Raw genomic sequence first — 56,716 nt, 5'->3', positions numbered from 1 at the left:
GTGCATCTGCGCGATCACGCGCTTCATGGTCTCGATGGGGCAGGGCGAGCCCGCCATGATGCCAGTGCGCAGCGTGGAGAAATCGTACCTGGCAAAGTCGGGGTGGTCGAGCTGCGCGATGAACATGGTCGGCACGCCGTGCAGCGCGGTGCAGCGTTCCTCGCTCACCGCGGCCATCGTCGCCGCCGGGTCGAACGCCTCGCCCGGGAACACCATGCAGGCGCCCGTGGAGACGCAGGCCAGCACCGCCAGCACCATGCCGAAGCAGTGATAGAACGGCACCGGGATGCACAGCTTGTCCTGCTCGGAGAAGCGCATCGCCATCGCGATGAAGCGCGCGTTGTTGACGATGTTCCGGTGCGTCAGCGTGGCGCCCTTGGGCGCGCCGGTGGTGCCGCTGGTGAACTGGATGTTGATGGGGTCGTAGCGGCCCAGCGAGGCGCTGATGGCGTCCAGCTCGCCCTTGATGGCATGCGTGCCATGCGCGAGCAGCGCATCGTAGTTGAGCATGCCCGGCGTGCGCTCCGCGCCCATGCGGATCACCCAGCGCAGCGCCGGCAGGCGCGCGGCCTGCAGGTGGCCGGGCTCGCTCGTGGCCAGCTCCGGCGCCAGCGTCTGCAGCATCTCCAGGTAGCGCGAGGTCTTGAACGACTCCGCCGCGACGATGGCCTTGCAGCCGACCTTGTTGAGCGCGTATTCCAGCTCCGACAGCCGGTACGCCGGGTTGATGTTGACCAGCACCAGCCCCAGGCGCGCGGTGGCGAACTGCGTCACCAGCCACTCCACCCGGTTCGGCGCCCAGATGCCGATGCGGTCGCCGCGCACCAGTCCCAGCAGGCGCAGGCCGCCGGCCATCGCGTCGACCACCTGCGAGAACTCCAGCCAGGTCCAGCGCACCCCCTGCTCGCGGAACACCACCGCTTCGCGGTCGGGGAAGCGCGCCACCGTCCCGGCCAGCAGCGCCGGCACCGTCAGCTCGGACAAGGGCGTGTCGGTCTCGCCCCGTACGTGGGACAGGCCCGCCACGGGCAATGTCGATGGGCCAGCCGCACCCTGCATGGTCATACTCGTCTCCAAAGCGCTGTCGCTATCTTGTCCGGATCCCGGTTTCCTGAGTCGGGCTCAATTTAGTTGAGTGCGGCTCAAGTTCCGGGCTGCGCATATTTTTGGGCTGCCAAGCCGGTTTTTTTCATGTTGGGCCGACCGCGCTGACAGGAAAAGTACACGCTGCGCCCAAAAAATGCAACCTTGAGTTGAGTAAAGATCAATTACAATGCCGTGACACGCGCCAAGGCCCGCGCGGGCGGCCCGGCGGCGCCGTTTCTTGTTGCGTCGCAACATGCGCGCCGCACTATAATCAGCGCCTTCCGGCATGCGAGGTAACAGGTCGATGGACGACATCACGGTGCGGCGCCGCCTTCCCGCGGGCGCCAAGGCGGAACAGCGCATCCGCGACATCCTGCGCGTGAGCCGCGAAGTCTTCGCCGAGCTCGGCTACGAGCGCGCCACCACCACCGAGATCGCCCAGCGCCTGGGCATCTCCGAAGCCACCGTCTTCACCTATTTCCACGGCAAGCGCGAGCTCTGCGCGCGCGTGATCGAAGACTGGTACGACGAAATCATCGGCGTGGTGGAGGCGGGCCTGCCGCGCGGCCAGAGCACCAAGGCCCAGCTCGAGTTCTACGTGCGCACCCATCTGCGGCTGTTCCTGATCCAGGGCACCGGCCTGTGCGCGCTGGTGCTCTCCGAAGGCCGCGCCAAGGGGCCGGGGCTGGGCGAGGTGTTCGTGCCGCTGCAGCGCCGCTACACCGCGCCGCTGATGGACCTGCTGGCCCGCGCCCGCGAGAGCGGCGAGATCCGCGCCGACCTGCCCCTGAGCCTGCTGCGCTCGGCCATCCTCGGGCCGATGGAGCATATCCTGTGGGACGCCATCGCCCGCCAGCGGGAAGTGGACATCGAGCGCACCGCGCGCGACCTCGTCGCGCTGCTGTGGCCGGCGCTGCTGCCGCCGGACCTGGACGCGGCGGCGCTGCGGGAGTTCTACGGCGAGGTCGGGGCGGCGCTGCGGCGCGCCGGCGGCACCCTGGGCCAGCCCTAGGCGCGGCTGCGGCGGCCCGCCGCCGCCATCGCGCCCGCGCGGCCCGCGGCGGCGGTGCTGTATGCATATCCAGTGGCGCGGCATGTGAAAGCCAGCAACAAAGAGCGGCGCCGGAACGCGCCCGGCCCTTCCCACGCGGACACCTGCATGAGAGCATGCAGGCTTTGCTGTCCATGCGGCCCCGGCGGGGTTTCGCCGGGGCCGGCCCGGCGCCATGCCGGGAAGCACATTTGAAGGACCACCGAGGTTCGCAGGGCCGGGGGATTCGCCCGGGTTCCGCCGCGGTCATAAGAAAGAACGATCGGTGCCAGATTTTTTTTGCGGGGTCAGACAGTGACAAGACACGGACTAGGCGGGCTACTTCTTGCGCTGTGCTGCCTGGGCAATGCCCAGGCAAGCGGTCCGGACTGCGCGCGGCCGTTTACGCTCGCGCTGCACGATCATGGCCTGCTCTATTCGCTCGACACCGATACCGGCATCGACAAGGACTTCGCCGACGAGATGATCCGGCGCAGCGGATGCCAGATCCGGGTCAGCCTGATGTCGCGCGCGCGCATCTGGAAACTGATCGAGTCCGGCGCGCTCGATTTCAGCCTGTCCGGCATCGCCAATGCCGAGCGCAACCAGTACGCCGCCTTCGCCTGGTACTTCAGCAACAAATACTATCTGCTGGTGCGCAAGGACGCCGGCATCCAGAAGCTGTCCGACTTTGCCTACAACGACCGCTTCCAGCTCGGCGTCATCCGCAGCTTCCGCTACAGCAGGTCCGCCAACCAGCTGGTGGACCGGCTCGCCGCCGCCAACCGCGTCAGCCAGGCCGGCGGCCTCGAGCCGCTCTACGAGGCGCTGGCGCGCCGGCGCATCCAGGGCATGATCATCGAACCGTTCGACTATCCGGCGCTCGACGCCAAGCACATCCGCGACGTCACCTCGGTGGTCGAGTTCAACGACCCGCCCGTGCTGCACGGCCTGATCATGTCGAAGAAGGCGCTGCCGCCGGCCGAGCAGGAGAAATGGCGCGCGCTGGTCGACGACATGCGCGCCGACGGCACCGTGCGCCGGATCTTCGCCAAGTATTTCAAATCCGACATGGTCGACGCCATGACCGAATTCAAGTCGCCGCTGTGAGCGCAGTCCGCCTTATCCTGCTGCCCTTGCTGATCCTGGCCGCCGGGCTCGGCGTGACGTGGGCGGTGTGGGACCACGACCAGCAGGCCTCCCGCCATGAAGTGCGCAGCCAGTTCAACTTCGCGCTGGGCGACGCCGTCGGCCGCATCGAGCAGCGCATGGCCACCTACGAGCAGATGCTGCGCGGCGTGCACGGCATGTTCGCCGTGAGCGGCACGCTGGACCGCGACCAGTTCCACGACTACCTCAAGGCCATCAACCTCGACGCCAACCTGTCCGGCGTGCAGGCGGTCGGCGTGGTCAAGTGGGTGCCGGCCGCCGACAGGGACGCCCACGTCGCCGCGCTCGGCGGCACCGGCGTGGCCGGCTACAGCATCCATCCCGGCGGCCGGCGCGAAGCCTACGCCCCCATCGTCCAGCGCGAGCCGCCCGCCGACGGCGATCCCCCCGTGCTCGGCTTCGACACGTGGTTCAACCCGGAGCGCCGGCTCGCCCTGCAGCGCTCGCGCGACTCGGGCTCGGCGATCGTCTCCGGCAAGGTCCAGCTGGCCGTGGACACCCGCGGCGACGAGGAACCCGGCTTCGTCATGTACCTGCCGGTGTACCGCCGCGGCCTGCCGCAGGAAACCGCGGCGCAGCGGCGCGACAGCCTGGTCGGCTGGGTCTACGCCTCGTTCCGCATGCGCGAGGTCATCGCCAGCCTCTACGGCGAGCAGCCGCCCGGGATCTCGCTGGCGCTCTACGACGGCGTGGAGCCGTCGGCGACGGCGCTGCTCTACCGCTCGCCCGAGGCCGGCGGCAGCAGCACGGACGCCGTGCTCTCCGCCAACGAATACCTGGTGGTGGGCGGGCACGACTGGATGCTCTCCATGACCGCCCACAAGGCCTTCGAAGAGCGCTTCGGGCGCAACTCGCAGGCGGTGATCGCCTGGACCGGCACGGGCCTGAGCCTGCTGCTCGCGCTGCTGGCCTGGGCAATGGCCAGCGGCCGCAGCCGCGCCATGCGGCTGGCTTCGCTGATGACCCGCGAACTGCGCGAAAGCGAAGAGAAGTTCCGCGCGCTGGCCGACTGCACCGTCAACCTGGAAGTCTGGTGGGGGCTGGGCGGCCGGCCGCGCTGGATCAATCCCTCCGTCAAGGAATACACCGGCTACACCGTGGAAGAATGCATGGCGATGCGCGACCTCGCCGGCACGCTGATCCACCCCGAGGACATGCCGCGCGTGGCGCCCGAGCTGCTCAAGGGCCAGCACGGCCTGCGCGGCAACAACCTGGAATTCCGCTGCCTGCGCAAGGACGGCTCGGTGCTGTGGCTGTCCGTCTCCTGGGGCCCGATCCACGACGCGCGCGGCGTGTTCACCGGCTTTCGCATCAGCGGGCGCGACATCACCGAGCGCAAGCTGCTCGACGCCGAGCGCAAGATCGCCGAGGACAAGATCCGCGAGCTGGCCTTCTTCGACGCGCTCACGCGCCTGCCCAACCGCACCCTGCTGGCCGACCGCCTCAAGCAGGCCATCGCGGTCAGCGCGCAGAGCGGCGCCTCCGGCGCGCTGCTGTTCATCGACGTCGACAACTTCAAGACCCTCAACGACACGCTCGGCCACGACAAGGGCGACCTGCTGCTGCAGCAGGTCGCGCAGCGCCTGTCCGCCAGCGTGCGCGAAGGCGACACGGTGGCGCGCGTGGGCGGCGACGAATTCGTCGTGGTGCTCGGCAACCTCAGCGGCAACCGGCAACTCGCGGCCAGCGAGACCGAGGCCGTCGGCGAGAAGATACGCACCATCCTCGGCAAGATCTACCATCTCGACGGCGTGGAATACCGCAGCACCGCCAGCATCGGCGTGACGGTGTTCAACGGCCACCATGCCTCCATCGACGAGCTGCTCAAGCAGGCCGACCTCGCCATGTACAAGTCGAAGGAGCGCGGGCGCAACGCCATGCGCTTCTTCGATCCGGCCATGCAGACCGTGGTGGTGGCGCGCGCCGCGCTCGAAGCCGGCCTGCGCAAGGCCGTCGACGAAGACCTGCTGCTGCTGCACTACCAGGCGCAGGTCACGGTCGACAACCGCATCACCGGCGCGGAAGCGCTGGTGCGCTGGCAGCATCCCGAGCGCGGCATCATCTTCCCCGCCGAATTCGTTCCGCTGGCCGAGGAGGCCGGGCTGATCCACGCGCTCGGGGACCGCGTGCTGCGCGCCGCCTGCCTGCAGCTGGCGCGCTGGTCGGTCCAGCCCGACCTCGCTCATCTCACCATCGCCGTCAACGTCAGCGTCCACCAGTTCCGCGAGCCCGACTTCGTCGCGCGCGTGCTGGCCGTGATCGGCGAGACCGGCGCCGACCCGCGCCGGCTCAAGCTCGAACTCACCGAAAGCGTGCTGGTGGACAACGTGGAAGACATCGCCGAGAAAATGCACGCGCTCAAGGACTCCGGCGTGGTGTTCTCGCTCGACGATTTCGGCATCGGCTACTCCTCGCTCTCCTACCTCAAGCGCCTGCCGCTCGACCAGCTCAAGATCGATCGCTCCTTCGTGCGCGACATCCTCGTCGACCCCAACGATGCCGCCATCGCCAAGACCATCGTCGCGCTCGGCAAGAGCCTGGCCCTGGAGGTGATCGCCGAAGGCGTCGAGACCGCCGCCCAGCGCGATTTCCTCGCCGACGCCGGATGCCACGCCTACCAGGGCTACTTCTTCTGCCACCCCGTGCAGGTGGAAGGTTTCGAAGCGTTCGTGCGCCGCTTCAGCCAGCGGCACCGCCAGGCGGCGGCGCCCGCAAGAGAGCAGGTGGACGGCTGATTGCGTGCCAGGGCGCGCTTCGTTCCCGACGCATCAATCCCCATAGACGCGCTGCGGCACGAGCCAGCGGCCGGCGCGGCGCGCTGTCGATGACGGGCTTGTCCGCGCCAACGGCGCCGGAAGGCGCTGCCTTAGCGCGGCGCCGAACAGGCCGTCCCGGACCCCGGGCGGCAGCCGGCATCGCACACCACCGCGCCCGAACTGTCCAGGCTCGCGCCGCCGCCCGCCGTGCTGGAACACATCACGTTCCCCTTCATGTCCACCGCGCAGCGGCCCACGCCGCAGCGCGCGTCACCTTCCCGGTCCAGCGCGATTCCGCCGCCATCCCTGGCGCAGCGGACCTCGCCCGAGCGCGTCATCATGCAGGCGCTGTTGCCGGGGCAATTGACCGCGCCCCGGAAATCCGGCGCGCAGTTGGCGGCCAGCGCCGCCTGCGCGGCGGCGGCAAGTGCCAGGGTAAGTAACAGCTTCTTGGTCAGCGCGACTGCCATTTTGTGATTCCCCTCGATGCTTTTGTTTTTCTGGCTCTGGGCCCGGTTCGGGCCGGGGGCATTGTACTGGGGTTGGGCAAGCGCGGACCTCCCGCTTCCGGGTTTCTCCCCGGTGGTCCCCTCTAAAGGGGTATGCCGGACGCGGGGCCGGAAATGCCGGAAATGCCGGAAATGGCCGGAGCACGCCCGGCGCGAGGCCGCGCAGGTCATGCATCGACGACCCCCGGGCAGGTGAAAGGCGGCCGGAATACCGGGATCGCGGTGGATGCGGACCGCGGGCGCCCGGGCGCGCAATGGCCCTCACATCGACGGCGGCCCGTGGTCTTCCCGGGCGCCGGCTGCGCTTCTGTGGCGGACAGGCCAAAAAGATCGGGAAAAGTTGACGCGATTCCTGTAGCACCGCTGCAGTGCCGGCGCGCCCGGCATGCGTGCACGGTACCGCCCCGCGCACCCAAAACGATCGCTTTTCCCGGCTGTGGCGCGGCCCCGTGCCCCTTCTTTGCGCTTATTTCTCCATGCCGGGGAGACGCGGAAACACGCCTGTCGGTATGCATAGGAGTTTGCTATGCAGTGCATTCGAAAATATTTATTTTCCTTTAATTGGGCGGTGTTAGATTTCACCGGCGCCTGCAAGCCGAGGCGAGTCCATCACCGAATTCGCATCCGGACACCCGTCGATTCAAGGAGTGTTTTTCATGGCAGATACCGCCACCAAGATCAATGACGTCGCAAGGACTTCTGCCATGCCGCGCGACATCAAGATGCGCGCGCTCCGGCTGTCGAAGCGTTACGGCGGCACCACGGCCCTGCACCCCGTCGATCTCGATGTGCGTACCGGCGAGCTGCTGACGCTGCTGGGCCCCTCCGGGTCGGGGAAGACCACCTTGCTGCAGATCATCTGCGGGCTGGTCGAACCCAGCTCGGGCGAGCTGTTCATCGATGGCGTCGACCGCACCCATGCGCCTTCGCACCAGCGCGATGTGGGCGTGGTGTTCCAGAACTATGCCTTGTTCCCGCATCTCTCCGTGTACGAGAACATTGCCTTCCCGCTGCAAATGCGCCGGGTGGACCGCGACGCCATCCGTGCCAAGGTGATGCGCGTGCTCGAGATGGTGGGGCTGGGCAGTTTCTCGGCGCGTTTCCCGCGCGAACTCTCCGGCGGCCAGCAGCAGCGCGTGGCGCTGGCACGCTGTCTGGTGTACCAGCCGTCGCTGGTGCTGATGGACGAATCGCTGTCGGCGCTGGACCGCAAGCTGCGTGAAAGCATGCAGGTGGAGATCAAGCGCATCCACCGCGAGACCGGCACCACCATCATTTTCGTGACGCACGACCAGGAAGAGGCGCTGGCGCTGTCGGACCGGGTCTGCCTGATGAATGCCGGGCGAATCGAGCAGATCGGCACGCCCGCCGAAATCTACGAGCAGCCGCAAAGCACCTTCGCCGCCGACTTCATCGGCATCTCCAACAAGATCAGGGGCCGCGTCGCCGGCGACGGCTGGCTCTCGAGCGTCGACGGCAGGATCCCGGTGCCGGCGGCCGACAGCGCGCGCGCGCTGTCGGCCGAGGCGACCATCAGCATCCGCCCCGAGTACATCGAGCTGGTGGAGCAGGGCGGCTACGTCGATGGGGAAGTCATCGAGCAGATCTACGCCGGCTCCGAGACCCGCCTGCTGGTGAAGCTTGGCAGCGGCACCGTGATGACCGTGCGCCAGGCCGCCGGCAGCCGCGCGCGCCACGTCGGCGCGACCGTCTCGCTGCAATGGCGCGAGAGCCATTCGCGCCTGCTCGAAAAATGAAAGTCGTTTCAAAGGGGAGTGCCTTGATCCATCCTGCTCGTCAACTATCTGGGGCCTGAAATGAACAAGAAATTGAATAGTCGCCGCGAATTCATCAAGACCGCCGCCGTCACGGGCGCCGTCGCCGCCGCCCCCATGCTGTGGCTGCCGCGTGCCTCCGCCGCCGAAGCCCTGACCGTCGCCGACAACGGCGGCGCGCTTGGCCCGGCCATGCGCAAGGCCTTCTACGACCCGTTCGAGAAGGAAACCGGCATCCGTGTCATCAACGTCGCCCACGAATCCGATCCCGTGACGCAGTTCAAGCTGGTGGTCGACTCCGGCTCCGGCATCTGGGACGTGGCGATGGTCACCCCCGACAACGTGCTGCGCCTGACCAGCGCCAAGAACTACGTTGCGCCGCTCGACAACGCGCCCGGCGACGGCAAGAACATCCTGCCCGGCATGCTCACCGCGAACTGGTTCGGCTTCTCGGTCTACGGCGTCGTCATGGGCTACCGCAGTGACAGGTTCCCCAAGGGCGGTCCGCAGAGCTGGCGCGATTTCTGGGACACCGCGCACTTTCCCGGACGCCGCGGCCTCTTCCGCTCGCCCAGCGGCACCCTCGAGCTGGCCCTGCTGGCCGATGGCGTGGCGCCCCAGGACCTCTACCCGCTCGACATCGACCGCGCGATGAAGTCGCTCAGCAAGATCCGCAAGTCGGTTTCGGTGTGGTGGTCCAACGGCGCGCAGAACACCCAGCTGCTGCAAAGTGGCGAGGTCGATCTCTCGGACACCTGGAACTCGCGCGCGCTGGCCGCCATCGCCTCGGGCGCCCCGGTGAAGATCGTCTGGCAGGGCACCTACAACGTCGACGGCTGGTCGATCGTGGCCGGCACCAAGAAGCTCAAGCAGGCGCAACAGTTCGTGCGTTTCTGCATGCGCGCGGACCGCCTCGCCGAATACGGCACCCTGTCCGGCAACGGCCCCACCAATACCGAATCGATCAAGCTGATCGACCAGAAGCGCGCCGAGCTGCTTACCACCTATCCCAAGAACCTCGAGGGACTGCGCCGTCGCGACACCGCCTGGTGGGGCAAGAACTACGACGTCGCCAACGAGCGGTTCCAGGAGTGGCTGATCCAGGGTTGATCCGGGCCCGACCCTGGCGGTCCGGCGAACAAGCAAGGCAGATTTGAAGGAGTGGTAACGTGAACGATCGACAAATACATCTGGGCCTGTTGACGCATCCTACCGGTGCGCATCCGGCCTCCTGGCTCAAATCCAGCGCGCCGCGCGACGCGGCCACCGACATCGATTACTACCGGCGGATCGCCGCCACGGCCGAGCAGGGGCTGTTCGACCTCTTCTTCATCGCGGACACGCCCGCTGCCCGCACCGAGAAGCTGCATATCCATTGCCGCAACCCGGAGTTCATGAACCGCTTCGAGCCGATCACGCTGCTGTCGGCCCTGGCCGGCTCGACGCAGCATATCGGCCTGGGCGCCACCGCCTCGACCAGCTTCTACGAGCCCTACAACATCGCCCGCCTGTTTGCTTCGCTGGACCACATCTCGCACGGCCGCGCGGGCTGGAACGTGGTGACGTCGGCCAACGACTATGCGGCGCGCAACTACGGGCTGGACAAGCTGCCGCCGCACGACGACCGCTACGTGCGGGCGCGCGAGTTCTACAAGGTGGTCGAAAGCCTGTGGGATACCTGGGAAGACGATGCCTTCGTCCAGGACAAGGAACAATGCATCAACTTCGATCCCGACAAGTTCCACATCACCGACCATTCCGGGAAATATTTCAAGGTCTACGGCGGCCTCAACATCCGCCGCACGCCGCAGGGGCGTCCGGTGATCATCCAGGCCGGTTCGTCGGAGGTGGGCAAGCAGTTCGCCGCCGAGACCGCCGAAGTCGTGTTCGCCTCGGACCCGACCCTGCCCCAGGCCAGGAAATTCTATGCCGACCTGAAGGGGCGCCTGCCGCAGTTCGGGCGCAGCGCCGATTCCCTGAAGATCCTGGCCGGACTCTCGGTGGTGGTGGGCGAGAGCCAGGCGGAAGCCGAAGACAAGTACCAGGAACTGCAGCGCATGATCCATCCGGACGTGGGCCGCATGCGCCTGGGCGTGGATCTCGAAGCCGACCTGACCAGCCTGCCGCTGGATGAGCCGGTGCCGGTGGAGATGATTCCGCAGAAGTCCAACTTCCACCAGGCTTATTTCAATCAGATCGCCGGCATGATCCGCGAGCAAAAGCTGACGCTGCGCCAGCTCTACTCCAGCTATGAACGTGGCAAGGTGACTCTGTGCGGCACCGCCGCGCAAGTGACCGACCACATGATGGAGTGGATGGAAAGCGGGGCGGCGGACGGCTTCATGCTGAGCTTCCACGTACTGCCCGACGACCTGCACAACTTCGTGGGCATGGTGGTGCCCGAGATGCAGCGCCGCGGCGTCTATCGCAAGGCCTACAGCGGCGCCACGCTGCGCGAGCACCTGGGGCTGGCGCGTCCCGTCAACCGGCATGTCGATGCCGTTACCGCATAAGGTGCAGCCTTGTCCATTGCCGAGCATCCGGGGCAACGCATGAAAGTGCCGACCGACGTAGTCCTCGACCGCACTGCCGCCCGCGCCAGACCCTGGCGTCCGGGGCCGTTGTGGCTGGCCCTGCCGGGCGGCCTGTTCCTGGCGATCTTCCTGCTGTTGCCGTCGTTCCGGATCTTTCCGCTGAGCCTGTTCGACAGCCAGGGGGCACTGTCGTTTGCCGCCTTTGCCCGTTTCTTCGGCCCCAGTGTCTACCGGCAGGTTTTGCTCAACACCTTTGCCACGGCCGTCGAGACCACCGCCATCTGCCTGCTGATCGGCTACCCGGTGGCGTACTGGCTGTCCAACCTGTCCAGGCGCTCGCAGCAGATCCTGTCGCTGTTCGTGCTGCTGTCGTTCTGGAGCAGCACGCTGGTGAAGAACTTTTCCTGGCTGATCCTGCTGGGGCGGGGCGGCTTCGTCGAGCGCATGGCGCAGGCCGCGGGCCTGGACTGGTCGCAGTTCCTGTTCAACCGCAACGTGGTGGTGTTCGCGATGTCGCACACCTTGCTGCCGCTGGCCGTGGTGACCATGCTGCCGGTGATGAACCAGATCGACCGCCGCCTGACCATGGCCGCGTCGACCCTCGGCGCCGATCGCGCCAATGTGTTCTGGCGCATCTTCTTCACGCAGTCGATCCGCGGCGTGGCCGCGGCCGGGCTGCTGGTGTTCATCAGCGCGCTCGGCTTCTTCGTCACCCCGTCCTTCCTGGGCAGCCCCAAGGAAATGATGCTGGGCCAGTTGATCATCGTGCAGATCAACGAGCTGCAGAACTGGCAGATGGGCAGCGCGCTGGCGGTGGTGCTCGTCATCACCGCGCTGGTGAGTTGCGTGGTCTACGACCTGGTGTTCGGCCTGTCGTCGCTGGCCGGCAGCGACAGCAAGCAATCCAGCTCGCGGCATCGCCACCTGCGCAGGTTCGGGCTGGGCCTGGTCTATGCGCTGGGCCGCGCGTCGGGCTGGATCGTGTCCGCGTACGACCGCCACGTCGCCCGCATGGTCAAGATCCCGCTGCTCCCGGTATTTTCCTGCGTGGTGATTGCCATCCTGCTGCTCCCCATCCTGGCCATCGTGCCGATGTCGTTCACGGATGGGCAGTTCCTGACTTTCCCGCCGCAGGGCCTGAGCCTGAAGTGGTACGAGGTCTATCTTGAGTCGCCGCTCTGGATCAATGCCACGCTGCGATCCTTCGGCATCGGCTTCCTGGTGGCGATCGCGACCTGCATTCTGGGTTCGCTGGCGGCGCTGGGCATGGCGCGCTCGAGCGGCCGGGTGGCCGGCGGCATCTTCTTCCTGTTCCTGCTGCCGATGATCGTGCCGTCGATCGTGATCGCGATGGCGCTGTTCTACCTGTGCGCCCAGATCTCGCTGGTGGCGACCAATACCGGCATCGCCATCGGCCATATCGTCATCGCCATGCCGATGGTGTTCGTGATCCTGCTGACGACCTTCAAGGGGCACGACTGGTCCATCGATCAGGCGGCGGCCACGCTGGGCGCCAACCGCTTCCAGGTATTCATGCGCATCACGCTGCCTTCGGTGAAGAACGGCCTGGCGGCGGCCTTCGTGATCGGCTTCCTGACCTCCTTCGAAGAACTGACGATTGCCCTCTTCATGGGCGGCGGCGTCAAGTCGACCCTGCCCAAGCAGCTGTGGGACGACATCCTCCTGCAAGCCAATCCCACGCTCGCGGCGGCATCGTCGATCGTGCTGTTCGTGGTCGTGATGCTGTTCGCGGTGCTGCAACTGGTGCGGCCGCGGGCGCGGGCTGCTTGATCTGGTGCTCCCCCGACATGAGACGCACTGCAACCGGCAAGCAACAACAATGAACGAACATCAACTCCGCATCGACCTGGCCGCGTGCTTTCGGCTCTTTGCCCGCCTGGGCATGCATGAGGCCGTAGCCAACCATTTCAGCGCGGCCGTCTCGCCGGACGGCAAGCGCTTCCTGATGAACCGCAAGTGGCAGCATTTCTCGACCATCCGCGCCAGCGACCTGCTGCTGCTGGATGCCGACAGCCCGCCGCAGGCTGCCGGCGCCGTCGACCCGACCGCGTGGGCAATCCACGGCCAGCTGCACCGCCGCGCCCCGCATATCCGGGTGGCCCTGCATCTGCACCCGGTCTACGCCACCGCCATCTCGACCCTGGAAGATCCCGCCATCAAGCCCATCGAGCAGAACACGGCGCGCTACTTCAACCGGGTGGCCGTCGACGGCAACTTCGGCGGCATGGCCGATACCGAAGACGAAGGGGCACGGCTGATCGCGCAGCTGCAGGGAAAGTCGCGCCTGATGATGGGCAACCACGGCGTGCTGGTGACGGCGGCCAGCATCGGCGAAGCCTTCGACGACATGTACACGCTGGAGCGCGCCTGCCAGATCCTGGCCATCGCCTACGCCACCCGCCAGCCCCTGAAGGTGCTGTCGGACGAGGTGGCTGAGAAGACCGCGCAAGACTGGGAGGGCATCCGCGATTTCTCGGTGGCCCACTTCGAAGAGATGAAACGCATCCTGGATCGCGAGGACCCATCCTATGCTCACTGAAACCACAAGCCGCGCGCCCGCGCACAGGGCCGCCGCCACGCAGCAGGAGTTCCGCAACGCGATGGCGCGGATCGCCGCCACCGTGCACATCGTCACCACCGACGGGGAACACGGCTACGCGGGCTTCTCCGCCTCCGCGGTATGCAGCATCACCGATACCCCGCCGACGGTGCTGGTGTGCCTCAACCGCGGCTCGTCGGCCTATGCGACCACGGTGGGCAACGGCATCGTCTGCATCAATACCCTGGCCGCCGACCAGCAGGAGATGTCGGCCGCCTTCGCCGGAAAGACGCCCATGCCGGAGCGCTTCTCGCATGGAAGCTGGACCCGCTGCGAAGGGTACGCGCCGGCGCTGGACGGCGCGGCAATGTCCCTGCACTGCAAGATCATCGGCAGCTCCACCGTGGGTACGCACGATGTCCTGCTATGCGAGGTGCTGCACATCGACGACCGCGATATCGAGACCTGCCTGCTGTACTACCAGCGCCGATATCACGCGCTCTCGAGCTGAGGACTGGCCATACCGGCGCGGCGGCCCGAGACCGCCATGCATCCTGCCCATCCACCGCAAGCAACCAACGCATGACCGCACTCGTTTTCACCGACAAGGCCGCGCTGCACTATGCACCGGCCATCAGCCGGATTGCCCCGGAGCTGGACATCTGCACCCTGGACGACCCCGCGTCGGCACGCGCGGAAGTGGCCATCAGCTGGGCGCCGCCGGCCGAGAGCTATGCGCGGCTGCCGGGCCTGCGACTGATCCACAGCATCGGTGCCGGCGCCGATCGCATCATCTCGTCGGCGTCGAACCTGCAGGTCCCGATCTGCCGCATCGTCGATGCAAGCCAGGCGCGGAGCATGGCGCAGTACGTGGTCTGGGGGGTGCTGAACCGCCATCGCGGGTTCGACGGCATCCGCGCCAATCAGCGCGCCATCCAGTGGCAGCGCGTGCCCGGGCGGAGCGCCCCCGGCACGGTGGTGGGGATCATGGGCATGGGCCTGATGGGAAAGACCGTGGCGACACTGCTGCTGCAGCTCGGCTTCACGGTGCGCGGCTGGTCGCGCCGGGGCACCGAGATGGCGGGCGTGCAAGGCTACGCGGAGGGGCAGCTTGACGAATTCCTGGCGGGCACCCAGATCCTGGTCTGTCTGCTGCCACTGACGCCGGCCACGCGGCAGATACTGTCGCGCGATCTGTTCGCCCGGCTGGCCGAGGACGCCTACGTGATCCACGTCGGCCGCGGCGACCAGCTGCATGTGGGCGACCTGCTGGCGGCGGTGGACGCCGGCCGGCTCGGCGGCGCCTTGCTGGATGTGTTCCCGGTCGAGCCGTTGCCGGCCGATGACGGCTTGTGGCGGCATGAAAAGATCATCGTCACGCCGCATGTCGCCGCGATATCGGATGCCGGCGTGGTGGCCACGCAGATAGTGGACAACGTACGGCGCCTGTCCGATGGCCAGCCCTTGCAACACCAGGTGCAGCATGCGCTGGGATATTGATCGCGCGCACGCGGCCGCGGCCATCCCGCGCGGCGGTCAGTCGATGCGCATCTTGCGGATGTGGCTTTCGCAGAATGCCGCCAGCCTGGTGACGATCTTGCGCGGCTTCATCGCCTGCGACTGGGCAATGCCGAGCGTGGTCGCCTTGACCTCTTCCTTGAAGCGCTTGACGACGAATTCGTCACCGCCCACGGTGCGTGTCGACTTGAGCGGGAAGTTGAGAATGCTGAAGCCGAGTCCGCAGGCCACCATGCCGCGCACGACTTCAGGCTGGGACGAGCGAAAGGCAGTGACCGGACGCCGGCCCAGGGTGTCGAAGAGGGAAGAGAAATACTCGCGGCTATGCGGCAAGTCGAGCATCACATAGGGTTCATCGAGCAAGGACGCCAGCGACACCTTGCGCGCGTTGGCGAAGCGATGGGTCCTGGGCAGGATGGCATAGGGCGGCAGCGAGACCAGCGGCGTGAAATGGATGTCGTCGTCGATATCGAGGCTGTAGGTCAGGGCAATGTCGATGGAACCGTCGCGAAGGCCGCTCAACAGCGTGTCCTGATGGGCCTCGGTGGTCTGGATGGAGATCGACGGGTTCTCCGCCACGAAGCGGCTGATGATGCCGGGCATGAGCGGCGGCGCCAGCGACACCATGCAGCCCAGCGCGATCGAGCCGGTCATGCCTTCGTCCAGTTCGGCGGCCGCCAGTTGCAGTTCTTCGGCGTTCTTGAGCAGGTTGCGCGCGTTGCCCAGCAGATCGCGCCCCGACTGCGTCAGCGACAGGCCGCTGGCGTGATGGCGAATGAAGAGCTGGACGCCGATCGCCGCCTCGAGCTCGGCCAGCGCGGTCGAGATGGAGGGTTGGGAGATGTGCAGGCGCCTGGCCGCGCCCGTGAAGGAGAGTTCCTCGGCGGCCACCACGAAGTAGCGTAGCTGGCGCAGCGAATAGCGAAGTGGATTCATCTCGATGACGGATCTGGTTGGAGAACTGGAACGGAACAGACGGTTGACCGGTCTTGAATAGCTTTTTCGGATTCAGATCGAATATTACATAGATTTTTGATCTACCCACGAATTTGCCCCCGAGCGGGGGGCACAGGCGGTTCCACGTCCCGTACCGGGACATCTGATGCTCATGAAATGCGTCATTTATCAAAGGAGGCAGCGATGTCTGCGCAAACAGAGTCAATCGATACGCTGATCATCGGCGCCGGCCAGGCAGGTATCGCCATGAGCGAGCATCTCACGCGGCTCAAGGTCCCGCACGTGATACTCGAGCGGGATCGTATCGCCGAGCGGTGGCGCAGCAGGCGCTGGGATTCGCTGGTCGCCAATGGCCCGGCCTGGCACGACCGCTTCCCCAACCTCGAGTTCGACAACGTGGATCCGGACGGCTTTGCCGCCAAGGAACAGGTGGCCGACTACTTCGAGCGATACGCGCGGCAGTTCGGCGCGCCCGTGCGCACCGGCGTCGAGGTCCTGGGCGTCGAGCGCCGCGACGGACAACCGGGTTTCGTGGTCGATACGAGCGCCGGGCGTTTTCATGCGCTCCGCGTCGTGGTGGCCACGGGCGCGTTCCAGCGCCCGGTGATCCCCGCCATCGCGCCCGTGGATGCGGGCCTGACGCAATTGCATTCGGCGTACTACAAGAATCCCGCGCAGCTGCCCGCCGGTGCGGTATTGGTGGTCGGCGCCGGTTCGTCGGGGGTACAGATCGCCGACGAACTGCATCGTTCGGGACGCGAGGTCTATCTCTCGGTCGGCGCGCATGACCGCCCGCCGCGCACCTATCGCGGCCGCGACTTTTGCTGGTGGCTGGGCGTGCTCGGCGAGTGGGACAAGGAAATCGCGGTGCCCGGCCGCGAACACGTGACCATTGCCGTCAGCGGCGCCTATGGCGGCCAGGCCATCGATTTTCGCCGGCTCGCGCACGGCGGCATGAAACTGGTCGGGCTGACCAAGGCCTTCGACAACGGCGTGGCCAGCTTCGAAGGCGACCTCGCCGCCAACCTTGCGCGTGGCGACCAGAGCCTGATGGCCATGCTGGACGCCGCCGACGCCTATGCGGCGCGCAACGGCCTGGACCTGCCGGAGGATCCGCAGGCACGCTACATCCCGCCCGACCCGGATTGCGTGCGCAACCCCATCGCCAGCCTGGACCTGGCCCAGGCCGGCGTGAAGACCATCATCTGGGCCACCGGCTATGCGGTCGACTACGACTGGCTGAAGGTGGATGCCTTCAACGAGCAAGGCAAGCCGCAACACCAGCGCGGCGTATCCAGCGAGCCCGGCGTCTATTTCCTGGGCCTGCCGTGGCTGTCCCGGCGCGGCTCATCCTTCATCTGGGGCGTGTGGCACGACGCCAAGCACGTCGGCGATCACATCGCCAACCAGCGCAAGTACCTTGCCTACGACGTCGCCCTGCGCGCCAGGGCGGCGCCGCGCCCACGCGAGGTCGCCAGTACCACCATCGCCCCAGAGGCGCCATTGCAAACCACCTTCGCAGGAGCGAAATGATGCCGACGCACCATCGCATACGCATGTTCAACACCAAGGACACCTATCCCAATCAGGCGCTTGACAATGACCTGTGCCAGGCGGTGCGGGCCGGCAACACCGTCTATGTCCGCGGGCAGATCGGCACCGATTTCGACGGCAATCTGGTCGGGCTGGGCGATCCGCGCGCGCAGGCCGAGCAGGCCATGAAGAATGTGAAGCAGCTGCTCGAGGAAGCCGGCAGCGACCTGAGCCACATCGTCAAGACCACCACCTACATCACCGACCCGCGCTACCGCGAGCCGGTCTACCAGGAAGTGGGGAAGTGGCTCAAGGGCGTGTTCCCGATCTCGACGGGCCTGTGCATCAGCGCCCTCGGCCAGCCGCAGTGGCTGATGGAGATCGACGTGATTGCCGTCATTCCCGAGAACTGGACGGCGACGCCGGCGCAAGGAGCCTGACATGACATTTTCCATCGTCGGCCGCTGCCCGCAGACCGGGCAACTCGGTATCGCCATCAGCTCCTCGAGCATCTCCGTCGGCGCGCGCTGCCCCTGGGTACGCGCGGGCGTCGGCGCGGTGGCCACACAGAACGTCACGCTGCCCGCGCTGGGCCCGGAGATCCTGGACCTGCTGGAAACCGGCAAGTTGCCGCCGGCGCAAGCGTTGGACCAGGCGCTGGCCGCCCGTGAGTGGAGCGAGTACCGCCAGGTCGCCGTCATCGACCAGCAGGGAAGGACGGCATTCTTCACCGGCAAGGAAGCACTGGGCCTGAGCCATGCCGTTGCCGGCCAGCAATGCCTCGCCGCCGGCAACATGCTGGCGGACCGGCGGGTGGCCGACGTCATGGTGGCGGCCTTTGAGCAATCCGAGGGCGCCTTGGCCGACCGCCTGCTGCACGCCATGCACGCCGCCGTAAAGGCCGGCGGCGAAGCCGGACCGGTCCATTCGGCCGCGCTCAAGATCGCCGGTACGCAAACCTGGGCGCTGGTGGACCTGCGCGTGGACTGGACCGATGACGATCCAGTCACCGTGCTGGACGCGCTGTGGCGGAGGTATCAGCCGCAGATGCAGGACTACGTGACGCGGGCGCTCAATCCGCTCGCCGCGCCCAGTTACGGCGTGCCGGGCGACGAGTGAGGCGGTGCCGGCGGTGCGCGCCTCGATGTTATCGAGGCGGCTCACGTCGGCCGGCAACAATCGTCGGCATATGGTTGCGGCCGAACGTCAGCTGAAGCCATCGGCCGCTATTGCCGCGTGAGCATCAGGTTCAGGTTCTGCACCGCTGCGCCGGATGCGCCTTTGCCAAGATTGTCGAAAACCGCGGACAGCAGGACGTGCCCGTGTTCCATGTTGGGAAATACGCTCAGGCGCATGTCGTTGGTGCCGTTCAGCGCCTGCGGATCCAGGTGCTTCAGGGCGCGCGATTCGTGCAGCGGCGTGACACTTACGTGGGCCGCCTCGGCATAGTGGCGTGCGAGGCATGCGTGCAACGCGGCGCCATCCACGTCGGGTGCCAGCAGCCGCAGCGCCAGGGGGACCGTCAGCACGATGCCCTGGCGGAACGCCCCAATCGCGGGGACGAAGATGGGACGCTGCGCGAGCCCGGCGTGCTGCTGAATCTCCGGGGTGTGCTTGTGCGCGAGTTCCAGGCCATATACCTGGTATGAAGGCGCGTTGACGGCTCCCGGTCCCTCATATTCCTCCACGCCGGCACGCCCGCCTCCGGAGTAGCCGGACACCGCATGAATGCTGACGGGGTAGTTGCCCGGTATGAGCCCGGCCTGCAACAGGGGGCGCAGCAAGCCGATGGCGCCGGTCGGATAGCAACCGGGATTGGTGACCCGACGCGCGTTCGCAATGCGCTCGGCCTGTCCCGGCGCCATTTCCGGAAATCCGTATGTCCAGTCCGGCCGCGTGCGGTGGGCGGAACTGGCGTCGATGACTCTGACGGCGGGATTGACAATGGCGTCCACCGCCTCGCGCGCGGCGGCATCGGGCAAGCAGAGGATGGCGATGTCGCAGGCGTTGATGGCTTCCGCGCGGCGCCGCGGATCTTTGCGTTCCGCGGCGGCAAGCGTGGACAGCCGGAGGTCGGTCCGGTTGCGCAGCCGTTCGTGGATTTGCAGCCCGGTGGTGCCTTGGTCGCCGTCGATGAAAACAACAGGAGAGCGCATACGGGGAATACTCCGGTGACTGTGGGTTGTGACAAGGAGAACGAGCCCCTATGTTCCCCGGACCGCTAGAATAGAGAAAGTTGAATTTGATAACGTTAATATTCAGTTTTCCTGAATCTGGATGCCGACATGCGAGAGATCAGCCTGGACCGTCTGCGCACGCTGGTCGCCATTGCCGACCGTGGCTCATTTGCCGATGCGGCGCGTGCACTGCACCTGGCGCCGCCCACGGTCAGCCTCCACATCGCCGAACTCGAAGATCGCATTGGGGCGCCGCTCCTGTCACGGAAGCGCGGGCATGTCAGGCCGTCGGCGATTGGCGAGGTGCTGGTGGAGCGCGCGCGCCGGCTGCTGGCCGATGCGGAGCAGGCGTTGGACGATATTCAACGCCAGGTGCAGGGGCTCGAAGGGCGCGTGCGGCTCGGCGCGTCGACCGGCGTGATCGCGCACCTCTTGCCGCAGGCGCTCGAAGCGCTGCGCCAGCACCATCCCGCCATCGACATTCAGATTGCGGTGCTCACTTCGCATGAAACGCTGTCCCGACTGGCGGATGGAACGCTGGATGTCGGGCTGGTCGCACTGCCTCAGCCCCCGGTGGCCGGACTCGTGATAAAGCCCTGGCGCCGCGACCCCGTGATGGCCTTTGTGCCGGCGCACTGGCGGTGCCCGGCCCGCGTCACGCCGGAATGGCTCGCCGCCCAGCCTCTCATTCTCAATGACGCGACCACGCGCCTCTCGCGTCTGACCGCGGAGTGGTTCGCGGCCGGAGGGCAGCATCCCGCGCCGCGCATTCAGCTCAACTACAACGACGCGATCAAGAGCCTGGTGGCGGCAGGCTACGGCGCGGCGCTGTTGCCCCATGAGGCCACCACGCCATTGCTCGACGGGCGCATTGTCATGCGTCCGCTGCGCCCGGCGTTGTGGCGCCGGCTCGGTATCGCGCATCGTGCCGGGTACGTTGAGCGTTCCACGCAGCACGTACTCGATGTGTTGTGGGATCTGCGATTGACGTAGGCGTTGCCGTTTGTCGTTTGCCATTGGCTGTTTACTGTTTGCCGCTTCGGTTCGTTCCATCCATGAAATCGCGTGGGGCGGAGCAGGCGGCAGGCGGCCGCGAGGCTGTTCTACGACGAAGGGATTCGCGCAACCGTCATCGAGCGGCAGTCGCCACCGCGGGCGTCGTCACGCCGGCGTGCCGCGGTCCGGTCCGTTTCAGGGCTGGCCGGACGAGAGAAGTCCCGCCGAAGGTCGCGCACGGCACGCGGATGGTGGGAACGAGGTCTGCGCTACGTCGGAATACCGAGTGCCGCGACCAGCGTCGTCCGCCGCACGCGCGGCAGCAGCATCCGGATAAAGTCGAAGGCGAACGGCTTGAGCAAGTGATCCCGTCGAACCATGACCATAGCCGTCGAGGCAGGGAAAATATGCCCGGCTTCGATGCAGCGCAGCCTCGGATCCGGGTCGTCTTCCATCGCCATCTTGTTCAGCGCGGCGATGCCGACGCCCTGCGCCACGTAGGCCTTCATCACGTCCACGTCCATGGCGCGCATCACGATGCGGGGCTGTAGCCCGTGCATCTGGAACGCCCGCTGCACCACGGCGCCGGACGTGAATTTCTCGTCGTGCACAATCCACGGCCAGTCGGCCAGATCCCTGATCTTGATCTCGCCCAGTGCCAGCAGCGGGTGCCCCTGCGGCACGACGAGGCAGCGCTCCATCTCGTAGGCGCGAAGCGAAAGGATATCGGGTGCGGCGTTCGACGGCATGGTGCTCAGGCCGATGTCGATGCTGCCGTCGCGCACGCCGGCGTGGATTTCGGGCGGCGTGCCGACCGAGTACTCCAGCTGGACGTGAGGGTAGGTGCGCAGGAAGCGCCCGGTGACGGGCAGCAGCCGGTAGCGCGCATGAACATGGGTGGTGCCCAGGCGGATCGTGCCGCGCGCCTGCCCGCCTTGCCCGTTGTCGCGCAGGCCGCGCAATGCCTGCGAGTCCTGCAGGATGCGGCCCGCAAGCGAATAGGCCTCGCGTCCGGCATCGGTCAGCCCCACCAGCCGATTGCCGCGCCTCGCGAAGACCACGATGCCTAGTTCGTCTTCGAGCGCGCGCACCATCTTGCTCACGCCTGGCTGGGTGGTGAAGAGCGCCTCGGCCGTGCGTGAAACGCTGAAGCCGTTGGCCACGATCTGGCGGATGCAGTGAAGTTGCTGGAAGGTCATCGACATGGCGGCACGGGGAGTCTCGGCGCAATGGCCATATTATGCAATGCAGGCAATGATTGATGCCAATTAATTCATTTGACGGCATGAACTGACGGGACGCACATTAGCGGCAACATAACTCCGTTCCATGTGCCTCCATGTCAGCACCGTCCGCACCTTCTGCACCATCCGCACCTTCCGGCCACGCCAGCGCCGCCTACGCCGTCAAGGACGTCAACGAAGCCTTCCGCGGTGGTGCGCGGGTTCCGGCATTCCTCGGCCAGATCAACCAGGCCTCCCTCGTCATGCTCACCGAGCGCGACGTCATCGGCGCGCAGGATGCCCGCGCGATTGCGCAGGCCATCCTGGCCCTCGAGAACGAAGCGCCAGCCGCACGCCCCTCGGGCGACTATCTCGACTACGAGCGCCGGCTGGCCGAGCTGGCCGGCCCGTCGGCGTCGCTGGTGCATGCCGGCCGCAGCCGGCAGGACATTGCCTCCACGCTCTCGCGCATGAACCTGCGGGCCGACCTGCTCGATGCGCACGCGGGCCTGGGCGACATGCGGCGCGGGCTGCTGAAGTTGGCGGGGGACCACGTGCGCACGGTCATTCCTGCCTACACGCACGGCGTGCAGGCCCAGCCCACGACGCTGGCGCACTACCTGCTGGCCGTCGCCGCCGCGCTGGGCCGGCAGCAACAGCGGCTGGAGCAGGCCTATGCGCGCATCAACCTCAGTCCGCTGGGCGCGGCCGCCCTGGCGGCGTCGAGCTTCCCTGTCGACCGCGAACGCCTGGCCAGCCTGCTGGGCTTTGGCGGCATCGTGCGCAACACCTACGACGCGAACCATCTTGCCTCGGTGGACAGCAGCCTGGAACTGGCATCCGTGCTTGCCAGCTGCGCCGTGCAGATCAGCCAGTTTGCGCAGGACCTGCATTCGCAGTACCTCACGCCTCATCCCTGGCTCACGATGCGCGGGGGCGAACTCATGGGCATCAGCAGCCTGATGCCGCAGAAGCGCAATCCGGCCGCCCTGGAGCAGTTGCGGGCGCAGAGCAGCCTGCTGCTCTGCGAGATGCAGGGGCCGTTCCTCGTCGCCCACAACGTGCGGACCGGCATGTTCGACTACCGCGCCTACGACCCGCTGTCCTCCAAGCGCTTCGTGGATCTGTTCGCGCTTTTCACGCGGATCGTCGACAGCCTCGTGGTCGACGCGCAGCAGGCCCGCCGCGAGGTGGATGCGGACTATTCCACGGTCACGGAGATTGCCGACGTGCTCATGCAGCAGGCCCGCGTGCCTTTCCGCCTCGGCCACCATTTCGCCTCGCTCCTGACCGATTTCGGCCGCGAACGGCGGCTGCGCCTGGCGGAGATCTCCTACGAACAGGCCTGCGCGCTTTACCGCGAACAGGCCGGCGCGGAACTCCCGATCGACGCCGTGCAGTACAACCAGTGCGTGGATGCCGAGCAGATGATCCTGCGGCGCCGTGGCGCGGGCGGACCCCAGCCAGACGAGGCGATGCGCATGTTGGACGAGGAGCGCGCGGCAGCCGAAGCCGCCGGCGTCTGGAACGCGCAGGCCCGGCAGGCTCTCGCCCGGGCCGGCGACGCGCTTCTTGCGCTCACGCGCGCGCGGGCCGGCTGAGCGGCGCCGCTTATCCGGAATCGGAACAATCCAACCAAATAAAACGAAAGGAGACCATGCCAGTCCTCAACCTTCGTCCCCTGCGCCGCGCCGCGGTCGCCGTGGCGGCGCTTGTGCTCAGCGCCGCCGCGCACGCGGAGTACCCCGACCACCCCATTCGCCTCGTCCTCCCGTACGCCTCGGGCGGCGGCGCGGACACCGTCGGCCGGCCGATGGCCGTTGCCCTGTCCAAGCAGCTTGGCGCCACGGTCATCGTCGACAACCGGGGCGGAGCGAGCGGCGGCATCGCCATGTCCCTGGTGGCCCACGCCAAGCCGGACGGCTACACGCTGGCGTTGGCCCTGACAGCCCAGGCAGCCATCAACCCGGGACTCGTCAAGCGGCTCTCCTATGACCCGGTCAAGGACTTCGAGCCGATCTCGCTGCTGGCGCAGGCGCCGTACTTTCTGGCCGTCTCGCCGAGCCTCGGCGTCAAGACGCTGCCCGAGTTCATTGCGCTGGTGCGCAAGAACCCCGGCAAGTTCTCCTACGGTTCCTCCGGCACCGGCAGCGGCCTGCACCTGTCGATGGAACTGCTCAAGTCGATGGCCGGGCTGGACATGGAGCACATCCCCTACCAGGGCGCCTCGCCGGCCTATACCGACCTGATGGGTGGGCGCCTGCAAGCCGTGTTCGCCGGCTTTGGCAGCGGCGGCAGTTTCCTGCAGGCAGGCAAGATGGTGGCGCTGGGCGTCACCACCGCCCAGCGCTCTCCCGCGCATCCCGAAGTTCCGACGATCGCCGAGGCCGGCGTGCCGGGGTACCAGTCCTATGTCTGGTACGCCTTGCTGGCGCCCAAGGGCACGCCCCAGCCCATTCTCGACAAGTTGCAGCGTGCCGCCGTCGCGGCGCTGAAGGATCCCGAGGTGCAGAAGCTGTTCATGGTCGACGGCGTGCAGCCGATCGGCTCCTCGCCGCAGGAGCTGTCGGCCTTCATGCGCAAGGAGACGGTCAAGTGGCGGGAAGTCATCCAGCGCGCCGGCATCGAACCGGAATGAGCGCTCGACCTGAATGCCGGGCGAGGCGAAGCGCCGCGTTCCATTCGCGCGCCTCGCATTCCGTCCCGGGCTTCAGGCATTGAAGGCATTGAAGGCGTTGCGGGCAACCCGGGCAACCCGGGGCCATAAGCATTCAAGGCATCGACGCGCGTGGCGCGTCATCCATCCACCTGCCGGCGAGCAGGCTTTTTTCGAACGAAACCAGGAGTACGAATTCATGCACCTTTCAGCCAGCGAGAAGATCGCCGCCTTCGCGGTCGGCTTCGACGCCTCGGCGATTTCCGCCGAGGCCCGCGCCGCCGCAGCACGCGCGCTCTACGACACCATCGCCGTCGCAGTGGGCGGCGCGCATGAGCCCGCGTCCGCGCGGGTGCTGGACTATGCGCGCGGCCAGGGCACCAACGCCGCGCGCATGGCCACGGTCTGGGCCACCGGCGAGCGCCTGCCCGTCGAGATGGCCGCGCTGGTCAATGGCACGATGGGCCACGTGCTCGATTTCGACGACGTCAGCTCCCCGCTGCGCGGCCATCCGAGCGTTGCGATGTTCCCCGCGGTGGTGGCCCTGGGCGAGGGGCTCGGCAGTGCCGGCCGCGCGGTGCTCGACGCTTGCGTGGTGGGCCTGGAGGTGACCGTCCGCATCGCGCGCGCCATCGTGGACGACCAGTACGCCAAGGGTTGGCACTCCACCGTCTCGATCGCCGCCTTCGGCACGACCGCCGCCTGCGCGCGCCTGTTGGGGCTCGACCAGCAGCGCACGATTCATGCGCTGGGCATCCTCGTGTCGCAGATCGCGGGAACCCGGGAGAACTTCGGCACGATGGGCAAGGCCTTCCAGGCGGGACAGGCGAATGCGATCGCGCTCCGGTCCGTGCTGCTGGCCGACGCGGGTCTGGATGCATCGCCCGCGGCGCTGGACGGCAAGCAGGGCTACGCGGTGCTCTATGCCGACGGCCAGGATCTGCACGCGGAGCTCGACCGTCTGGGCGAGCTGCCGTTGGAGATCGAACGTTCGGGGCTCGACATCAAGAAGTATCCGCTGTGCTATGCCACCCACCGGGCGATTCAGGGCATGCTCGACATCCGGCGCGAAACGCCGTTCACGCTCGACGACGTGGAGCGCGTGGACGTGAAGACGAACTACCGCGCCACGGTGCCTCTCATCCACGATCGCCCGCGCACGGGTCTCGAAGCCAAGTTCAGCATGCAGTACGCCATGGCGGCGGCCATTTGCGATGGCGCGGTAAATCTGGCGAGCTTTCGCGACGAGCCGGTTCTGCGGCCCGAGATCCAGGCCTTCTTCGACCGGGTGCACCTGAGCCAGGGCGAACCGCCGACCTTCCCGCGCTGGGCCGAAGTCGCCGTTCACCTGCGCGACGGCCGCCGGCTGGCGATTCGCGTGGAGGCCCTTCGCGGCAGTGCGCAGCTGCCGCTCACCGATGACGAACTGATCGAGAAGGCGACGGATTGCTTCGCCTACGGCCGCAAGGCGCCTGGCGATGCCGGGCGGCTCGGTCAGGCCTGCTTCCACCTGGAAAGGCTGCCGCTGCAGGCCGTGCTGGACTCGCTGCGCGGCTAGGGCCGCCGCGCGTCCCCGATGGCGTCCCTGATGGCGAGCCTCGCGGCGGCTGATGCGCCGCGATAGTCACCTGTCCGGCGCTGGCCAGTTGCCTATGTAGATATCTCTACAACATTGAAGCGCAAGCGATGGCCCACTAAGCTGGGTGCATGACTGCGCTTCAATTTCCCTCCCAATGGGTGCTGCTGGTTGCCAGCCTGCCCACTTCGGCCGCCACGGCCCGCATGCGCCTCTGGCGCGGCATCAAGGCGCTTGGCGCGGCCGCGCTGCGCGACGGGGCCTATCTGCTGCCCGATCTGGCCGGCGTGCGTGAGCCGTTGCAGGCGCTTGCGTCGGACGCGGCCGGCGAGGATGGCAAGGTCTGGACGCTCTCCGTTCAGGCCACCGACACGCGGCAGGACGCTGAATATCGCGCGCTGTTCGACCGCACCCCCGAATACGCGGACTGGATGGCCGAGCTCTCCGGCACGCGCGCAACGCTGGCCGACGCGGACGAAGCGGCACTGCTGCGCATGGCTCGCCGCTACGGCCGCGGATTCGACGCGATCCGCAGGATCGACTTCTTCCCGAACGAGGCCTCGGTCCGCGCCGAAGCGCGGTGGCGCGATTTCAACGCGGCCATCGACATCGTGCTGTCGCCGGGCGAGCCACAGGGCAGGGCGGGCAGCATCCCGAGACGCGACCCAGCCCAATACCAGGGGCGATGCTGGGCAACCCGACGGCACCTCTGGGTGGACCGCGTTGCCTGTGCCTGGCTGATCCGGCGCTTCATCGATCCCCACGCCACCTTCCTCTGGCTGGAAGACGTTCGCCAGTGCCCGGAGGCGGCGCTGGCGTTCGATTTCGATGGCGCGACATTCGCGCATGTCGGCGACCGGGTTTCGTTCGAGGTGTTGCTCGCCAGCTTCGGGCTGGACGAGGACAAGGGACTGGCACGCCTCGGCCAGATGGTTCACGTGCTGGACATCGGCGGCACGCCGGTTGCGGAAGCGAGCGGTTTCGAAGCGATGGTGGCGGGCGCGCGCGAGCGCCTGCCCGACGACGACGCGCTGCTGACGGAGGCCGGTCATGTCCTCGACTCGCTCTACACGCACTTTTCCAGCGCTCGCAAGCGCTAGCCCGTTGCCCGTCGCCTGTTCCCCGTTCCCGGATTGCCGGGCGTCTTTCAACTCAAGGCAGGGCCGGCTTGGCAGCCTGTCCGCTGCCGCATCATCGAGCCACAGGAGATCATCATGATCCATGAGAACGCCATGACAACCGAGGCCGCCGACCAGTGAATCGCACCATGCTCTCCGGCCTCGTGCTGCCGTCCGGTGCCGACGCAAGCGTCATGCCGCTTCTTGCCGGGCGGGCGCTGCGTGGTTTCTGCGACGGCTTCGTGGCGGTGCTGTTGCCTGCGTACCTGCTGGCGCTCGGCTTCGACCAGTTCGCCGTCGGGCTGATAAGCAGCGTCACGCTGATCGGCTCCGCGACTGCCACCATTCTGGTCGGACTCATCGGGAACCGCTTTGCGCAACGTCGCCTGCTGATCGGGGCGGCGGTCATGATGGCCGCAACCGGGGCGGCCTTTGCGGGCCTGTCGTCGCTCTGGCCGCTGTTGATCGTTGCCTTCGTCGGCACGCTGAACCCGAGCTCGGGCGACGTCAGCGTGTTCCTGCCGCTGGAGCAGGCACGGCTGGCGGAATCCGCGAAGCCCGAGGCGCGCACGGCATTGTTTGCGCGCTACGGCCTCGCGGGCTCGCTGTCCGCCGCATTCGGGGCGCTGGCCGCGGCCGTGCCGGGCTGGCTCGCCAGGCATGCCGGCCTGTCGTTCCTGGACGGCATGCGCCTGATGTTCGTCGTCTACGCCCTGACCGGCATTGCGCTCTGGGCGCTCTACGCGAGGCTGCCCGCACCCCATCCGCACTCGACGTCGACGGCCGCGCCGCTGGGGCCGTCGCGTCGGATCGTCATCCGGCTCGCGATGCTGTTCAGCGTGGATGCGTTTGCCAGCGGCCTGGTCGTCAATGCCTTGCTGTCGCTCTGGCTGATGCAGCGTTTCGGGATGTCGCCCGGCGCGGCGGGCCAGTTCTTCTTCTGGGCCGGATTGCTGACCACGGCGTCACAGCTCGCCGCCGTTCCGCTGGCCCGACAGATCGGGTTGTTGAACACGATGGTGTTTACGCACATTCCATCCAGCGCGTTCCTGATCGCCGCCGCGTTTGCGCCGTCGCTGCCGCTGGCGTTGCTGTTGCTGCTGGCGCGCAGCGCGCTGTCTCAAATGGATGTGCCAACGCGCACGGCCTTTGTGATGGCGGTGGTCACCCCCGCCGAGCGGGCAGCGGCGGCAAGCCTGACCGCGGTGCCGCGCAGCCTCGCCGCCGCGATCAGCCCGGTGCTTGCCGGCGGACTCATGGCAATGGGCTGGGCCGGCGCCCCGTTGCTGGCCTGCGGCGTATTGAAGATCGGCTATGACCTGGCCATCCTGGCCGCGTTCCGGCGCGTCAGGCCACTGAACTGAGCGGACGCCGGGGTGGAGTTTTCCTCGGTATTGCAATCGCGCGGGGTACGTTGCGCGTTTCACGCAACACGTACTCGATGTGTTGCGGGATCCGCGACTGACGCAGGCATGGCCATGCGCGCCGCTTGCAGGCCACCCTACGATTGCCTGAACCGCCGTCGATAGGCGGACGGCGTGAGCCCCACCACCCGCTGGAACCGTGCGCGGAACGTGACCGGGGAATCGAAACCCGATGCCGAAGCCACCTGATCGACCGAGGCTTCGCTGGTCTCCAGAAGCTCCTGCGCGCGGCGAACCCGTTGTGTGATCAGCCACTGGATGGGCGTGGTCCCCGTCTGGTCGCGAAACCGGCGCGCAAGGGTCCTCGGTGTCATCCTGGCCTTTGCCGCAAGCGCCGTCACGTCGATCGGCTTGTGGAGATTTTTCAGCATCCAATCGAAGAGGGGGGAAAGGCTTGTCGTCGTATCGGCAACGGGCTGCCGGATAAACGGCGCCTGTCCGCCGTCCCTGTGAAGCGGCGCCACCGCGAGCCGTGCCGCCTGCACCGCGGCGGCCTGTCCATAGTCGCGCCCGACCAGGTGCAGGCACATGTCGAGACCGGCCGAGCTTCCCGCGGACGTGACGATGTCCCCCTCGTCGGCAAACAGAACGCCGGTGTCCACCTCCAGCGCGGGGTAGCGGCGCGAGAGCTCGTCCGCGGCCGCCCAATGGGTCGTCACGCGATGGCCGTCCAGCAGTCCCGCTTCGGCAAGCACAAAGGCGCCGGTGCAAATCGAAGCCAGTTGCGCGCCGCTTTCGCGCGCGGCCTTCAGCGTTCGGCAGGCGCTGGCGGAAGCCCGCCGCTCGATATCGTCGACGCCCGGAACGATCACGAGATCCGCGTCCAGCGCATCTTCCAGCCGCCCGGGCGCCCGGATATCAAAATGCCCGCCGGCGTCCACGCGCGCCGACTCGCCGCACACCAGCACACGGTAGCCAGGCTTGCCGTTCGCAAGCACGACCCGCGAAAACACATCGCAGGCAATACCGAGGTCGAACGGCACCACGCCCTGGAGGGCAAGCACGGCGACGGTTTTCAATCACATCTCCTTGGTCATGGCGGCGATCCATGGGGGCAATCGGGCAACGCAGACCGCATTCTAGCGCGCGTGTCGGAAATCAATCGGTCCTGGTCATTCCTGCCACTCACAACATCGCCGTCATGCATTCAACCGGGAGATGCCCAGCCACCGCCCAACGCCCTGAACAGATCCACCTGCGCGTTGGCAATGCGGCCTTCGGCATCGGCGAGCTGTGCTTGCGCATCGGCAAAGGTCCGTTCGGCATCGAGCAGGGCAAGGCTGTCGCTGCGTCCCTCCCGCTGCTGGGCCCGGACGATGCGCGCGGCCCGGTCCGCCTGCTCCCGGGCCGCGTCGAGCGCGGCGCGCTGGTCAAGCGCGCGGGCGTAGTTCGACAGCGCCGTTTCCGTCTCGGCCAGCGCTTGCAGCACGCTGCCGTCGAAGGTGGCAAGCGCGCCATCGCTATCCGCCCTGGCGGCGGCGATGCGCGCGCGGATCCGCTCCTGGTTCGGGAAGGACCAGGAGATCGACGGCCCCGCCAGCCATCGCAGGGGACCGGCGCCGAAGACATCGCCAAAGCCGAATCCGGTCGATCCGATCGACGCGCCGAGCGAGATCCGCGGATACAGATCGGCCGTGGCGACGCCAATTCGCGCGGTAGCGGCAGCGAGTCGTCTCTCCGCGGCGCGGACATCCGGCCGCCGGGCAAGCATCGCCCTCCCGTCACCGACGGGGATCGGCACCTCGATGGCCGGCGGCGTATCGGCCGTGGCCGCGGCGGCGGGCAGATCCCTGGGGGCGCGGCCGGTCAGGACAGCGAGCCGGAAAAGGGCGGCCTGCCGCTCGGCGGCAATCGCCGGGATGCTCGAACGCCGCTGTTCCCGCAAGGCGGCCATTCTGGCCGTATCCAGCGGCGTGGCCAGCCCGGCCCGTTCGCGGCCGCCCGTCACCCGCAGCGAGCGATCCAGCAACTCGACGATGCGACGGGCGACGGCGAGCCGCCGGGCTGCGCTGGCGGCATTGAGGTAGGCCCGCGTGGTGTCCGCGACGATCGCCACCCTGACGGCATCCCGGTCCGCCTGCGCCGCTTCGAAGTCGCCGCGGGCCGATTCCAGGCTTCGCCTCACCCTGCCGAAAAGGTCGACTTCATAGGCCACGCCGAAGCCCGCGTCGACGAGCGTGTTCTCCCGGTCCAGTCCGGGAAGCGTCTGGATGGCGGCCTGTCTCTGGCGATTCGCCGTGGCATCGAGTCCGGTGCTCGGATAAAGATCCGCGCCGGCGTCGCGCAACATCGCGCGCGCCCGCTCCAGACGCGCGACGGCCACCCGCACGTCGGTGTTCGCGCCCAGCGCGTCCTGAATCAACCGATCGAGTATCGGGTCCCGATACAGGCGCCACCAGTCGTCATGCGCGGGCCTGTCGTCGTAAAGGGCCGGCTCCGCGCTGGCGGCGAAGGTGCCGGTGGCGGAATCCGTCAGGGTGGGCGCCACATAGTCGGGACCCACGGCGCAGGCGCTCAAGGCCAGCGCAAGAATGGAAAGCGGCAGCGTAAGTATTCTCATCGGTGCACCTCAATCAGCATGCTGCAACCGGGCCGGCGCCGCCGGCCGGCGGCGCCGCGACAGCCGCGCGCCAAGGGCGCGGCAGACCACGTAAAAGGTAGGCGTGTAGAGCAGCCCAAAGCCCGTCACTCCCAGCATGCCGAAGAACACGGCGGTCCCGAGCGCCTGCCGGAGCTCGGCGCCCGCGCCCTTGGCGATCAGCAAGGGCACCGCCCCCAGAATGAAGGCAAAGCTCGTCATCAGGATTGGCCGCAAACGGGTCTGCGCGGCGCGCACCGCCGCCGCGACGGGCGTCAGGCCGTCCTGCTCCTCCGCCTGCTTGGCGAACTCCACCACCAGGATCGCATTCTTGGCGGCAAGCGCAATCAGCACCACAAGTCCGATCTGGGTCAGGACGTTGTTGTCCATGCCCCGGAGATTGATGCCGATCATCGCCGCGAGCAGGCACATCGGCACGATGAGGATGATCGCCAGCGGGAGCGTGACGCTCTCGTACTGGGCAGCCAGGACGAGGAACACCAGCACCACGGCCAGCGCGAACACCAGCACGGCGGTGTTGCCGGCGATCTTCTGCTGATACGCGATACCCGTCCATTCACTGCCATAGCCGGCCGGGAGCGTGTCGGCGGCAAGCCGTTCCATGGTCGCCAGCGAGTGCCCCGTGGAGGAACCGGGCGCGGTGTCGCCGTCCACCTCGACCGCCGGAAAGAGGTTGTATCGAACCACGCGATACGGTCCCGTTTCGTCATGGAAGGTGGCAACCGACCCCACCGGCACCATCGCCCCGCTCGACGAGCGCGTCTTCAGGTTGGCAATGTCGGCCGTGTTGCCGCGATGAGACTGGTCAGCCTGCGCGGTCACCCGGAAGGTCCTGCCCAGCAGGTTGAAGTCATTGACGTAGGCCGATCCGAGATAGACCTGGAGCGCCTCGAATACGCGCTCCGCCGGGACACCAAGTATCTCGGCCTTGCGGCGGTCGATGTCCGCGAAGATCCGCGGCGTCAGCGTATTGAAGAACGTGTACACCTGGGACAGGCCCGGTGCCGCGTTGGCCTTGGCAATCAGCTTTCCCGCCTCGCCGCCCAGTTCCTGGTACCCGTGGCCGCTGCGGTCCTGCACCATCATCCTGTAGCCGCCCGCGGAACCGATGCCATCGATCAGGGGAGGGGGGATGACCATGACGCGCGCGCCGTCGATATCCGCGGTGGCCTTGCGCGCCTCGTCCAGAATGGAGTTCGCGGAACGGTCGCGCTCCTCGAACGGCTTGAGGGGGATGAATGCGGTGGCCGAGTTGGGCGAATTGGTATTGGATGCGGCGTCATAACCGGGAAGCATGATCGTGCCCCTGACGCCCTCGATCGCGAGCAGGCGCCTGGAAACGTCCTGAAGCACGGCGTCGGTCCGTGCAAGAGACGCGCCCGGCGGCAATTGCACCACGGTAATCAGATAGCTCTGGTCCTGCGCGGGAATGAAGCCTGTCGGCGTCACCCAGAACAGCGCGACCGTCGCCAGAATAAGGCCGCAATACGACAGCATCACCCTCCTGGGCCGGGCTACCAGCCACGCCGTCAGTCTCCCGTAGGCGGCGCTGAACGCATCGAAGCGCCGATTGAACGCGTCGCCCGCCCGGTGCGCCGCGCGCAGGACCGGATGCCCGGCGTCCTTCGCGTCGTGCGCGCGCAGAAGCTGCGCGGCGAGGGCGGGCGACAGCGTGAGCGAGAGAATCAGCGAAATGATGGTGGCGCCAGATATCGTCAGCGCGAACTGCTTGTAGAACGCCCCGGACAGCCCGGTGAGGAACAGCGTCGGAATGAACACCGCGCACAGGACCAGCACGATGGCCACCAAGGCCGCCGATACCTCATCCATCGATTTGCGTGCCGCGTCGAGCGGACCCAGCCCCAACCCGAGGTTGCGCTCGACGTTCTCGACGACCACGATGGCGTCGTCCACCACGATCCCGATCGCCAGGACCAGGCCGAATAGCGACAGGCTGTTGAGACTGTAGCCGGCAACGGCAAGAAGCGCGAAGGTGCCGACCAGCGAAACCGGAATGGCGACGACCGGAATGATCGCCGCCCGCCAGCGCTGCAGGAACAGGAAGATGACCAGCACCACGAGCACCGCGGCCTCCAGCAGCGTCTGGCGGACCGCGGCGGTGGACTGGGCGATGAACTTCGTGGAGTTCCACATGATGCGGTACTCCAGCCCGTGCGGAAACGACTTTGCGGTCTCCCGCATGACGCGCTCGACGGTTTCGCCCGTCTCGAGCGCGTTCGTGCCCGGTCGCTGGAAGATGCCGATCATGATCGACGGCTTGCCGGACAGGTACGCGTTGGTGCCGTAGTCGGCCGCCCCCAGTTCGACGCGCGCCACATCGCGCACCCGGACCTGCCGGCCGTCCTTGTCGGTACGGACGATCACGTCGGCGAACTGTTCGGGATCGGAGAATCGGCCCTGCGTCCGGACGTTCAGCTGGAAGGCATCGGTGGACGCGTTGGGCGGCTGGCCCAGCGCGCCGGCGGCGACCTGCACGTTCTGGGCACGAAGCGCCGCGACCACTTCACCGGCGGTCAGGTTCAGCGATGCCGCCCGGTCCGGGTCGATCCATACCCGCATGGCAAATTCCCGGCTGCCAAAAATGATGGCGTCGCCAACGCCGTCGATCCGGCTCAGCCGGTCGCGTACCTGGGTGAGTGCGTAGTTCGAAATGTAGTCCTGATCGAAGGTGCCGTCCGGCGAGACCAGGTTCACCGCCATCAGCGCACTCGGCGCGGTCTTGCGGGTGGTCACGCCGAGGCGCTGCACCTCTTCGGGCAAGCGCGGCGTCGCGGTGGCGACCCGGTTCTGCACCAGCATCTGCGCCGCATCGAGGTTGGTCCCGACCTTGAACGTCACCGAGATCGCAACCTTGCCGTCGCCGGTGGACTGGCTGGAGATGTACAGCATGTTGTCGACGCCGTTGATCTCCTGTTCGATCGGCGCGGCCACCGTCTCGGCAACCGTCTCGGCCGACGCGCCGGGATAGGTGGCGGACACCACGACGGTCGGCGGAATGATGTCGGGGTACTGCGATACCGGCAGTCGGAAGTAGGCAATGGCGCCCACGATGGTAATCACGACCGCCAGGACTGCGGCGAAAATCGGCCGTGTGATGAAGAAGCGCGACAGGCGCATGGAGTGCTTTCCTTAAGGAGGAGATGCCGCCGGGGCCTTGCCCTAGGAGGCAAAGGTGGCCTCGCCGGCGGTCGCCGGCGTGAGCGAGCGATTCAGGGGCGCCGCGGGCTTGATGCTTCCCGGCCTGGTCAGCACCTTGCTGCCGGGGACCGCCATCTGCACGCCACCGACGACGACGTTGTCATTCGGCGCCAGGCCCGAGCGCACGATGCGAAGGCCGTCGACCACCGGACCCAGCGCCACCGGCTTCGCCTCGACGGTGCCGTCCTTCGACACGGTCAGCACAACCTTGCGCGCCTGATCGGTCTGTATGGCGGCGTCGGGGACCAGCAGCGCCGTCGTGGCGCCGCCGCTGGCCAGGCGCATGTTGCCGAACATGCCGGGCGCGAGGAACAGTCCGGGATTGTCCACGACGGCGCGCAGCCTGATGGTGCCCGACCGCGGATCCAGGCCGTTGTCGGTAAAGTCGAGCGCGCCGCGCCAGCGATAGTCGGCTTCGTCCTGAAGGCGGACCTCGATTGCGGACATTTTCGCGCCGCCTTGCTTCGCGCGCAGCGCCTTGAGATAGAGCGCCTCCGACGCATCGAATACGAAGTAGATGGGATCCAGCGCGTTGACGGTGGTCAGGAGCGTCCCGCTTCCGCCCTCTCCGGTCGCGACCAGATTGCCCGGGTCGACGCGCCGGTATGAAACCCTTCCGGCAATCGGGGCGCGGACTTCGGTGAATTCGAGATCCAGTGATCTGGCGTCGGCCCGGGCCTGCGCACCCGCCACGGCGGCAATGCCGGCCTGCACCCTTGCGTGGAGGCGGTCCAGCTCGCTTTTCGAGACAGCGTCTTCGCCGACCAGATTGTCTGCCCGCTGCGCGTCGGCGCGGGCCAGCGCAAGTTCGCTGCGCGCGCTTGCCAGGCTCGCGCCGGCTTCGGCGAGGGCCGCCGCGAATGGCCTGCGGTCAATGGTAAACAGCAACTCGCCCCGGCGAACGGTCGCGCCATCGGCGAAGTGGACGGCGGTGATCTGGCCCGATACGCGCGGCCGGATTTCTACCGTGCGGCTGGGCTCGAAGCGGCCGACGTAGGTATCCCATTCGTTCACCTGCCGTGAAAGCGGCGCCGATATCGACACCATCGGCGGCGTCATCGCCGCGTTGGCGACGGGCGTTTTGCGAGCGAAGACAAAGAGTCCGACGCCGACGATTGCCACGGCGATGCCCGCGATCGCCGCCGGGCGCAACACGGCCGGACGCGGCCTGGAACGCGACGCGGCGCGTTCGTTGAGTTTGGTCTGAGTGTTCATCCGATCACCGGTCGCTGGTTGTCAAGTCGAGCGGCATTTTCGCCAACGCCTCCTGATGGCGAAAGGACGAACTTCCCTCGTTTCTGGCCGCGCCAGGTTGTCAGCCGATGTTTGGCAGAAAACGATCACAATTCGTCGTTTCTGCCACTCACGCCGGTACCCGCGCCCGGGATATAAAACGAGGGTTTCGATCTTCCAGACACCAGGAGCCATTCCTCATGGAACCGCAGTCCCCGCGCACCGGCCTGGCAGGCCGCGCCTCTCTACGTGGCCAGGAACCGGATTTTCCCGGCGAGCCGAATCATGCCGAGGCAGTGACGCAACGGCGGGCACAACTTCGCCGGCTCGAGTTCGCATCGGTGATCGAGGGCACCACGCTCATTCTTCTTGCCGGCGTCGCCGTTCCATTGAAGCACCTCGGCGGCTGGCCCGTCGGTGTGCAGGTCCTGGGACCGCTGCATGGCCTCGCGTTGCTGATCTATCTGTGGATCGCCATGCAAGCCGTCGCCGAAGCCGGCTGGTCGCGCAGCGACGTGATCCGCGTGTTTCTGGTTGCCGTCCTGCCGTTCGGCGGATTCTTCAATGCGGCTTTCATCTCGCGCAAGATCGCCGGCCTCGGGAAGGAGCCGTCCCGATGAGTCTCGCTGCGCCATACCCCTGGCTCAAGGCACTGCACGTGGCGTCCGCGCTGATCTTCGCCGCTGGCGTGATGACCGTGGCGGCGTTCCTGTGGGCAGCGGCCAGATCCGGCCAGGACGTCGCGAGGATCTCGGCGGCCTTGCGCAGATGGGACAGGGCGGTCACGACGCCGGCGATGCTCCTGGTCTTGGTGCTCGGCTTTCTGCTTGCCAGGTCCGGAGGCTGGTTTGGCGCCCCGTGGCTGCATGTCAAGCTTGCCCTTGCTCTCCTGCTCGCGGCCGCGCACGGCATGCAGTCCGCAAGACTTCGCCGCCTCGCCGGCGGGGCCGCCGCAAGACCTTGGCGGGCGAGCCCGTTGCTCCTGGCGGGGTTCGCCGGCATCGCAATGCTCGCCGTGCTGAAGCCATTTTGACTCGTGCAAGAGGACGGCATCCGGCCCGACGGGCACCGCGCCACGGCTGTCCTCTCCCGCCTCTCCCGACGTTCGACATGTGCATGAGCATCGATCCCGCGCTGGCAATTCGGCACATCGGGTTCTTCGTGTACCCAGGCTTCCAGATTCAAGACCTGAGCGGCCCGCTCGCGGCCTTCGAACTGGCCGAGCTGGACGCCGGCATCAAGGCATACCGGTGTCACGTCGTCTCCCAGGCCGGCGGCGAGATCGCAAGCTCCGGCGGTCTGAAGGTCATTACCGATTCGATCCCTTCGACACTCGATACCTTGCTGGTCGTCGGTGGCGAGATATCGGACGACCCCGCTGGGCTACCGGCAATCACCGGGCACCTGGCCGCCGCCCAGGAAAACGGCACACGGCGCATCGGAAGCGTCTGCACCGGCGCGTTCATACTTGCCAAGGCTGGCTTGCTCGACGGTCGTTGCGCAACCACGCACTGGAAGCACTCGCGCCAGCTGCAGCGCATGTTTCCGAAAGCCAGGGTGCAGTCAGACCGCATCTTCGCGAAAGACGGACATATCTGGACGTCGGCTGGTGTGACCGCAGGGATTGACCTGGCGCTGGCGCTGATCGAAGAAGACCTCGGCCATGCGGCCTCGCATGCCGTAGCCCAGGCGCTGGTCGTGTACCACCGCCGGCCGGGCGGCCAGTCCCAGTTCTCCGCCCTGGCCGACATGGAGCCGGAGTCCGACAGGATTCGGGAGGTACTGACGTATATGCGCGAACATCTGAACGAGCCGCTCTCCACCGAGACACTGGCATCCGTCGCATGCCTCAGTCCCCGGCAGTTCGGGCGAACATTCCTGGCCGAAACTGGCGAGACGCCCGCAAAGGCCGTCGAGCGGCTGCGCGTCGAGGTAGCACGCCAGAGAGTGGAGCGGGGCGCCGAGCCGATCGAGCGGATCGCCTACTCGGTCGGATTTGCCGATCCCGAGCGGATGCGCAGGGCGTTCATACGGGTCACGGGCCACCCGCCGCAGAGTCTTCGTCGGATGGCTGCTTGAAGGGCGCAATAGGGCAAAAAGGCAGATGCCTGGGATGAGAATTTTCGGCCTTCATTCACTTGTCGTATCCTGGATACCCAAGTTTCCAGTCTGCCGATCCATGTGAAGACTATTGGTCTGCCTGACAGACGCTTCTTGGGGGCAATGAAGAGGATGGGCGTGTGCTGGCTTCGCTGGATATTTTGCCTTTTAGGTGCGATTCGAGCGGGCGTCTTTCAGTCAGGAAGAGCCGCGCGCCTGCACTGACACTCGGACATTCGGGCGTCCGCTCCGATTAGTAGGCCGCCGTCCGATTACAAATGATCGACGTGTGGCGGTGGGTCTTCGAAGCGCCAGAGAGAGACAGGCGCCTCCCGCGCCGCATCGCGAGGTACTGCTATCAGGCATAATTCTTCACAGATGCAAAAAAGAGGTGAAAATCATCGACACTTTCCGAGGCCGGAATGAACCTCAGCTCAGTAGCCTTGCCCGCAATTCTTGCCGCGCTCGCCTCCGGCGTCTTTGCACTAGTGGGGGTGATCGTCACATCCGCCCTAGCGCAACGTCGCGAACATGAAGCAGATTGGCGGCAGACAAAGGTCGAGCACTATCAGGAGTACGTGACGGCGCTGTCGAATATCGTTTCAGGCCGTTCTACACCTGCAGCGCAGGAGCGCTACGCTGACGCCGTGAATGCGTTGGCTCTGGTTGCGTCGCCCGCAGTATTGGATGCCGTCAACGCGTTCCAGCGAGAGATTTCGTATCGCAACACCGCACGGAGCGATGTGCAGCACGACGCGCTGTTGGGCGAGGTCATGCACGCGATGCGTAAAGACGTGCAGCCGAGTCGCATCAAAAATTCTCGTCGCGAATTCCACTTTCTTGCCCCACCGCCGATACCCATCGAGGCAGAAACAGATCACAGGTAGATGCACGAATCTACATGCGGTGGCAAAGTATCATCACCGAAAATCGGTAGAGCGGATTGCACTTACCTCGCCTCCGTTCACACCATCGAATGGCCATAGATGCTCTGTATAACTTTCCAAAGTGTTGACCCCTCTTTCGGTTCGCCGTATACATCTTTTGGGCAGGCATTGACGTGAAAGATATCGTCTCGTTGGTGTTATCCGTAGCGTCCGTGGTGATCTCCGCGTACACGTTTTGGCTCGTGCAGTTCAATCGTGGACGGCTCATGATGACTCGACCAACCTATATTTGTTTCAGACGGGATGTAGGTCCAAACTGGCCGAAGATATTCATCCGGACGTGCTTGTACTCAACCGGTGCAAAAGGTATGGCCGTCGAGAACCTGTATCTACGCGTGCATCAGCCCCATGATCGAGAATTCATATTCGACTTTTGGGGGCATACAGATAGCGGACGCTTGACGATAGGTAGTGGGTTGTACGTCGGGCCGACTGGAGTAGCAAGCGACCACCATTTCAACTTTCGAGGGGATCCCACCTTGTTCCTTCCCGAGCCAGGAACGTACCGGGTCGAGGTATTCGCAACTGTGGCCGGGAAACGACCCAAGCAGATCTCGGAGATCAAATTCGATATCAACGGCGATCAGTCGGCGGAGATGGTGCAAATCCTCGATAGACAGCTTGATCTCTGTTGGGATGCGGTGCAAGGCAAGTTCGTGGGTGAAATTCGTCGCGAAACATCGGTCCCTGTGCGCAGTTCCCCGCTCTAGGGACAATGATCAGCCAACTGTCCGTACAGCAGAAGACCCAACGGCTGGTTCAGTTCGAGATCACTGAGTAAACCAGAGACGGCGTCTCGAGCGGGATCTGCTTCGCGAGGCTCAACGAGAATCGCGCGACTTCGCTAGACACGAGTCTATTCAGATAAAAGAAGCCCTATCATGCAGATTGTTCCGGCCTCAGCTCTCATCGAAATATCGAAGAACTATCTTGATCATCGATCGCGCCGTGAGGGCAGTTGGGAGACGGAGAGGGAAAGGGCGGTGCAATCCCGTTCGCGGTTTCTACTCTATACAGAGGGCAGAATACGCGTCACACACCGATGCTCGTATCGATTGCCAGAGGTCTGCAGTCGACCGACATCGTCAAGATTTTCGAAGCCCCATTTCCTGACCAAGCCAAGATAGTTCTTCGGCTGGCTCAATCATGGTGGTTTGGGAAAGAGCTGACTAGACACCCGATTTTTCACCATGCGGCAGGCCAAGAACTGGATTTGAACGAAATTGCTCTCGCACAGCACTATGGTATTCCGACAGGCTACTTGGATCTCACCGATGACTTTAATGTCAGTGCATTCTTCGCAACCTGTCGCGAAACGACCGAAGGCTGGCAACCTGTAAATTCAGGTATCGGCGTAATTTATAGAGTCAAACTAAGAAAGATAGAGAGTCCGTTTGATAACTATATACCGCTTGGCCCACAGAAGTTGCCGAGACCGCATGAGCAGTGTGCGTGGGTTGTTGAACTTCCATTTTTCCATGGATTCGAGGGTTGGCCTGGCGTTGAGATGCTGTCATTCCACCATGATCACCATGTTGGGCAGCATTTTCTCGAAATTTTTGAGGGAGGTGCTAAATTGTTTCCACCAGATCCCTTAGCCGACGTTGCGCAAGAGATTCTTTCTTGCGGTGAGATTCCAGTAGACCTCGTTGAAGCCGCATTGAAGTCGTTTACGAGCGACCCTTGTGGAATTCTTGCGAGCGATCTGCCAACAGTGCGTAAGGAGATTTCCTCGTTGGTTAGTCAGATAGGATATCGTCAATTGTTGACGGACCTGCATGTCGCCCCGTTGCTCGCTGACCAAGAGTGGGTCGAGAAGATGCTTAGTACGGTCAAAGCGAAAGCTATTGCAGTGCGTCGTGTGCAAATTCCGCAGGGTACGGCCAAATCTGAACGCGACATCGACTCTTGAGACCAGTCCAGGAACCTAGAGCGGATTAGTTGCAGTGGACAATGGCTTGACAGCGTCGATACCATTCGAGTTGGCTTCTCGATTGGCCGTTGTACCTCATGAAGCTGCCTTCGAAGTCAGGTCGGATCGATCGAAGGATCGCTCCGGGTCGTCACCGCCCTCCATGTCAGTCCCCCCACCAGCATCCGCAGCGGCTCCCTCAACAGACCTACCCCCGCCGCCCCCGCACCGACGCCACCCCATGCACGAGCGCTGTCAATGGCCTGGCGCCCAACGTGCGCAGGAGCGCGGCCTCCGCATCTTGCAGTGCGCTTTCGATGAGTCGATTCACCGCCTTTTCGACAGGGCAACTCGGATTGTCATCTGCCGACCCGATTGCGAAGGCCGTGGTGTGAGCGATGGCGTCATACACATGCCGCGCAGTCACGCGGTTCAGGTCGCAGGCCAACTCCCATCCACCGCCTCGGCCGCCGGTTGATGTGACCAGCCCGGCATCGCGCAGCGATGCCATGGTCCGGCGCACGACGACGGCATTGGTGTGCAGCATCTGCGCGATGGTCTCCGATGTGGTGGTGCCGTCGCGAAGATGCATGTGGATCAGCACGTGCAACAAGCGGGCGAGACGGGTGTCCTGTGCCATGAGTGCATTTCCGTAACGTTGATAGTTACGGTATTATACGATCCGGTACGCTATCGCTTATTCGATCCATGAACCCAGTCCACGAACGCATCCTGGAAGTCAACGGCATTCGCCTGAACGTCACGGAACAGGGGGCCGGGCCTTTGGTGCTGCTGGTGCATGGTTTCCCCGAAACGTCGCTTGCCTGGCGTCACCAGCGCAGCGCGCTCGCCGCCGCGGGCTTCCGGGCGGTGGCACCGGACCTGCGGGGTTATGGCCGCAGCGAATGTCCCGCGGACATTGCGGCGTACACCACGTTTGACGTGATCGGCGATCTCGTCGCCCTTCTTGATGTATTGGGCGAGCGCCAGGCGGTCATCGTCGGCGGCGACTGGGGGGCGACCATTGCCTGGCAGGCTGCCCAGTTGCGACCGGACCGGTTTCGCGCGGTGGCGGCGCTGGGCGTGCCTCTCATGGGGCGGGCGCCGATGCCGCCCAGCAGGCTGTTCCCGCGGACCGAGGCCGCGATGTTCTACACCCACTATTTCGCGGAGCCGGGCGTCGCCGAGCGGGAACTGGAGCTTGACGTGGAGACGACCGTGCGCAAGATCTACTTTGCGGCCTCCGGCGATGCCGGACCACGCGACGATCCCGCTACACCCAACCCGTTCGGCATGGTGGCGCGCACCGGCGGCCTGCTGGACGCGCTCCCCGATCCGGCAAGCGTGCCTGCCTGGCTCGACGCCGCCTGCCTGGCCGCGGTCGTCGATGGTTTCAAGACCAGCGGCTTTCGCGGCGGCCTGAACTACTACCGCAATCTCGACAGGAACTGGGCGCTGCAAGGCGCCTTCGAGGGGATCAAGGTCGAGGTGCCCGCGTACTATCTGGTGGGCGAGCGCGACACAGGCCGCGCGATACCGGGGATGGACAGCATTGTTGCGGCCATGCCGACGCTGGCGCCCCGCCTGCGCGGATGCGAAGTCGTCGCGGGCGCTGGCCACTGGCTGCAGCAGGAGGCTCCGGACGCGGTGAATGCCGCGTTGCTCGGCTTTCTCGGCAGCCTGTAGCGCTGCCTGCCCGCTGTCTGCCTCCGCGAGCGGTTCGTAATTCCGCGAGCGGTTCGCAATCGGCCGTCTGCTCGCGCGCGGCCCGAAAAGAGACGGCCTCGCGCGTCCGGTCGGCTATCATGCCGATCTTCTCCGAAGTGGCCCCCTATGATCTCCGTCCGTAATGTCACGCTGCGCCGCGGCGTCAATGTCGTACTCGACCGCGCGTCCGCCACCTTCAATCCCGGAGAGAAGATCGGGCTTGTCGGCCGCAATGGCGCCGGCAAGTCGTCTTTTTTCGCTCTTCTCAACGGCACGCTGCACGAAGACGGCGGCGAGTTCTCGATTCCCGCCGCATGGAAGATGGGCCAGGTCGCGCAGGAGATGCCGGAGACCGAGCAGAGCGCGACCGACTTCGTGGTCGAGGGTGACACCGTGCTGCTGGCCGCGCAGGCCGAAGTCGCCGCGGCCGAGGCCAGCGACGACGGCATGCGCATGGCGCACGCCTACATGGCCCTGCACGACGCCGGTGCGCACGATGCCCCCGCACGCGCCCAGGCGCTGATCCAGGGCCTGGGTTTCAGTGCCGAGCAGCTTGGCCAGCCGGTCAACAGTTTCTCCGGCGGCTGGCGCATGCGGCTGCAGCTGGCGCGCGCGCTGATGTGCCCGTCCGACCTGCTGCTGCTCGACGAACCGACCAATCACCTTGACCTCGACGCGCTGGTCTGGCTGGAAGCGTGGCTCAAGCGCTATCAGGGAACCCTGGTGGTGATCAGCCACGACCGCGAATTCCTCGACGCGGTGACGCAGGTGACGGTACACGTCGACAACGCCAAGCTCGTGCGCTACGGCGGCAACTACAGCAAGTTCGAAGACATGCGCGCCGAGCAGCTCGTGTTGCAGCAGGCGGCGATGGCCAGGCAGGAGGACAAGATCGCCCACCTGCAGAAGTTCATCGACCGCTTCAAGGCCAAGGCCTCGAAGGCGAAGCAGGCGCAGAGCCGGGTCAAGGCGCTCGAACGCATGGAGAAGATCGCGCCGGTGCTTGCCGACGCGGAGTTCAGCTTCGAGTTCAAGGAGCCGCTCAGCGTCCCGAACCCGCTGTTGTCGATGCTGGACGCGAGCTTCGGCTACCCGGCGCCGGCCGGCGCGCCGCCGGGCACGCCGCCCACGGTCATCGTGCGGGGCATCAACCGTTCCGTGCTGGCCGGGCAGCGCATCGGCGTTCTCGGTGCCAACGGCCAGGGCAAGTCCACGCTGGTGAAGACGGTGGCGCACGCGCTGGCGCCGATTGCCGGCGAAATCAGCGAAGGCAAGGGCCTGAACATCGGCTACTTCGCGCAGCAGGAACTTGACGTGCTGCGCCCGCTCGACACGCCGATGGAACACATGATCCGCCTTGCCAGGGACACGCCGGCGCACATGCGCGCGCCCGGCCAGAGCGGCACCGAGCAATCGCTTCGCACCTTCCTCGGCACCTTCAACTTCACCGGCGACATGGTCCACCAGGCGGTCAGCACGATGAGCGGCGGCGAAAAGGCGCGGCTCGTGCTGTGCATGATCGTGTGGCAGCGCCCCAACTTGCTGCTGCTCGACGAGCCGACCAACCACCTCGACCTGGCCACGCGCGAAGCGCTGGGCATGGCGCTCAACGAGTTCGAAGGCACGGTGATGCTGGTCAGTCACGACCGTGCCCTGCTGCGCGCCGTATGCGACGAGTTCTGGCTGGTCACCAAGGGCGGCGTCGAGCCCTTCGACGGCGATCTGGACGATTACCAGCAGTTCCTGCGCGACGAAGCCCGTCGCATGCGCGAGCAGGCCGCCGCGGCGCCCTTGCAGAAGCAGTAGAAGGACTGAGCAAACGGCCGCGCCCCTTCGTCAGGCGGTGCATGGCCGGCGCTGGCGAGATTGAGGGGCGGCGACGGGGCGGGCGGTGCCGGCCCCGGCTGGCGACGACGGCGCCGCGCGCGCCCGCTCACTCACTTACTCACTTTCCGGGATAGTGCCCGGCCGCGATGTCTTCCAGCAGCGTCGCGTGCGTCGGCTCCCAGCCCAGCAGCGACCGCGTGCGTGCGCTGGAGGCCGGGGCGTCGGCGCCGAAGAACATGCCCAGCCAGCCGAAGTGCTGCTGCGCGTGTTCGGCGGGAATCGATGCCACCGGCACGTCCAGGAACTGGCCCAGCGCCGTGGCGATGTCACGCGTGGCGACGCCTTCTTCGGCGACGGCGTGCAGCACGCTGCCCGGCGCTGCCTTGTCGATCGCGAGTTGCACGAGCTTGCCGGCATCGAGCCGGTTTACCGCCGGCCAGCGGTTTTGCCCTTCGCCGATGTAGCCCGAGATGCGCTTTTCGCGGGCGGTGCGCGCCAGCACCGCGACGAATCCGTGGTCGCCGCCCGCGCCGTGCACCGTCGGCGCGAAGCGCACGACCATCGAGCGGATGCCGCGCCCGGCCAGGCCGAGCGCGTGGGCCGCGTTGGCGATGCGCGGGTGGACTCCGGCGTCCGGCATGTCTGTCTCGGTGCCGACGCGGCCCGGGGCCAGCCCCAGCGAGCCCGAGGCGACCAGCAGCGGACCGCCCGTGCCTTGCAGCACGTCGGCGAACGCGTCGATGGCCGCGCGGTCGGTCTGCGCCGCGGCCGCCATCTGCGAGAAGTCGTGGTTGTAGCCGAGGTGCACGACGCCTTCGGCCAGCGCCGCCGCGCCGCGCAGGCTGGCGAGGTCGTCCAGGCTGCCGCGCACCACCTCGGCACCCAGCCCGGCGATCCTGGCGGCGGACTCGTCGTTGCGGGCGAGGCCGAGGACGTGATGCCCCGCGGAGATGAGTTCCTTGACGCTGGCCGAGCCGATCCAGCCCGAGGCGCCGGTGACGAGAATTCGCATGATAGGGCTCCTTGATGTCATTGAATGACATCAGTATAGACTTATGATGTCACTTTGTGTCAACACAAGAGAGGGGACATGGGTCGCTGGGAGCCCGATGCCGAGAGCCGCTTCCGTGCCGCGGCCATCGAACTGTTCGGTGAGATCGGCTACGAGCAGACGACCGTGGCAGCCATCGCGGAGCGCGCGGGGCTGACCGCGCGCACGTTTTTTCGCTACTTCGCCGACAAGCGCGAAGTGCTTTTCAATGGCTCCGAGCGTCTTCAGCAGTCGATGGCCGAGGCGCTGGCCCAGGCGCCGGCCGAGGCTTCGGCGCTGGATGCGGTCGCCGCCGCCTTGACCAGGGCCGGCGATTTCTTCGATGACGAGCGCCGCCCGTTCGCGCGCCTGCGCAGCACGGTGATCGCGGCCAACGCGGACCTGCGCGAGCGCGAGCTGAGCAAGCTGGCGAGGCTGTCCGCGGCGCTCGCGCGGGCGCTGCGCGAGCGCGGTGTCGGCGAGCCGGACGCGACCCTCGCGGCCGAGGCGGGCATCGCCGTCTTTCGGATCGCGTTCGCGCAGTGGGTCGGCGAGTCGGAGCGGCGCGGCTATGGCGAGATCGTGAATGAATCGCTGGCGCGGCTGAGAGCGCTCGTGGCGGGCTGACCGGCCCGCTTGCGAGCCGAGCACCGCGGCGCTCGCCGGTCGGCCGGTTCGCGCGCGTGCGCGGCGCGCGCCCGCTTACTCGATGCGTGCGCCCGATGCCTTCACGATGCCGGACCAGCGCCGGACCTCGGCGTGGATGAAGCGCCCGAAGTCCTCGGGCGAGGCGGGCGCGGCCTGCAGGCCGGCCGCCGCAAAGCGCGCCTGCAGTGCCGGCGTGGCCAGCGCCCTGGCCAGCGACTGGTTCAGCGCGACGACGATGTCGCGCGGCGTGCCCGCCGGCGCCAGCATGCCGTGCCAGGTCGCCATCTCATACCCCGGCACGCCGGACTCCGCCAGCGTGGCCAGCTCGGGCAGCTGCGGCATGCGCTTCAGCGAGGTCACGCCGAGCGCGCGCAGGCGGCCGCTTTGCATATGGGGCAGGGCGGTGGGGAAGATCTCGAACATCATGTCGATCTGTCCGCCGAGCAGGTCGGTCATGGCCGCCGAGCCGCCCTTGTAAGGCACGTGCATCAGGTCGACATTGGCCTTCGATTCGAACAGCTGTCCGCCCAGGTGCTGCGAAGAGCCATTGCCGGCCGACCCGTAGCGCAGCGTGCCGGGCCTGGCGCGCGCCAGCGCGATCAACTCCTGCACCGTGCGTGCCGGCAACTGCGGATTGACGATCAGGATCAGCGGCGACGAGGCGATCAGGCCGATCGGCTCGAAGCTTTTCTCGGCATCGTAGGGCAGCTTCGAATACAGCGTGGGATTGATGCCGTGGGTGCTGGTCGAGCCCTGCAGCAGCGTGTAGCCATCGGGCCGGGCATGCGCGACGAGGCCGCTGCCGATCGTGCCGCCGGCTCCGCCGCGGTTGTCTACCACCACGGGCTGGCCAACTTCGGCCGCGAGCGCCTGGGCGACCGCGCGGGCCACGAAGTCGGTGGTGGTGCCGGCCGGGTAGGGCGCCACGTAGGTAATCGCGCGGTTCGGATAACCGGTGGCGGCCTCGCTCAATCCGGGGCGCAGCAGCGGCACGGCCCAGGGCAGCGTGCCGGCTGTGGCGAGAAAACGTCGTCGATCCATCTTTGTCTCCGTATGTGTTTATGTTTTATGTCGTCGCGGAATTCAGCGCGGGGGTACCGGTACCAGCCGGTCCGGTGTCATCTGCGCGAGCGCGTTGATGCCGAGCGCGCCCATCGTGCGCACCACCTCGTCGTGCAGAATGCGGATCGCGTAGGCCACGCCGTCGTGTCCGCCGAACGCGGTGGCGTAGTTGAACGGCCGGCCCACGAACACGAAGCGCGCGCCCAGCGCCAGCGCCTTCATCACGTCGGTGCCGCGCCGGATGCCGCCATCGAGCATCACCGGCCGGCCGCCCGCCGCATCGACCATCGCCGGCAGCGTGCGCAGCGGCGAGACCGCGCTGTCGAGCTGGCGTCCGCCGTGATTGGAGGCGATGATGCCGTCGGCGCCGGCTTCGATCGCGCATCGCACGTCGGCCGGATCGAGCAGTCCCTTGATCACCAGCGGCCCTTGCCAGCGGGCGCGGATATGGCGGATCACGCTCCAGTCCAGATGCGCGCGTCCGCTGAATTCCCGCTCCACATTGCGGGACATGATGGGCGCGCCGCGCGTGGCGAACGAGTTCTCGAAATGCGGCATGCCGTGACGGACCAGCGTGCGCGCGAAGGTGCCAAGCAGCCATCGTGGCCGGGTCAGCCCGTCCCAGGCGAGCCGCGGCGTGGGGCGCAGCGGCGTGGAGAAGCCGGTACGCAGGTTGTTCTCGCGGTTGCCGGGCACCGCGACGTCCACGGTGACGACCAGCGTCTCGATCTTCGCGCGGGCCACGCGATCGAGCAGCGCATCGGTACGCGCGAGATCGGGCGGCAGGTAGATCTGGAACCACGGCCGGTCGCCCGCGGCGGCAATGGTCTCCAGCGGAATCAGCGACGATCCGCTGATGATCATGGGAATGCCGGCGCCGGCGGCGGCGCTGGCCAATGCGATATCGCCGCGATACCCGGACAGCGCCACGATGCCCATCGGCGCGATGCCGAACGGCGACGCATAGGTGCGGCCGAACAGCGTGGCCTGTGCCGAACGCCCGGCCACGCCTACCAGAAAGCGCGGCAGCAGGCCATATTCGGCGAATGCCCGCCGGTTGTCGTCGAGCGACAGGCCGTCTTCCACGCCGCCGCTGACATAGCCGAAGATCGGGCGCGGCAGGCGCCGCTGCGCGGCCCGCTCGAAATCGTCGAGGGAAAGAATGCCGCGAAAGCGGGTATCGACGCGGCGCCGTTGCGTATCGGCGGAACTGGACGCCGGCTGCGCGGCGCGCGGCTGGGCGCTCGCGGTCATGCGGAAACTCCGTGGCTCATCGGGAAATCTTTCTGGGGACAGGACATTGGCGCGAGTCTATATGGCGCACCGGGAACCGGCATGAGCCTTGGCTGAACGGGTGTTCGGTATACTTGAACACCCCCCGCCCCCCCTATATCCAGATGGAACTGCGCCAGCTTCGCTATTTCGTGCGTGTCGTCGAGTTGAACAGCATGGGACGCGCCGCGATCGAACTCGATCTGGCGACCTCGACGCTGAGCCAGCAGATCAGCCGGCTGGAGGGTGAGCTGTCCACGCGCCTGCTGCAGCGGCGCTCGACCGGCGTGTTTCCCACCGATGCCGGCCTCGATTTTTTCCGGCATGCGCAACTGATCCTGCGCCAGGTCGAGGCGGCAGCCAGCGCGGCACAGCAGGGGCGGCTGTCGGGGCTGGTCAGCATCGGCCTGGCCGGCACCACCGCGGCGATGCTGGCGCTGCCCTTCGTCACCGCCATGCGCGCGCGCTATCCCGCCGTGCGCCTGCGGATCGTGGAGGGCCTCGCCGGCAATCTCGAAGCGCTGCTCAATTCGCGCCAGCTCGATCTGGCCATCGTATTCCAGGCCGATGCCGCGCGCCGCTGGACCGTGGTGCCGCTGCTGGACGAGCACCTGTTCCTGCTTGGCAGCGCCGGTCTTCCGGGCATGCCCGACGCCGACGAAGCCTCGGTGGCGGAACTGGGCGATCTGCCGCTGATTCTCCCGAGCGGCACCCACACGCTGCGCAATCTCGTGCTCGATGCGTTTCGCGAAGTTGGCGGCATGCCGAATGTCGTGCTCGAAGTCGATGGCGCCGGCACGCTGATGGATGTGGTGCGGGCTGGCGTGGGCGCCACGATTCAGCCCGGCTCGCTGCTGGCCCGCGTGGGCATTCCGCATGGCGGCACGTCGGGCGCCGATGGCTTGCGCGCCATTCGCCTGCGCGACGACGCGATGCATCGCACCAGCCTGCTGGCCAGCCTGCCCGACGATGAATTGTCGACGGCCGCGCTTGGCGCGCGCGTGGTGCTTGTGGAGGTCGCGCGCGAACTGGCGCGCAGCGGGCGCTGGCCCGGGGCGAACGGCGAGATCGGGCAATAGCGGCCTGCCCGGAGCGTTGAACCCCATCCGCGGGGAATCTTCGCTGCGGGGAATTTTCGGGCAGGCGCTAAGGCGCAAACCGATAGGTAATCCCGATCAGCCATTCCCGCGATGGCACCTTCGCCCGCGCGGTGGACTGATAGCCGATGTCCAGATCCAGGCCTGGAAACACCGTATAGATGACGCCGGCCAGCAGTGTCACCGGCCAGGCTCCGCTCGCGGGGTTCGGGTCGGTGACGGCCACGGCTTCCGCCGTCAGGATCAGGTGCTCGTTGGCTGCCCACATGACTGCCGCGGCCACTCGCTTTTCCCACGTTCTCGCCCCGCTTTCCTCCGGGTTGCGCGCGAGCCCGACATTGCCGTGAAACGTGAAGGGCGCGGCATCGTAGGTGGCAAGCATCAGCGCGTGCGCGGACACTTTGTCGTGAGGCAGCCCGAGGCCATGCCGGCTGGTTGGCGCCGTCACGCCCAGCCTCGTCCCGAACGCCCAGGGGGCGCTGCCATGGAAGCGCCATTTCGCGTCGATGTTCGTGTCGCCCAGCCCCCGGGTTCGCGCGCCATCCGGATCGAACCCGCGTATCCAGGACGGCTGGACGATCAGGTCCAGGGTCGGGGTCAGGCCATACGAGATCTGCGGCTGATACGTGAACACCGTCGCGCCCTCGGCGCGCAGCCACGACATGCCGTTCTCGAGCTCGATATTGCCCTTGCCCTGGGTGCTCGTGTCCTCGGCCTCCAGCGGGTGCGCGCCGAATGCCGGGGGCGCGGCCGCCAGCGCCGCAGCCGCTATCCAGGCGGCCGGTTGCCTCCGCTGCGTCGGGCGCGGACTGTCATCTGCTCGTTGCGGCATTCGATCTATGATCCCATTCCACGCAATCACTGTAGCCATCGCTTGTGACGCTTGCGCGACGCCGGGGGAAGTCATGAATCGTGTTGCTCACCTGATCCTGCTGCTGGTGGCCGCCCTGGCACTGACGGCGCACCGGCCGTCATTCGCCGCCGACGTGGTCCTGCGCGGGGCCGGCGCGACGTTTCCCTATCCCATCTATGCGAAGTGGGCCGCGGAGTACAAGCGCGCCACGGGCGTCGACATCCGCTATGAAGCGGTCGGCTCCGGCGCGGGCATCGATCTTGTCGGGCACGGGATGGTGGACTTCGGCGCGTCGGACGTGCCGCTTGCCGAGGAGGAACTGCAGCGGGCGGGTGCCATGCAGTTTCCCGCCGTGATCGGCGGCGTGGTGCCGGTCATGAACGTCGGCGGCATCAAGTCCGGGGAGCTGCGGCTGAGCGGGCAGGTCCTGGCGGAGATCTACCTCGGCAAGATCACGAAATGGAACGACCCCGCCATTTCGGCGCTGAATCCCGGGCTGCATCTGCCCAGCACCTTCATTACGGTCGTGCACCGGTCCGATGCGTCCGGCACCACCTTCCTCTGGTCCGAGTTCCTGTCGCGGTCGAGCGCGGAATGGCGCGCAAAGGTCGGTGCGGACAAGGTGCTCGCATGGCCGACCGGGGTGACGGGCGCGGGCAACGAGGGCGTGGCGTCGTCGGTGCAGCGCACGAAGTCATCGATCGGCTATGTCGAATACGCCTACGCCCGGGAGCACAACCTCACCACCGCCTCGGTGCGCAATCGCGATGGCGCATTCGTGCAGCCGGGCGAGGCTTCGTTCGAGGCGGCGGCACGGGCAGCGCAATGGCGGCGCTCCGCGGATCTGTATCAGCTCCTGATCGACCAGGCCGGCGCGGCGAGCTGGCCCATTGCCGGCGGCACGTTCATCCTGCTGCGCACCGCGGCCGATCAGCCCGCGCGAAGCCTCGAAGTCCTGAAATTCTTCGACTGGGCGCTGCACGATGGCCAGCGCTTCGCGATCGATCTCGACTACGTTCCGCTGCCGGCGCCGGCGCTCGATCTGATCGACGGCGTGTGGGCGGATCAGGTCAGGAGCGCGTCCGGCGGGGCCGTCTGGACGCGCCGCGCTTCGTCGCACCGGCAGGAGCATCGCTAGGGGGCGTCGCCAGGGGGTGTCGAAGGGCGCCGCAGCGCAGGCGGGGAACCCTCGTTCAGTCGGCAGCAAGAACGGGCCGGCTCCTGATCTGGTCGCTGATGGATTCCAGCAGATTCCTCGACTCCTTGACCGCATCGGCCTGGGACAGGTGTTTCTTGATGACCAGGCGGCGAATGTCGGAGGCGGCGAATTTCTTCAGGCCGGGAAAGAGCGTCTGGAAGTGGGCGCGCAGTTCCGGCTCGTCGCAGATCGCGGCATTGAATTCGCCCCGTGCCCAGACCAGGCGAAGGTTGAACTTCGGCGCGTCCGGGCGGGAGGCCCTGGCGTCGCGATACACGTTGATGTAGACCGGCCAGAAGGCATCGTCGCCGTCGCGCAGCAGATCCACGGTCTGCGCGGGCGTGGCGTTGAACCAGGTCCTGCCGGTTTCGATCAGGTCCTGGTTCAGCGAGGGCATGCTCCTCACCAGTTGCTGGACGATGGTGGCCACGCCCTGGATGCCGGTGAGCTGCTCGCAGACCTGGGGATACTGCGCCTGGAAGAGCCGCAGTTCGCCGATGGCGCCTTCGAGTGACTTCGGTTTCCAGTCGAGGACGGACTCCTTGCGCACTTCGCGCATGGCTTCGACCACCTGCGGATGGGCGAGCGCGAGGTCGGCGGCGAGTTCGGAGATGCGCTGCTCCGCCGGGCTCTCCCATTCCGTCTGCTTCTGGCAGTACGCAACCAGCAGCTGCGCGGCGTTCTTGTCGCGCGCCAGTTGGAACCGCGCGCGTTTCGCCGAGGCTTCGAGCCAGCTGTAGTCGAGCAGCGTCCATCGTTTCCCGAGCGATTCGATGGCGTCTTCCGGATAGTCCTTCAGGTCGCGGTCGAGCACGATAAAGGCCTGGTCGTAGTCGGAGAAGACCGGGCGCGACGAGACTTCGGCCTTGACCGCCTTGACGTACCTGTCCAGCTGCTCGGCGGTCAGGTTCGCGCCGGCCTTGTTCTCGATCGTGATGAGCATCTTGTTCTGCGGGTCGATCAGGAACAGGTCGAGCCGGCCTTTCTTCGTGCCGTTGTCCACCTCGACGCTGAATTCGCGGGTAACGAACGCGGCGCCGAAACTGCTCGTGCGGATCCTGCCCGGTGTCCATTTCTCGAAGAACCGCTTGTTGTCCCAGATGGGATCCACGCTGGCGGCATAACCGGCCTCGAGAAAATCCTTGATGACGGCATCGCCCTGGGAGTGGCCCTCGTTCGGGTTCATGCACCACGCCAGCGTGTCGGAGTGCTGGTTCTCGGTGAGCTTGATGACGTCGAAGAGGTCGTCGGTCGTCTTGTTCTGCTCGATCAGCTCCACGAGGTTGGTGTCTCGCAGGAATGCATACAGATCGGTTGGTTCCACTTGTACTTGTGTCCTCGGTGTCTTGGCCGGTGTCCTGATGCCCGGTGGTTGGTGGACCGCCTCGCCTCGCCTTGCGTCGATGGCCCGGCGCGGGCGGTCTTGCGCGCGATGAGATGCTATCGGAGAAATCCGGCAAAGCTTGAGCGTTTCGGCCTGCCTCTTCCGAGGGGCCGCGGCACCGCGTCCGCCGGCTGCCGGCGCGGCACGGCCGGCCCGGAAAGGCGCCGTCCCGAAGGCGGCACACGGCCCGCCGGACCCCCGGCGCGCTCAATCTTGCGCGGCGGAGAGCGCAAAAACAGAAATTTCCCATTTATTTCGCGCCCGATACTAGGTATATGTTGAGTCACTCCAATGTCACTCAAAGGAGGTGTACTCAAATGGCGCAACCGAACCCGCCATCCCGCCCCTGCGGGCATGTCCTGCACACCACGCCGGAGCTGTTCCTGCTGGTCAACTACGCGCCCAGGGAAGGCGAGCCGAACTGGTGCAACGCATTGTGCGAATTCGTGGAGGAGGGCGACGCCGACTCCGGCGACGCGCTGTCCGTCCACATCTCGCCCTTCGACGCCCTGCTCGACGCCGCATTCATGTCCGGCCCCGGCAAGCCGTATCACGTGGTGCGCGCGGCCACCTTCGATCCGCGCCCGCTGATCCGGCACGGCGGCGGCAAGCTCCATCTCAACCTGCATTGCGGCTGGGCCGCGAGCGACGGCCGCATCGTGGTCCGGCGCAAGGGCGCTCTCGCCAGCGTCTGCATGATGCAGACCGAGGACATCCCGCAGACGCGGCTCGACGCCATCGATCTGGAGATCGGCCCCGAAGGCATGGCCAGGTACGAGCGCCTGCGCGAACACGCCGGGCTGTTCGCGCACGCGGACTCGCACGGCCTGCTGGAAACCTGGACGGAACAGCAGCGGCACCAGGCCGTGGGGCTGGCCATACAGCGCATGCCGGGCGTCGTGCCGGTCGGCGCGGAAGTCGACCAGGTCGCCCTCTACGACCCTGAAGCCGCGCAATGGCACTTCGTGCCCATCGCGGTGTTCCGTGGCGGCCCCGGCGCCAAGGCGACCGCCTGAGCGCCGCATCGCGCGGCGACGGCCGTCACCGCGCCAACCCATCCAACCGCGAGAGGTCTTCTGATGATGGACATGCGACGAGCGCTCCGCAACGGCGACCGCACCAGCAGCAACGGCACGCTGATCGGCACCGGTGCGATGACGCACCACGGCGTGCGGCTCGGCGTCGAGGGCGACATCGCCACCTGCCCGGCATGCCAGGGCAGCGGTGTCGTCACCAACGACTGCCATCCGTCGTTCAGCGTGATGGGCAAGCAGGTCCTGGTCGAAGGCGCGCGCGTGAACTGCAAGTGCGCGGACAAGCCGGTCGTCATTGCCTCGCAGGACGATTTCACCATCGAGGTGAACCGCGGCGGCATCCGTCCGCCGGCGGGCAGCGCCGCCGCGCCCGTGGCGGCTTCGAACAAGCTGACCGAAGGCGCGCCGCGGGAAACGGCCGCGGACGACCCCGCGCTGATCTGCCAGAACATGAGCAACGCGGAGTTCTACGCCACCATGAACCGGCTGCGCGACAAGGCCGTGCGGCTGCTGGGCGACCGGCTGGCCGAACTGGAACGGTGGAACACCGCGGACCAGGACAAGGTCAGGCTCTGGTTCGGCAATGCGCGCGAGGATACGCGGGAGCGGCTGCGTGGCGGGATGGCGCGCATGCGGCAGATCATGCGCGGGCTGACCGACAGGAACTATGAGCGCTATACGGTGGCGGGGCTGGCGCGGGTGGGGTGTGTGCCGCGTGCGAGGGAGGATGAGTTGCCACCAACGGCCTCCGTCTGTAAGCCCGATGGAACATATATGATTTTTATCGGGGATATATTTTGCCGAACCGATGCCGAAGCAAACAGTATTCATGGTGTCCCGTTCAATAAAGAGTCAAAACTTACCATTCTGATACATGAGATATCACATTTTCCATTGGCGATGGATAGCAGGGACACTTGGTCAAGTATCCGAATATCGATGGAGAAGGCAGTCGCACGAGATGAATTTTGCATAAACAATGCAGATAATATTTCGTACTATGTGGCAAATATTCCTAACTGGACCGGCAACGTTCCGGTATGGAGGCTTTGATGAAATATTTACTGGGTTTAATTCCGTTGATATCAACTTGGTCTGCTTTCGCTTGCCATCCGCCATATGTTGAGTACGAGCCTCTCTATGAGGGCCAGCGGATCACTCTTTCGGCCAGCGAAATTCGCCGCATGGCTGACTGGAGGGGGATGGCGAGACGGTCCTTCCCCAATGACGGTACGTATTCCATTTCGGTTCAGAAAAATCCACGAGTTGGCATATCGGCCCATCTGGCAAAGATCAGGGCGCAGGACTTGAAGCGGTTGCTGTTGAATCTTGGTGTCAAGGAGTCGGACATTTTGGATGCGGAGATCAAGAACTACGGCTACGACGCCCCCCCGAACGCCGAAGCGCGGCGGCTGGCGAACACCGCCTATATCTCCGTCGATCCGCGTTGTCCGCATCCGTGCTGTCCCGGGCCGCAACCATCGAAATGAAATCAATCAACTGGAGAACTGATGTCCAAGAAAAATAGCAGTGGACCGATGTGTCGGCATAGGCAATGGCTCAGGCGAGCCATTCTGGCAATGTGCTTGTCGACCGGCACAACGTATGCATGCAGTCCGGGTTTTCCTGATATATACCTGTGGTTTCCCAAGAATTCACACATGCTGACCGCCGACGCGGCGCTTAAACTGGGAACATGGCTTGCGGAGCAGCGGGTCAACTACCCGAACTACGACTATTTCCTTGTCGATGCTTATCGGGTCGGGGGTGAAGCAGGAGGTGTGTCACTTATCAGAGCGCGGGCCGAGACGGTTCGTCGCTTCTTTCTCGACCGGGGATTCAATCCGGAAAGGATTGAGTCGAGCGCGCGGAAATCCCTTCTGGACGACCCTGCCAAGCCGGAAGTCGCCCGCGCAGTGAATGTCAGTATCGTCGCTGCCTGCCCCCCATGCCTGTTGCAGCATGGAAACCCACAAGGTTGAATTCACCGGCCTGCCGATGCCCACGGACAGCGGCATGGCCGCCGCGGGCAGCGAAGCGCGCTAGTGTCCGGTCCATCCTGTATGTCCCCGCCGCCGCGGGATGACATGGCTCGCAGCAGCCCGCGAAGCGACCTTGACCCACATCAAGGGGCCCCGGCGGGCGGCGTATAGATTGAGCAGATCGGCGGCCGGCCCGGCAACGACAGCATGCGGGACGGCCGCGCCCGTTCATCCGTGCCCGCCAGTCCTGCCCGAGGGAGACCGATGTCCCAGCCCATCATCGAAACCCATGCGTTGGTCCGCCGTTTCGGCAGCATGACGGCGGTCGGCGGCCTGACGCTGTCCATCGAGGCGGGCGAGGTCTTCGGCCTGCTGGGCCGCAACGGGGCGGGCAAGACGACCTTGATCAAGATGCTGACGACCTTGCTGCCGCCCAGCGGAGGCACGGCGTCGGTGGGCGGCTTCGACATCGTGCGGGAGGCGGCGTCCGTGCGGCGCATCATCGGCTATGTGCCGCAGGCTTTGTCGGCGGATGGCGACCTGTCGGGTTTCGAGAACCTGCTGGTGTTTGCCAAGCTCTACGACATCCCGCGCGCGCAGCGCGAGAAGCGCATCCAGGATGCGCTTGCGTTCATGGATCTTGCCGACGTGGGGCACAAGCTGGTCAAGACCTATTCCGGCGGCATGATCCGGCGCCTGGAGATTGCGCAATCCACGCTGCACCGGCCGCGGGTGCTTTTCCTCGACGAGCCCACCGTCGGGCTGGACCCGGTGGCGCGCATCTCCGTGTGGGAGCAGCTGGAGAAGCTGCAGGCGGAGTTCGGCAGCGCCATCCTGCTGACCACGCACTACCTGGAAGAGGCGGAGCGGCTGTGCGACCGGGTCGGGATCATGAATCACGGCACGATCGCCGCGATCGGCTCGCCCGCGGAACTCAAGGCTGTCGTCGGCGCGCATGCCAGCTTTGAAGACGTTTTCGAACACTACACCAGCGCGGACGCTGCCCAGCAAGGT

50 protein-coding genes (2 of these 50 cut by a window edge) are annotated in these 56,716 nt (G+C 66.3%); 35 read left to right on the top strand and 15 right to left on the bottom strand.

The genetic code is table 11. The annotated features are described in order from the left end of the window. A protein-coding gene (locus AC3WXD_RS06850; protein WP_492323340.1) for an AMP-binding protein crosses the window boundary here: on the bottom strand, positions 1–1,065 show its 5' portion. Its footprint begins 660 nt before the window's first position; 1,065 of the gene's 1,725 nt are visible here — the first part of the coding sequence; the start codon lies at positions 1,063–1,065; its stop codon lies beyond the left edge, outside the window. A 325-nt stretch (positions 1,066–1,390) separates the two neighbouring features. Between AC3WXD_RS06850 and AC3WXD_RS06845 the strand changes: the two genes are divergently transcribed. The 3 genes from AC3WXD_RS06845 (at position 1,391) to AC3WXD_RS06835 (ending at position 6,021) form a co-directional block, all read left to right on the top strand. Beyond that, complete coding sequence (locus AC3WXD_RS06845) at positions 1,391–2,098, top strand: TetR/AcrR family transcriptional regulator (protein WP_454733639.1); 708 nt, start codon at positions 1,391–1,393, stop codon at positions 2,096–2,098. A gap of 333 nt (positions 2,099–2,431) precedes the next feature. Further along, on the top strand, positions 2,432–3,226 hold the full coding sequence (locus AC3WXD_RS06840; protein WP_020205225.1) for a substrate-binding periplasmic protein: 795 nt from the start codon (positions 2,432–2,434) through the stop codon (positions 3,224–3,226). Then, a complete protein-coding gene (locus tag AC3WXD_RS06835) occupies positions 3,223–6,021 on the top strand; it encodes a bifunctional diguanylate cyclase/phosphodiesterase (RefSeq protein ID WP_492323339.1) in 2,799 nt (932 codons plus the stop codon). The genes AC3WXD_RS06840 and AC3WXD_RS06835 overlap by 4 nt, the downstream gene beginning before the upstream one ends. A gap of 131 nt (positions 6,022–6,152) precedes the next feature. Here the strand turns inward: AC3WXD_RS06835 and AC3WXD_RS06830 are convergent, their stop codons facing one another. Beyond that, complete coding sequence (locus AC3WXD_RS06830) at positions 6,153–6,512, bottom strand: hypothetical protein (RefSeq protein WP_020205223.1); 360 nt, start codon at positions 6,510–6,512, stop codon at positions 6,153–6,155. Between the two features lie 695 nt (positions 6,513–7,207). Between AC3WXD_RS06830 and AC3WXD_RS06825 the strand changes: the two genes are divergently transcribed. From AC3WXD_RS06825 to AC3WXD_RS06795, 7 genes are all read left to right on the top strand, one after another. Further along, complete coding sequence (locus AC3WXD_RS06825) at positions 7,208–8,308, top strand: ABC transporter ATP-binding protein (RefSeq protein WP_059412493.1); 1,101 nt, start codon at positions 7,208–7,210, stop codon at positions 8,306–8,308. A 60-nt stretch (positions 8,309–8,368) separates the two neighbouring features. After that, positions 8,369–9,436, top strand: coding sequence for an ABC transporter substrate-binding protein (locus AC3WXD_RS06820; RefSeq protein ID WP_059412494.1), 1,068 nt, complete (start codon positions 8,369–8,371; stop codon positions 9,434–9,436). Between the two features lie 59 nt (positions 9,437–9,495). After that, complete coding sequence (locus AC3WXD_RS06815; RefSeq protein WP_492323338.1) at positions 9,496–10,839, top strand: LLM class flavin-dependent oxidoreductase; 1,344 nt, start codon at positions 9,496–9,498, stop codon at positions 10,837–10,839. 39 nt (positions 10,840–10,878) lie between these two features. After that, a complete protein-coding gene (locus AC3WXD_RS06810; RefSeq protein ID WP_043367086.1) occupies positions 10,879–12,651 on the top strand; it encodes an ABC transporter permease subunit in 1,773 nt (590 codons plus the stop codon). A 49-nt stretch (positions 12,652–12,700) separates the two neighbouring features. After that, a complete protein-coding gene (locus AC3WXD_RS06805; protein WP_492323337.1) occupies positions 12,701–13,420 on the top strand; it encodes a class II aldolase and adducin N-terminal domain-containing protein in 720 nt (239 codons plus the stop codon). Further along, positions 13,410–13,931, top strand: a complete 522-nt coding sequence (locus AC3WXD_RS06800) for a flavin reductase (protein WP_059412496.1) — start codon at positions 13,410–13,412, stop codon at positions 13,929–13,931. The genes AC3WXD_RS06805 and AC3WXD_RS06800 overlap by 11 nt, the downstream gene beginning before the upstream one ends. 71 nt (positions 13,932–14,002) lie before the next feature. Beyond that, complete coding sequence (locus AC3WXD_RS06795) at positions 14,003–14,920, top strand: 2-hydroxyacid dehydrogenase (RefSeq protein ID WP_492323336.1); 918 nt, start codon at positions 14,003–14,005, stop codon at positions 14,918–14,920. Between the two features lie 36 nt (positions 14,921–14,956). Here AC3WXD_RS06795 and AC3WXD_RS06790 read toward each other — a convergent pair whose 3' ends face one another. Further along, entirely contained in the window at positions 14,957–15,874 is a 918-nt protein-coding gene (locus AC3WXD_RS06790) for a LysR family transcriptional regulator (protein ID WP_020205215.1), read from the bottom strand. Between the two features lie 204 nt (positions 15,875–16,078). Here AC3WXD_RS06790 and AC3WXD_RS06785 point away from each other — a divergent pair, with 204 nt between their 5' ends. From AC3WXD_RS06785 to AC3WXD_RS06775, 3 genes are read left to right on the top strand one after another with little or no spacing between them, the layout of a single operon-like run. Next, on the top strand, positions 16,079–17,428 hold the full coding sequence (locus AC3WXD_RS06785) for a flavin-containing monooxygenase (RefSeq protein ID WP_020205214.1): 1,350 nt from the start codon (positions 16,079–16,081) through the stop codon (positions 17,426–17,428). Further along, positions 17,428–17,868 carry a RidA family protein gene (locus AC3WXD_RS06780; RefSeq protein ID WP_029044077.1) on the top strand — a complete coding sequence of 147 codons (441 nt, stop codon included), beginning with the start codon at positions 17,428–17,430 and terminating at the stop codon, positions 17,866–17,868. Before AC3WXD_RS06785 ends, AC3WXD_RS06780 begins: the two co-directional genes overlap by 1 nt. Before the next feature lies 1 nt (position 17,869). After that, positions 17,870–18,547 carry a DUF1028 domain-containing protein gene (locus AC3WXD_RS06775; protein WP_492323335.1) on the top strand — a complete coding sequence of 226 codons (678 nt, stop codon included), beginning with the start codon at positions 17,870–17,872 and terminating at the stop codon, positions 18,545–18,547. Positions 18,548–18,654: 107 nt separating this feature from the next. Here the strand turns inward: AC3WXD_RS06775 and argC are convergent, their stop codons facing one another. Then, positions 18,655–19,584 (bottom strand): N-acetyl-gamma-glutamyl-phosphate reductase, encoded by a 930-nt coding sequence (gene argC / locus AC3WXD_RS06770; RefSeq protein ID WP_020205209.1) that lies wholly within the window; start codon positions 19,582–19,584, stop codon positions 18,655–18,657. 129 nt (positions 19,585–19,713) lie between these two features. Between argC and AC3WXD_RS06765 the strand changes: the two genes are divergently transcribed. After that, positions 19,714–20,598, top strand: coding sequence for a LysR family transcriptional regulator (locus AC3WXD_RS06765; protein WP_020205208.1), 885 nt, complete (start codon positions 19,714–19,716; stop codon positions 20,596–20,598). A 272-nt stretch (positions 20,599–20,870) separates the two neighbouring features. Here AC3WXD_RS06765 and AC3WXD_RS06760 read toward each other — a convergent pair whose 3' ends face one another. Next, complete coding sequence (locus AC3WXD_RS06760) at positions 20,871–21,806, bottom strand: LysR substrate-binding domain-containing protein (RefSeq protein WP_020205207.1); 936 nt, start codon at positions 21,804–21,806, stop codon at positions 20,871–20,873. A 134-nt stretch (positions 21,807–21,940) separates the two neighbouring features. On the opposite strand from AC3WXD_RS06760, the gene AC3WXD_RS06755 reads away from it, so the two are divergent. From AC3WXD_RS06755 to AC3WXD_RS06735, 5 genes are all read left to right on the top strand, one after another. Next, on the top strand, positions 21,941–23,425 hold the full coding sequence (locus tag AC3WXD_RS06755) for a lyase family protein (protein ID WP_492323334.1): 1,485 nt from the start codon (positions 21,941–21,943) through the stop codon (positions 23,423–23,425). 56 nt (positions 23,426–23,481) lie between these two features. Continuing rightward, a complete protein-coding gene (locus tag AC3WXD_RS06750; RefSeq protein WP_454733631.1) occupies positions 23,482–24,462 on the top strand; it encodes a Bug family tripartite tricarboxylate transporter substrate binding protein in 981 nt (326 codons plus the stop codon). A gap of 217 nt (positions 24,463–24,679) precedes the next feature. After that, a complete protein-coding gene (locus AC3WXD_RS06745) occupies positions 24,680–26,038 on the top strand; it encodes an MmgE/PrpD family protein (protein WP_059412504.1) in 1,359 nt (452 codons plus the stop codon). Positions 26,039–26,187: 149 nt separating this feature from the next. Continuing rightward, positions 26,188–27,156, top strand: a complete 969-nt coding sequence (locus AC3WXD_RS06740; protein ID WP_492323333.1) for a chromate resistance protein ChrB domain-containing protein — start codon at positions 26,188–26,190, stop codon at positions 27,154–27,156. A 167-nt stretch (positions 27,157–27,323) separates the two neighbouring features. Then, positions 27,324–28,538 carry an MFS transporter gene (locus tag AC3WXD_RS06735; protein ID WP_492323332.1) on the top strand — a complete coding sequence of 405 codons (1,215 nt, stop codon included), beginning with the start codon at positions 27,324–27,326 and terminating at the stop codon, positions 28,536–28,538. A 137-nt stretch (positions 28,539–28,675) separates the two neighbouring features. Here the strand turns inward: AC3WXD_RS06735 and AC3WXD_RS06730 are convergent, their stop codons facing one another. The 4 genes from AC3WXD_RS06730 to AC3WXD_RS06715 all read right to left on the bottom strand — a co-directional run bounded on the left by AC3WXD_RS06730 (position 28,676) and on the right by AC3WXD_RS06715 (position 35,631). Then, positions 28,676–29,617: a GlxA family transcriptional regulator gene (locus AC3WXD_RS06730; RefSeq protein ID WP_492323331.1), complete on the bottom strand. Its 942-nt coding sequence runs from the start codon at positions 29,615–29,617 to the stop codon at positions 28,676–28,678. Between the two features lie 128 nt (positions 29,618–29,745). Next, on the bottom strand, positions 29,746–31,158 hold the full coding sequence (locus AC3WXD_RS06725) for an efflux transporter outer membrane subunit (protein ID WP_492323330.1): 1,413 nt from the start codon (positions 31,156–31,158) through the stop codon (positions 29,746–29,748). Between the two features lie 9 nt (positions 31,159–31,167). Then, positions 31,168–34,335 carry an efflux RND transporter permease subunit gene (locus AC3WXD_RS06720; RefSeq protein WP_454733625.1) on the bottom strand — a complete coding sequence of 1,056 codons (3,168 nt, stop codon included), beginning with the start codon at positions 34,333–34,335 and terminating at the stop codon, positions 31,168–31,170. A 42-nt stretch (positions 34,336–34,377) separates the two neighbouring features. After that, positions 34,378–35,631, bottom strand: a complete 1,254-nt coding sequence (locus AC3WXD_RS06715; protein ID WP_059412509.1) for an efflux RND transporter periplasmic adaptor subunit — start codon at positions 35,629–35,631, stop codon at positions 34,378–34,380. 218 nt (positions 35,632–35,849) lie between these two features. Here AC3WXD_RS06715 and AC3WXD_RS06710 point away from each other — a divergent pair, with 218 nt between their 5' ends. The 6 genes from AC3WXD_RS06710 to AC3WXD_RS06685 all read left to right on the top strand — a co-directional run bounded on the left by AC3WXD_RS06710 (position 35,850) and on the right by AC3WXD_RS06685 (position 40,608). Beyond that, positions 35,850–36,269: a DUF3817 domain-containing protein gene (locus AC3WXD_RS06710; RefSeq protein ID WP_081651422.1), complete on the top strand. Its 420-nt coding sequence runs from the start codon at positions 35,850–35,852 to the stop codon at positions 36,267–36,269. After that, the gene (locus AC3WXD_RS06705; RefSeq protein WP_492323329.1) at positions 36,266–36,682 is read left to right on the top strand and encodes a CopD family protein; all 417 of its coding nucleotides are present in this window, start codon (positions 36,266–36,268) and stop codon (positions 36,680–36,682) included. The genes AC3WXD_RS06710 and AC3WXD_RS06705 overlap by 4 nt, the downstream gene beginning before the upstream one ends. A gap of 83 nt (positions 36,683–36,765) precedes the next feature. Beyond that, the gene (locus AC3WXD_RS06700) at positions 36,766–37,728 is read left to right on the top strand and encodes a GlxA family transcriptional regulator (protein ID WP_492323328.1); all 963 of its coding nucleotides are present in this window, start codon (positions 36,766–36,768) and stop codon (positions 37,726–37,728) included. A 443-nt stretch (positions 37,729–38,171) separates the two neighbouring features. Beyond that, on the top strand, positions 38,172–38,636 hold the full coding sequence (locus AC3WXD_RS06695; RefSeq protein WP_492323327.1) for a hypothetical protein: 465 nt from the start codon (positions 38,172–38,174) through the stop codon (positions 38,634–38,636). Positions 38,637–38,809: 173 nt separating this feature from the next. After that, positions 38,810–39,406 carry a hypothetical protein gene (locus tag AC3WXD_RS06690; protein WP_492323326.1) on the top strand — a complete coding sequence of 199 codons (597 nt, stop codon included), beginning with the start codon at positions 38,810–38,812 and terminating at the stop codon, positions 39,404–39,406. A 248-nt stretch (positions 39,407–39,654) separates the two neighbouring features. Continuing rightward, the gene (locus AC3WXD_RS06685) at positions 39,655–40,608 is read left to right on the top strand and encodes an FRG domain-containing protein (RefSeq protein WP_492323325.1); all 954 of its coding nucleotides are present in this window, start codon (positions 39,655–39,657) and stop codon (positions 40,606–40,608) included. Positions 40,609–40,816: 208 nt separating this feature from the next. Here the strand turns inward: AC3WXD_RS06685 and AC3WXD_RS06680 are convergent, their stop codons facing one another. After that, complete coding sequence (locus AC3WXD_RS06680; protein ID WP_020203433.1) at positions 40,817–41,248, bottom strand: RrF2 family transcriptional regulator; 432 nt, start codon at positions 41,246–41,248, stop codon at positions 40,817–40,819. Between the two features lie 68 nt (positions 41,249–41,316). Between AC3WXD_RS06680 and AC3WXD_RS06675 the strand changes: the two genes are divergently transcribed. After that, positions 41,317–42,294, top strand: a complete 978-nt coding sequence (locus AC3WXD_RS06675; RefSeq protein WP_492323324.1) for an alpha/beta fold hydrolase — start codon at positions 41,317–41,319, stop codon at positions 42,292–42,294. Positions 42,295–42,441: 147 nt separating this feature from the next. Next, positions 42,442–44,121, top strand: coding sequence for an ABC-F family ATP-binding cassette domain-containing protein (locus tag AC3WXD_RS06670; RefSeq protein WP_492323323.1), 1,680 nt, complete (start codon positions 42,442–42,444; stop codon positions 44,119–44,121). A 139-nt stretch (positions 44,122–44,260) separates the two neighbouring features. Here AC3WXD_RS06670 and AC3WXD_RS06665 read toward each other — a convergent pair whose 3' ends face one another. Continuing rightward, positions 44,261–45,154: an SDR family oxidoreductase gene (locus AC3WXD_RS06665; protein ID WP_020203430.1), complete on the bottom strand. Its 894-nt coding sequence runs from the start codon at positions 45,152–45,154 to the stop codon at positions 44,261–44,263. A 78-nt stretch (positions 45,155–45,232) separates the two neighbouring features. On the opposite strand from AC3WXD_RS06665, the gene AC3WXD_RS06660 reads away from it, so the two are divergent. After that, positions 45,233–45,799, top strand: a complete 567-nt coding sequence (locus AC3WXD_RS06660; RefSeq protein ID WP_492323322.1) for a TetR family transcriptional regulator — start codon at positions 45,233–45,235, stop codon at positions 45,797–45,799. Positions 45,800–45,874: 75 nt separating this feature from the next. On the opposite strand, the gene AC3WXD_RS06655 is transcribed toward AC3WXD_RS06660, so the two are convergent. Together AC3WXD_RS06655 and AC3WXD_RS06650 are read right to left on the bottom strand one after the other, a co-directional pair. Beyond that, positions 45,875–46,861: a Bug family tripartite tricarboxylate transporter substrate binding protein gene (locus AC3WXD_RS06655; protein WP_492323321.1), complete on the bottom strand. Its 987-nt coding sequence runs from the start codon at positions 46,859–46,861 to the stop codon at positions 45,875–45,877. A gap of 42 nt (positions 46,862–46,903) precedes the next feature. Continuing rightward, positions 46,904–48,136, bottom strand: coding sequence for an alpha-hydroxy acid oxidase (locus tag AC3WXD_RS06650; protein WP_492323320.1), 1,233 nt, complete (start codon positions 48,134–48,136; stop codon positions 46,904–46,906). 143 nt (positions 48,137–48,279) lie between these two features. Between AC3WXD_RS06650 and AC3WXD_RS06645 the strand changes: the two genes are divergently transcribed. Then, positions 48,280–49,233 carry a LysR substrate-binding domain-containing protein gene (locus AC3WXD_RS06645; protein WP_020203426.1) on the top strand — a complete coding sequence of 318 codons (954 nt, stop codon included), beginning with the start codon at positions 48,280–48,282 and terminating at the stop codon, positions 49,231–49,233. Between the two features lie 67 nt (positions 49,234–49,300). Here AC3WXD_RS06645 and AC3WXD_RS06640 read toward each other — a convergent pair whose 3' ends face one another. Next, entirely contained in the window at positions 49,301–50,083 is a 783-nt protein-coding gene (locus tag AC3WXD_RS06640) for a transporter (protein WP_492323319.1), read from the bottom strand. A gap of 73 nt (positions 50,084–50,156) precedes the next feature. On the opposite strand from AC3WXD_RS06640, the gene pstS reads away from it, so the two are divergent. Next, entirely contained in the window at positions 50,157–51,242 is a 1,086-nt protein-coding gene (gene pstS, locus AC3WXD_RS06635; RefSeq protein WP_059412522.1) for a phosphate ABC transporter substrate-binding protein PstS, read from the top strand. A 55-nt stretch (positions 51,243–51,297) separates the two neighbouring features. On the opposite strand, the gene AC3WXD_RS06630 is transcribed toward pstS, so the two are convergent. Then, complete coding sequence (locus AC3WXD_RS06630; RefSeq protein WP_492323318.1) at positions 51,298–52,626, bottom strand: PDDEXK-like family protein; 1,329 nt, start codon at positions 52,624–52,626, stop codon at positions 51,298–51,300. A gap of 377 nt (positions 52,627–53,003) precedes the next feature. Here AC3WXD_RS06630 and AC3WXD_RS06625 point away from each other — a divergent pair, with 377 nt between their 5' ends. The 5 genes from AC3WXD_RS06625 to AC3WXD_RS06605 form a co-directional block, all read left to right on the top strand. Continuing rightward, on the top strand, positions 53,004–53,702 hold the full coding sequence (locus AC3WXD_RS06625; protein WP_492323317.1) for a hypothetical protein: 699 nt from the start codon (positions 53,004–53,006) through the stop codon (positions 53,700–53,702). A gap of 63 nt (positions 53,703–53,765) precedes the next feature. After that, complete coding sequence (locus tag AC3WXD_RS06620; protein WP_492323316.1) at positions 53,766–54,773, top strand: M35 family metalloendopeptidase; 1,008 nt, start codon at positions 53,766–53,768, stop codon at positions 54,771–54,773. After that, a complete protein-coding gene (locus AC3WXD_RS06615; protein ID WP_454733609.1) occupies positions 54,773–55,210 on the top strand; it encodes a hypothetical protein in 438 nt (145 codons plus the stop codon). Before AC3WXD_RS06620 ends, AC3WXD_RS06615 begins: the two co-directional genes overlap by 1 nt. A 171-nt stretch (positions 55,211–55,381) precedes the next feature. Then, positions 55,382–55,702 carry an OmpA family protein gene (locus tag AC3WXD_RS06610; RefSeq protein WP_492323315.1) on the top strand — a complete coding sequence of 107 codons (321 nt, stop codon included), beginning with the start codon at positions 55,382–55,384 and terminating at the stop codon, positions 55,700–55,702. A 264-nt stretch (positions 55,703–55,966) separates the two neighbouring features. Then, positions 55,967–56,716: the 5' portion of an ATP-binding cassette domain-containing protein gene (locus AC3WXD_RS06605; protein WP_059412525.1), read on the top strand. Its footprint extends 51 nt past the window's final position; only the first 750 of its 801 coding nucleotides appear in the window; its start codon is at positions 55,967–55,969; its stop codon lies beyond the right edge, outside the window.

It is taken from the genome of Cupriavidus sp. FW216-B1, from assembly GCF_058789195.1.
The sequence above is the reverse complement of the archived record's forward strand: the minus strand, read 5'-3'. Positions and strand labels throughout refer to the sequence as shown.

Bases quoted from the DNA above. Each gene is read 5' to 3' on its own strand.
- AC3WXD_RS06845 (WP_454733639.1), top strand. From the start codon at position 1,391: ATGGACGACATCACGGTGCGGCGCCGCCTTCCCGCGGGCGCCAAGGCG.
- AC3WXD_RS06830 (WP_020205223.1), bottom strand. From the start codon at position 6,512: ATGGCAGTCGCGCTGACCAAGAAGCTGTTACTTACCCTGGCACTTGCC.
- AC3WXD_RS06825 (WP_059412493.1), top strand. From the start codon at position 7,208: ATGGCAGATACCGCCACCAAGATCAATGACGTCGCAAGGACTTCTGCC.
- AC3WXD_RS06820 (WP_059412494.1), top strand. From the start codon at position 8,369: ATGAACAAGAAATTGAATAGTCGCCGCGAATTCATCAAGACCGCCGCC.
- AC3WXD_RS06810 (WP_043367086.1), top strand. From the start codon at position 10,879: ATGAAAGTGCCGACCGACGTAGTCCTCGACCGCACTGCCGCCCGCGCC.
- AC3WXD_RS06805 (WP_492323337.1), top strand. From the start codon at position 12,701: ATGAACGAACATCAACTCCGCATCGACCTGGCCGCGTGCTTTCGGCTC.
- AC3WXD_RS06800 (WP_059412496.1), top strand. From the start codon at position 13,410: ATGCTCACTGAAACCACAAGCCGCGCGCCCGCGCACAGGGCCGCCGCC.
- AC3WXD_RS06795 (WP_492323336.1), top strand. From the start codon at position 14,003: ATGACCGCACTCGTTTTCACCGACAAGGCCGCGCTGCACTATGCACCG.
- AC3WXD_RS06790 (WP_020205215.1), bottom strand. From the start codon at position 15,874: ATGAATCCACTTCGCTATTCGCTGCGCCAGCTACGCTACTTCGTGGTG.
- AC3WXD_RS06785 (WP_020205214.1), top strand. From the start codon at position 16,079: ATGTCTGCGCAAACAGAGTCAATCGATACGCTGATCATCGGCGCCGGC.
- AC3WXD_RS06780 (WP_029044077.1), top strand. From the start codon at position 17,428: ATGCCGACGCACCATCGCATACGCATGTTCAACACCAAGGACACCTAT.
- AC3WXD_RS06775 (WP_492323335.1), top strand. From the start codon at position 17,870: ATGACATTTTCCATCGTCGGCCGCTGCCCGCAGACCGGGCAACTCGGT.
- argC (WP_020205209.1), bottom strand. From the start codon at position 19,584: ATGCGCTCTCCTGTTGTTTTCATCGACGGCGACCAAGGCACCACCGGG.
- AC3WXD_RS06765 (WP_020205208.1), top strand. From the start codon at position 19,714: ATGCGAGAGATCAGCCTGGACCGTCTGCGCACGCTGGTCGCCATTGCC.
- AC3WXD_RS06760 (WP_020205207.1), bottom strand. From the start codon at position 21,806: ATGTCGATGACCTTCCAGCAACTTCACTGCATCCGCCAGATCGTGGCC.
- AC3WXD_RS06755 (WP_492323334.1), top strand. From the start codon at position 21,941: ATGTCAGCACCGTCCGCACCTTCTGCACCATCCGCACCTTCCGGCCAC.
- AC3WXD_RS06750 (WP_454733631.1), top strand. From the start codon at position 23,482: ATGCCAGTCCTCAACCTTCGTCCCCTGCGCCGCGCCGCGGTCGCCGTG.
- AC3WXD_RS06745 (WP_059412504.1), top strand. From the start codon at position 24,680: ATGCACCTTTCAGCCAGCGAGAAGATCGCCGCCTTCGCGGTCGGCTTC.
- AC3WXD_RS06740 (WP_492323333.1), top strand. From the start codon at position 26,188: ATGACTGCGCTTCAATTTCCCTCCCAATGGGTGCTGCTGGTTGCCAGC.
- AC3WXD_RS06735 (WP_492323332.1), top strand. From the start codon at position 27,324: ATGCTCTCCGGCCTCGTGCTGCCGTCCGGTGCCGACGCAAGCGTCATG.
- AC3WXD_RS06725 (WP_492323330.1), bottom strand. From the start codon at position 31,158: ATGAGAATACTTACGCTGCCGCTTTCCATTCTTGCGCTGGCCTTGAGC.
- AC3WXD_RS06720 (WP_454733625.1), bottom strand. From the start codon at position 34,335: ATGCGCCTGTCGCGCTTCTTCATCACACGGCCGATTTTCGCCGCAGTC.
- AC3WXD_RS06715 (WP_059412509.1), bottom strand. From the start codon at position 35,631: ATGAACACTCAGACCAAACTCAACGAACGCGCCGCGTCGCGTTCCAGG.
- AC3WXD_RS06710 (WP_081651422.1), top strand. From the start codon at position 35,850: ATGGAACCGCAGTCCCCGCGCACCGGCCTGGCAGGCCGCGCCTCTCTA.
- AC3WXD_RS06705 (WP_492323329.1), top strand. From the start codon at position 36,266: ATGAGTCTCGCTGCGCCATACCCCTGGCTCAAGGCACTGCACGTGGCG.
- AC3WXD_RS06700 (WP_492323328.1), top strand. From the start codon at position 36,766: ATGAGCATCGATCCCGCGCTGGCAATTCGGCACATCGGGTTCTTCGTG.
- AC3WXD_RS06695 (WP_492323327.1), top strand. From the start codon at position 38,172: ATGAACCTCAGCTCAGTAGCCTTGCCCGCAATTCTTGCCGCGCTCGCC.
- AC3WXD_RS06680 (WP_020203433.1), bottom strand. From the start codon at position 41,248: ATGGCACAGGACACCCGTCTCGCCCGCTTGTTGCACGTGCTGATCCAC.
- AC3WXD_RS06675 (WP_492323324.1), top strand. From the start codon at position 41,317: ATGAACCCAGTCCACGAACGCATCCTGGAAGTCAACGGCATTCGCCTG.
- AC3WXD_RS06670 (WP_492323323.1), top strand. From the start codon at position 42,442: ATGATCTCCGTCCGTAATGTCACGCTGCGCCGCGGCGTCAATGTCGTA.
- AC3WXD_RS06665 (WP_020203430.1), bottom strand. From the start codon at position 45,154: ATGCGAATTCTCGTCACCGGCGCCTCGGGCTGGATCGGCTCGGCCAGC.
- AC3WXD_RS06660 (WP_492323322.1), top strand. From the start codon at position 45,233: ATGGGTCGCTGGGAGCCCGATGCCGAGAGCCGCTTCCGTGCCGCGGCC.
- AC3WXD_RS06655 (WP_492323321.1), bottom strand. From the start codon at position 46,861: ATGGATCGACGACGTTTTCTCGCCACAGCCGGCACGCTGCCCTGGGCC.
- AC3WXD_RS06650 (WP_492323320.1), bottom strand. From the start codon at position 48,136: ATGACCGCGAGCGCCCAGCCGCGCGCCGCGCAGCCGGCGTCCAGTTCC.
- AC3WXD_RS06645 (WP_020203426.1), top strand. From the start codon at position 48,280: ATGGAACTGCGCCAGCTTCGCTATTTCGTGCGTGTCGTCGAGTTGAAC.
- AC3WXD_RS06640 (WP_492323319.1), bottom strand. From the start codon at position 50,083: ATGCCGCAACGAGCAGATGACAGTCCGCGCCCGACGCAGCGGAGGCAA.
- pstS (WP_059412522.1), top strand. From the start codon at position 50,157: ATGAATCGTGTTGCTCACCTGATCCTGCTGCTGGTGGCCGCCCTGGCA.
- AC3WXD_RS06625 (WP_492323317.1), top strand. From the start codon at position 53,004: ATGGCGCAACCGAACCCGCCATCCCGCCCCTGCGGGCATGTCCTGCAC.
- AC3WXD_RS06620 (WP_492323316.1), top strand. From the start codon at position 53,766: ATGATGGACATGCGACGAGCGCTCCGCAACGGCGACCGCACCAGCAGC.
- AC3WXD_RS06615 (WP_454733609.1), top strand. From the start codon at position 54,773: ATGAAATATTTACTGGGTTTAATTCCGTTGATATCAACTTGGTCTGCT.
- AC3WXD_RS06610 (WP_492323315.1), top strand. From the start codon at position 55,382: ATGCTGACCGCCGACGCGGCGCTTAAACTGGGAACATGGCTTGCGGAG.